This is a genomic window from Billgrantia aerodenitrificans, assembly GCF_021404405.1.
Lineage (GTDB): Bacteria > Pseudomonadota > Gammaproteobacteria > Pseudomonadales > Halomonadaceae > Halomonas > Halomonas aerodenitrificans.
The window spans coordinates 113861-170617 of record NZ_JABFTV010000012.1; the positions used below are offsets into that span (position 1 = coordinate 113861).

Here is a 56757-nt window from a genome sequence, read left to right on the forward strand (position 1 = left end):
TACGGCGTACCCTGGCTCGCCCCGCTGCTGATGCGTGGGCTGCGCCACTTTCACAACGGCTGCCAGGCCAACCTGGTACCCACCCGACAGCAGGCTAATGACTTGGCCGGCCATGGCTTCGAGCGTCTGGAAGTGATGGGGCGCGGCATCGACCAGGAGCGCTTCTCACCCGGGCTACGCTGCGCCGAGCTGCGCCGCAGCTGGGGGGTCGATGAGCACAGCCCGGTGGCGCTGCACGTCGGCCGCCTTGCGGCCGAGAAGAATCTCACGCTGCTGCGCGAAACGCTCCACGTCATGCGCAGCGCCCGCCCCGACATGGCGCAGGTGATCGTCGGCGACGGCCCGGCACGGCGCTCCCTGGAGAAGGCGTTGCCGGAGGTGCATTTCACCGGCTTCATCTCACCCGAAGACCTGGCCCGTCACTACGCCAGCGCCGACATGTTCCTGTTCCCCTCGCTCTCCGAGACCTGGGGCAACGTGGTACCGGAAGCCATGGCTAGCGGCCTGGCAGTGGTGGCCTATCGCCACGCTGCCGCCGCCGAGCTGATCGACAGCGGCGTTAATGGCGTGACGGTGACCGCCGGCGACGCCGAGGCGTTTCGCGATGCCGCCGTGGCGCTGTGCCAGCAACCCGCCCGCTACGCTCAGATGGGCCGTGCTGCGCAATTGCGCAGCCAGACCTGCCGCTGGCCCGCCATTGCCGACAAGTTCTTGTCCGTCTTACAACAGGCCCGGGAGATAGACCATGAGACCACGCGCCCCTGCCGTATTTGATCGCCTCGACCTGTTGGAGTGGCGGCTGTGCCAGCGCTTCGCCAACCTCAGCCTGTACACGCCTTGGCTGGCCACCCTGCGCCTGGCCAGCCGCCTGGGCGACTGGCCACTGTGGGTGGCATTGATCGCCGCCCAGCCGTGGCTCCAGCCCGAGGCGGGGCTCGCCTTCTTCCTGCAGTACGCCGTGACAGGGCTCGTCGCCATCCTGATCTATCGCCTGATCAAGACGCGCCTCTGCCGGGAGCGCCCCTTCATCACCTTCGTCAACCTGATCCAGTGCGGCGAACCGGCCCGCGACCGCTACAGCTTTCCCAGCGGGCACACCATGCACGCGGTGATGTTCTGCGTGATGACGGCGGCCCATGCGCCCTGGCTGCTGCCATTGCTGGTACCGCTGGCGGCACTGATCGCCCTCTCGCGGGTCGGCCTGGGCCTGCACTACTTCAGCGATGTCGCCGCCGGCGCTGCCATTGGCTATGCCTTCGGCCTGACGAGTCTCTATCTGGCGGGTTGAGTCGCATTCATGAGGACGTCACCCAACCGTAACGCGATGGACCGCAAGTCGTAATGCCAAGACAGCAGGATGGCAGCCGTAACAGTTCGCTACCTTTCCGCAAAACAGGTGATCGACAATGCTGTCCCAACGTTTCTCCCCTCTGCTGCTGCGTACCGCCGTTGCCGGCGTCCTGACCACCATGGCGTTTCAGGCCAGCGCCGACCTCTCCTCGCGCTACACCGATGCCGATGGCGACATGGTCGCCGATATCCCCAGCGATGAGTCCCGCTGGGTCGATCCCAGCACGCTGGTGTTCGCCTACACCCCGGTGGAAGACCCGGCCGTCTATGCCGACGTCTGGGCCGACTTCCTCGACCACCTGGGCGAAGCGACCGGCAAGCGGGTGCAGTTCTTCCCGGTGCAGTCCAACGCCGCCCAGCAGGAGGCACTGCGTGCCGGCCGTCTACACGTGGCCGGCTTTAACACCGGCGGCGTGCCGGTGGCGGTGAACTGCGGCGGCTTCCGTCCCTTCGCCATCATGGCCGCCGAGGACGGTAGCTACGGCTACGAGATGGAGATCATCACCCACCCGGACAGCGGCATCGAAAGCATGCAGGACCTGGCCGGTCGTCAGTTGGCGTTCACCTCGCCCACCTCAAACTCTGGTTTCCGCGCCCCCTCGGCACTGCTGCGCAGCGAGTACGGCATGGAGGCCGACGAAGACTTCGAAACCGCCTTCTCCGGCTCGCATGACAACTCCATCCTCGGCGTGATCAACCGTGACTACGACGCCGCCGCCATTGCCAACTCGGTCGCCCACCGCATGCTGGCCCGCGGTGTGATCAACGAAGGCGACTACGAGGTCATCTACACCTCCGAGACCTTCCCCACCACCGCCTACGGCATTGCCCACAACCTGAAGCCGGAACTCCAGGAGCAGATCCAGGAGGCCTTCTTCAGCTACGACTGGTCCGGCACGCCGCTGGAAGCCGAGTTCGCCAACTCCGGGGAAGCTCAGTTCATTCCCATCACCTATGAAGAGCACTGGTCGGTGATCCGCACCATCGCCGACGCCAATGGCGTCACCTACGACTGCGACTGATGCGGGAGCGGCTGCGCACCGCAGCCTGACACCACAAGAGCGGCCGGGGAAACGCCCCGGCTGCTCCGTGCATGAAAGAAGGGAGCTGCACCATGCTGACTCTATCCCAGGTCACCAAGCGCTACCCCACAGGGGACCGCGCTCTGACCGACATCGACCTGACCCTGCCACGCGGCCAGGTCATGGCGCTGATCGGCCCCTCCGGAGCCGGCAAGAGCACGCTGATTCGCTGCGTCAATCGTCTGGTGGAACCCACCAGCGGCAGCATCCGCCTGGAGGACACCGAGCTGACCCGACTCTCCGGCGCGGCGCTGCGCCGGGCACGCCGCTCCATGGCCATGATCTTCCAGGAGTACGCTCTGGTGGATCGCCTCACGGTGATGGAGAACGTACTCTCGGGACGGCTCGGCTACGTCGGCTTCTGGCGCAGCTTCACGCGTCGCTACCCACAGGAAGACATTGCCGAAGCCTTCCGCCTGCTCGACCGGGTCGGCCTGCCGCACGCCATGGACAAGCGTGCCGACGCACTCTCCGGTGGCCAGCGCCAGCGGGTGGGTATCGCCCGGGCCCTGATCCAGAGCCCGCGCCTGCTGCTGGTGGACGAGCCCACTGCGAGCCTCGACCCCAAGACCTCGCGTCAGATCATGCGCCTGATCCGCGAGCTGTGTGCCGAGCGCAATCTGGCCGCCATCATCAACATTCACGATGTGGCTCTCGCCCAGCAGTTCGCCGATCGCATCGTTGGCCTGCGTGCCGGCGAGATCGTCTTCGACGGTAAGCCCAATGAGCTGGACGCGGAGACCCTCACGACCATCTATGGCGAGGAGGAGTGGGATACCCGAGTTCAGGACGACATCGGCGAGAGCACACCGCCGCGTGAGGTACCGGCTTCCCGACTCACGCTGGCCAGTGGTGGCGCCTCATGAGCCGCCAGGCAAAGGCCCAGGCAGGCCAGTGGCGACGGCTGCCGCTGATCGAGAACCCCAAGTTGCGTTGGGGATTGGTCGTGGGCCTTGCCGTCTACCTGGTACTGGCACTGGCCTCGGTGGAGGTCAACTGGACTCGGGTCGCCGAGGGCGCCGGTCGCGGGCTGAACTTCCTGGCCGCTTTCACCCAGCCTGATTTCATCAGCCGCCGCGGCGACATCATCAATGGCATTCTCGAAAGCCTGACCATGACCGTCACCTCGACGGTGATCGGCGTGGCCCTATCGATCCCGGTGGGACTTGGCGCTGCGCGCAACATCGCACCCTGGCCCATCTACTACCTGTGCCGCGGCATCATCACCGTGTCGCGTACCTTCCAGGAGATCATCATCGCCATTCTGTTCGTGGTGATGTTCGGCTTCGGCCCCCTGGCCGGCATGATCACGCTGGCCTTCGCCACCATCGGTTTCATGGCCAAGCTGCTGGCCGAGGATATCGAGGATCTGGACTGGCGTCAGGTCGAGGCGGTTCGCGCCACCGGGGCCAACTGGTGGCAGACCATGAACCACGCCGTACAACCCCAGGTGATGCCGCGCCTGATCGGGCTCTCGATGTACCGCCTGGACATCAACTTTCGCGAATCGGCGGTGATCGGCATCGTCGGGGCGGGCGGCATCGGCGCCACCCTCAATACCTCGATCAGCCGCTACGAGTACGACACCTCGGCGGCAATACTCTTGATCATCATCGCCATCGTGCTGTTGTGTGAGTACAGCTCGAGCTACATCCGCCGCTGGACCCAATGATGCGATGGCGGTGTGCGCGCCGCCCATTGTCTTTGTCTGAAAGGATTGACACATGCCCGTCTCGACGACTCCGCAGGGCACGCCCATCTGGCACCTGCGCACCACCCGCGCCCAGTGGCTGGGCTATCTTGGCTGGCTGGCCGGCGCCTGCCTATTCTTGCTGTGCTGGAAGGTGATCTCCGACAATACCATGTGGGTCTTCGTCGAGGACGCCGGCCGCCAGGGCAGCGATCTCATCAGCCGCATGCTGCCGCCACAGTGGAGCTACGCCCACCGGCTGTGGAAGCCGATGTGGGATACCCTAAACATCGCCACTCTGGGTACGCTGCTGGGCATCGCCATGGCCTTCCCGGTGGCCTTCCTGGCGGCCCGTAACACCTCACCGCACCCGCTGGTGCGCAGCGCCGCCTTGCTGATCATCGTCTCGTCGCGCTCCATCAACTCGCTGATCTGGGCCATGCTGCTGGTGACCATTCTCGGTCCTGGGGTGCTGGCCGGCATCATCGCCATCGCCCTGCGCTCCATCGGTTTCATCGGCAAGCTGCTTTACGAGGCCATCGAGGAGATCCACCCCACCCCGGTCGAGGCGATCAGCGCCACCGGCGCCGGACGCATGCAGGTGATGAGCTACGGCGTGCTGCCTCAGGTCATGCCTGCCTTTGCCGGCATCAGCGTCTATCGTTGGGACATCAACATCCGGGAATCCACGGTGCTGGGCCTGGTGGGCGCCGGCGGCATCGGGCTACAGCTCAACGCCGCCATCAACAGCCTGGCCTGGAATCAGGTCAGCGTCATCTTCGTGATGATCTTCGTCACCGTACTCGCCTCGGAGTGGATCTCCGCCCGGGTGCGCCACGCCATCATCTGACCGCCGCGACAGGAAACCGACCATGCGCTTTACCAATGCCGAGGTGATCACTCTCGACCTAATTCGTCACGGTGAGCCGGTGGGCGGCCGCATGCTGCGCGGCACCACCGACCATCCCTTGAGCGAACGGGGCTGGCAGCAGATGCAGACTGCCATCAACGACCTGCTGATCGATGGAAATCCGCCGTGGGACGCCATCGTTACCTCGCCGCTCTCCCGCTGTCGTGAGTTCTCCCTATGGCTGGGTGAGCAATACGACCTGCCGGTGACGATAGAGCCAGCACTCGCCGAGATGGACCTTGGAGACTGGGAGGGCAAGACCCACGCCGAAGTGCGTGCCCTTGAAAAGGAGACGGATCGCCAGGCCGCCCTGTGGGCCGACCCCAGCCAGACGTCGCCACCTGGTGGAGAAAGCGTCGAGGCTTTCGACAAGCGAGTGGGCGTGGCCTGGCAGGGGCTGCTGGAAACGCCAACTGGCAGCCACTTGCTGGTGGTATGCCATCTGTTCGTGACCAATGCCGTACTGCGCCAGGTACTCGAGCAGCCGCTCTCGCGCATCCTGGCCTTCGACCTACCCTATGCCGCTAGCTGCCGTATTCGCCATGAGCGCCATGCGCTGGGCGAGACCAGCCTGGTGGAGTGGATCGGGCGGTAACGCCCTTCAGCCATCGACGTCCACCGCCCTGCTGCTGCGCGCACAGCGCAGCAGGCAGAACACCGCCAGCGCGCCTGTCGCCGTCGGCAGCAGGAACCCGACGGCGTAGCTATCGCTCTGCCACACGATCAGGCTGAACAGTGCCGGCCCCACCAGCACCCCCATATAGGTCAGCACTAGCACGGCGGCGGTAGCCTCGCCTACTTCCCCCGGCTCGCAGCGCCGCGCCACCTCGGCCAGGTAGACGCCGTTCCAGCCCACGGCCGTGGCGCCGGCGACCACCATGAGAGCGATGGTCAGCCAGATGGGAAGCGAGCCGCTCAGTAGCGCCAGCAGCAGGAACACCAGGGTGATGCCGGCTGCCAGGCCGAAAAGCACCGGCAGACTGGCCCTCAAGCGATCCGCCAGGGCGCCCCAGAGCAGGCGCCCGGTTACCCCCGCCACGTGCACCATCGATATGACGGCACCTGCTGCCACCAGAGTCAGCAACAGCTCCTCCACCATGTAAGCCACCGCAAAGCTGAGCAGCGAAAGCTGTGCCGCCGACAGGCAGAAGCCGGCGGCACCCAGCCATAGCATGGCCCGGGAGCGGTGAAGCACGGTCAGGCTTCCGCCGCCCTGCATGCGCACGCTGGCATCCCGCGTCGCATCCCAGAAAGCGCGTCGCAGCTGAAGCAGCAGCAAGGTGAAAAGGCAGGCGGTGCCGACCGCCAGGAAGGCCGCCTGCCAGTTCCAGATGGCTGCCAGCGGCGGTGCCATCAGGCCGGCCAGCACACCGCCCAAGGGCACGCCGGTCTGCTTGATGGAGTAGACCAGATTTCGCCGCTCGGCGGGGGTAAAGCGGGTCAACAGCTCCGCCGCCGCGGGACTGGTCAGGCCATAGGCCAGGCCCAGCAGCAGCGTCGTGGCCAGCAGCGCTAACGGCGTGCCGAGCAGCGCCATCAGGCAGCCCGCCATCACCAGCGCCATCGCCAGTTGGCTGGCCCGGCAGCCGCCCAGGCGCCGCGCCACCACCGCCGACTGCAGCGAGGCCAGCATCGCCACGCCATACAGCAGGCTGACCTGAAGGCCGACCAGATTAGTGGCTACCCCAAAGGCCGCCGCGATCTGGGGTGCCAAGGTAGGCACCAGCAGCATGCCGCCACTGCACAACACCTGCACCCAGGTCGTCGCCGCCAATACCCACCAACCTTCCCTGGGGCCGGGTGGCGATGTAGCGGCGGAAGATAAGGCAGGCATGGCAGGCTCCGGTGATGACAGGCAAAACCGTTAGCCTACACACAAATTTTCGACTTTAGCCAACGTTATTGACGAAGACTGCCTTCGTCGTGCCAACCGCTCGACGCCCGACTACCAGGGCAGCGCCTCGCCGTTGCTGTGCCAGAACCCCCCGCTGTTCTCCAGGGTCAACGCCTCGATGCGCGCGGCGATACCGGCTGCCGCTTCCTCGGGGGTTATCAGCCCGCCGAAATTGACCATGCGGGTCTGCACGTACCCCGGATGCAGCTGGGCCACCGCAATGCCGCGGGGCTTGAGATCCATGGCCAACGACTTGCCGAAGGCGTTGAGCGCCGCCTTGGAAGCCCGGTAGCCGTAGCGGCCGCCGGAGTCGTTATCGGCGATCGACCCCATGCGACTGGTGATGTTGGCTACCTTGCTGCCCGCCCCGAGATTGTCGAGCAGCGCCTCGGTCACCCGCAGCGGAGCGTAGGCGTTGACCTCCATCTGTTCGCGAATGGTGTCGAAATCGAGCGAGCCCAGCGACTCATCGCGCAGCAGGCCGGCGTTGTTGATCAGCAAGTCCAGACGCTGCCCCGCCAGCGCCTCGGCCAGCCGTGCGACGTCCTCGGTGCGGGTCACGTCGACCCCATCGATGACCTGATCGGCCAGCTCGTCGAGCTCCTGTGAGGTGCTGCGGCAGACACCGTACACGCGCCAGCCCGCCTTCTTGTAATGGCGCGCCAGCGCCAGGCCGATGCCGCGATTGGCACCGGTAATCAGAACCGTGGAAGACATCCCGACTCCCCTTCGTTGCGTGTTGTGATGACGCCACCAGTGTGGTCGCCGCCTGGCGAAGTGCAAGCGCCGATTCAGCACATATCCCTCAACGCAGACCCGGCATATAATGGTTACGCAATGTAACCCCTCGCGGGCCCTCTTACCGATGCTTGCCATCGAACAAGGACGCTTTCATGGCCAATCGCGCCTCCACCACTACCCTTGCCGCCCTGGGCGGCGCCGCCATCGGTTTGATCGTTGGCTGGCAAGTACCGAGCAACTCGACCGCTCCCGTCCCGACCGTCGATCAGGCCGTAGCGGACGACAGCGTCTCAACACCGGCCTTGCAACTTGGCGAACGACTGCGCAGCGAACTCACCTCGTCCAGCGAGCTCAACGGCAAGGATGGCAGCCGCTTCGAGCGTTTCCATCTACCGGTCGAAGAGGGAACCCTGATCGAGATCGAGCTCGGCGGCCCTCTGCACGGCACGCTTTCGCTCTACGATCCCGAGCTGCAGCTGCTCGCCACCAGCGCGAGCCCCATGTATTACGACGTCTCGGCGGCAACCTCTCTGCGTCGCCGGATCGACGAGGGCGGCGACTACGTGGTGGTAGTCAGCGGTCAGGACATGCACAGCTACGGCCCCTTCACCCTCACCACCCGGGAGATGGAGCTGACGACCAGCGATACGCTGGCCATGCCCTCCAGCGCCGACGGCTGGCTGCAGGACGGTGGCGACACCTTTAGCGTGACCATCGAGGAGAGCGGCCTCTATCAGTTCGAGATGCGCTCCAGCGACGTAGACGCCTACCTGGTGCTCGAAGGCCCCAATGGCTATCGCCGTGAGGACGACGACAGCGCCGGAAACCTGGACGCCCGCATCGCCGATTTCCTCGAACCCGGGGAGTATCGTCTCACCGCGCGCAGCGCCTACGGCCAGGACAGCGGCCTCTATACTCTGGAGCTGGCTCCCCATGAGCTGGCCAGCGATGAGACGCTGCGCAACAGCGGTGAGCTGGCAATCGACGAGCCGCTGTTCGGCTGGTTCAGCGGCAATGGCCTGGAGTATCAGCTCACTCTCGAGGCGCCGGCGATGGTGACGCTGGATATGCTCTCGGCCGACTTCGATGCTTTTCTGGAGCTGCATGGCGATGGCGTCTTTGCCAGCGATGACGATGGTGGCGAAGGGCTGAACGCGCGGCTGATCCGCTCGCTGGAAGCCGGCGAGTACACCGTGCTGGCTCGCAGCCACAGCGGCCAGGGCAGCGGCCTGTTCGAGCTGCGTGCGGCCGCCATCCCCCTCGACGAACTCGCTAGTGAAGGGCAACTGGAGAGCGGACGCGCGCTGCAGGCGTGGCTGGAGCCGGGTGCACGCAACGTCTATGAGATCGTGATCGAGGAGGCCGGCAACTATCGTCTGGACCTGCATTCCGACGATTTCGACGCCTATCTCGAACTCGAGGGCGAAGGGCTCTTTCTGAGCGACGATGACGGTGGCGATGGGATGAACTCGCGCATCGCCACTCACCTGGAGACGGGCACCTACCGCGCCACTGCCCGGGCCTACGGCAACAGCGAGAGCGGAAGCTTCACGCTCTCGCTCAGCGCCGAATAACGCAGCATCCCGCCAACCGGCCTCGCTCGCTCCGCGAGGCCGGTACACGCCCGCCGTCAGTGCCGGCAGCGCCGCTCGATGAACAGACTGTTGCCAGCTTGTCGCTTGGCTTGTTGCTTGAGTTCCGAAAGATCTTCGGATATTGCCAGGACGTCACAGCCGCGACCATCACTTACCGGCCTTGCCGCCAGCGACAGACTGACGAAGGGATAGAACGTCACGCGGCCCTGCCGACTCTCGACCCGTACCCCGCCGGCTCGGCGATCCTCCGCATCGTAGAAGTCCGGCGCCATGGCGCCGAATGCTGTCAGAATACGGTGACAGCGCGCCTCCCAACCGGCATCGTCCAGTAGCAGCATGAAGTCATCACCGCCGATGTGACCGATGAACCCCGTCTTGCCGACCTGCTCATCGAGCAGCTGAGCCAGCGCCAGAATCACCCGGTCGCCCCGCGCATAGCCGTAGGCGTCGTTATAGGCCTTGAAGTTGTCGAGATCGCAGTAGACGGCAGTGAAGACCTTGCCATGCTCCAGCCATTCGCTCAGCGTCTCGTTGATCATCAGGTTCCCGGGTAGACCGGTGAGCGGATTGGCATGGCGCGCCTGACGCACCTGAATGGCAGTGATCTCGCGCAACAGGTCAACGATATTACCCATGCCGCGATAGCGGCCCTCGCCGTCGACGATGACGAAATCCTCCTGGGGCACATCCGCACTGTCGGTGAGCTGCTGGCTGAGCAGGGTCAGCGGCGTTTCATCGACGGCCACGGCGAAGCGTGAATCGCACATGTCCCGCACCAGACGCTTGGCGAACAGGGCATGACTGTAGGGGTTGGTGAACAGGGTAAGAAACTCGCTGCGCCGCACCACACCGACCGGCCTGTCGTTTTCCACCACCGCCACACAGCGCAGGCCCGGCTCGCCACGAAACCGTCCGCTCAACTCCAGTACAGGCATCTGCGGTTCGATCGGTGCCAGCGACTTCATGATGGTGTGAGCGCTGCGTACCAGTCCGTGACGGGCCGAGGCTCCGACCGGCAGTGAGCGGCCGATATCTCGCGACGGGGTCTGGCTGGGACGGGCAAAGTAGTAGCCTTGCAGCAGCGACAGGCTGCGATCCAGCTCCCACAGCGAGCGGTACTCCTCGGCGGTTTCCACGCCTTCCGCTATCAGCTGGCAGCCGAGGCTGCGCGATACATCGAGAATCGAGCGCAGGAACTGCCGCTTGTCGGGGTCCTGATCGATGCCGGAGATGAAGTGGCGGTCGAGCTTGACGAAGTCGGGGCGCAGCTCGGCCCAGTGGCGCAGACTCGAATGGCCGGCCCCTAGGTCGTCCAGCGCAACCTGAAAACCCATGTCGCGATAGTGCTCCACCGCTTGGCGCATCAGCACGTAATCGGTGATCGGCAGATGTTCGGTGAGTTCGATGACGACACGATTGGGAGCCAGCCCATGGTCGCGCAGATAGCCCAGGGTCAACCCCTCGCTGAAGTCCCGCTCGACGATGGTCAACGGCATCACGTTGAGGAACAGCCTACCGGGCAAGCCTAGCCGCACGAAGGCGGCAATCGCCAGGCGGCGGCACAGCAGATCGAGCTCTACCAGCAGGCCCGACTGAATGGCCACCTCGAACAGGACCAACGGAGAGTGCAGCCTGGAGCCTTCGGGGCCGCGAATCAGCGCCTCGTAGCCGTGCACGCACTGCCTGGCGACATCGACAATGGGTTGGAAGCATGGCGTGAGCCGCTCGCCCTCTATGATCGCTCTGAGCTCGCTCTCCTCGATGTCGGAGGTCGTCATGGTCAGCCCTGAAATGGTGTCAGGGCGAGATTGCAACGTTTAGATGACAGCACCATGACAGCGGTGCGTGGCGCTTCGCCTTCTCGAGCCTCCACTGTCACCATGGCGTCACTCGGACGACGCAGGATGGTGAGGCATCCTGCCATGCAGAGCCGAACCATGAACATATTGATGCTTTCCGACGTCTACTTTCCCCGCATCAACGGTGTCGCCACCTCGATTGCCAGCTTCCGCGATGCGCTACAAAGGCTCGGCCATTCCGTCACCCTGGTCTGCCCCGGCTATCCCGTGGGGCAAGTGGATGAACCGGACGTACTGAGGATCTCCTCGCGCGGCGTTCCTGGCTCCCCCGAAGATCGCATGATGCACTATCGCGAGGTGATGAGACTGGCGCCGCGGCTCGCCGCAGAGCACTTCGACCTGGTACACATTCACACTCCCTTCGTCGCCCACTATGCCGGCGTGGCGCTGGCAAGGCGGCTGGGCATTCCGGCCCTGGCCACCTACCACACGCTGTTCGAGGAGTATCTCCCCCTCTATGTTCGCGGCGTACCCAGCCGTTGGCTGCGCTTCCTCGCCCGGCGCCTCTCGGTGTGGCAGTGCCGCCGGCTGGCAGCGCTGGTGGCACCGTCGCATGCCATGCACGACACACTCCTCCGCTATGGCGTCAAAACGCCCGTGGCAGTCATCCCCACCGGGTTGGCGCTGGAGCGCTTCCGTCATTCCGTCGAGGACGATGACTTCCGCGACCGCTTCCATCTGCCGAAAAACGCCCGGCTGTTGTTGTTCGTCGGACGCCTCGCCTTCGAGAAAAACATCGCCTTTCTGATCGACCTGCTGCCCCGGGTGCTGGCCGAGCATCCCGATACGCGCCTGATCATTACTGGCGAAGGACCGGCCCGAGCGGCCTTGGCACGCCGGGCACGGCAGATCGGCATGGAGTACGCCGTGCACTTTCTTGGCTACCTGGGGCGCAACGGCCCGCTGCAGACCGCCTACCGTGCGGCCGATGCCTTCATCTTCGCCTCACGCACCGAAACCCAGGGGTTGGTGCTGCTGGAGGCCATGGCGCTGGGTACCCCAGTCGTCTCCACCGCCATGATGGGCACCCGCGACGTGCTGGTTGACGGTGCGGGTTGCCTGATTGCCGACGAGGATCTCGACGACTTCGCCGCCAAGGTGAACCGACTGCTCGGCGATGAAGCGCTGCGCGGCGAACTGGCGCAGCGTGCCATGACCCATGCGGCAGGCTGGCACGAGGACGCCAAGGCCGCCGAACTGGCCGGGCTTTATGCTCGAATAGCAGGGATGCAAATAGCAGGGAGCGGTAACGCCAGAGCGGTGCCACTCACCACGCTGACGGCCTCCAGTACCCAACAGACGGTATCGTCTGCGATAGAGGCATCAATCTGCAAAGCCATAGAAAAAGAGGCAGACGCCGAAGTCATGCTGAAGGAAGTCCGATAGCTTTGGCAAACTTCACATCTTGCCCGTCCTGGGGGCGTCACCACTCTGTCACCATACGTCGTTAGCGTCGGGGAGACCTAGCGCTTCGACAGGAGAAGCCCTATGCCACGGCGCCAGCGCGAACCGCTCAGTGACGAGGAGATCGATTTCCTGGTCCAACTGGCAAATGGCAATGCCCTGGCCCACCGCCGCCGCCGTGAGCGCGAGCGGCGGCGCCGGACTGGAGCCCCACCCCCGGACCGAACCGCCGTATGACCGCTGTTCGGAACGGCAGCTGCTATGCTTTGGCTAGGCTCTTTCGATGGAATGAGACGCTGGTGGAAACTGACCCAATCAACACGGAAGTGAATGCCAAGCGGCGGCTGCGACTGCGCCCCGCGACACCCGAGGATCGTCCCTTGCTCGAGCGCTGGGACACCGAGCCCCATGTCGTTGCGGCCAACCCCAACGACAAATGGGAGTGGCAGACCGAGCTGGCCCATCCGGCCGAAGGCTGCCAACAGTTCATCGCCGAGCGCGAAGGACGCGCCATCGGCTTCATCCAGATACTCGATCCCGCCCGTGACGAGAGCGGCTACTGGGGCGAGGTGGGCGACGGCTTGCGTGCCATCGATATCTGGATTGGCGAGCCCGAGGAGCTGGGCAAGGGCTACGGCACCACCATGATGCAGTTGGCCCTGGCGCACTGCTTCGCCGACCCCCGGGTTTCCGCCGTGCTGATCGATCCGCTCGCCGACAATCGTCGGGCCCAGCGCTTCTACGAGCGGCTGGGCTTTCGCTTCGTCGAAAAGCGCCGCCTGGGCAACGACCTCTGCTGTATCTACCGTCTGGAACGCAGCGACTGGTTGGCCTGAGGTCGTCGGTACGCCGCGACGCAGCCCTCGAGACGCTTAGCCCTTGGCCACCAGGAAAGCGCCTGCCGCCACCATCAGCGCCCCCGCGGAGCGGTTAGCCCCCTTCATGGCACGCTCGCTCTGCAGCCACCGGCGCGCGCTGGCGGCCCCCACGGCGACCAGCATCAGTCCCAGCATGAGCCCGACGAACGTCAGCGACACAGTCAACAGCATGTCGCCGGAGGCCAGCGCCACCAGGTCGACGAAGGTCGGCAAGAAGGCGATGTAGAACAGGATCACCTTGGGGTTGGAAGCGGAGATGAGAAATCCCTGCAGAAACCCCTTCACGATGTCGACACGCCGGGATCCTGCCGACAGGTCGGCCTCACCGACGGGCGAGGTCCACAGTTTCCAGGCCAGGTAGAAGAGATAGGCGGCACCGACATAGCGAATCATGGTGAACGCCTCGCCCCAGTGCTCGGCCAGCACCGCCAGCCCGTGAAAGGCCAGCATGAGGTAGAGCAGGTCGCTGACCGTCATGCCCAGCGCCAGAGGCCAGCAGGCACGCGCCCCGGCGGACATGCCGCGGGCCAGGATGGCGAAGATCCCGGGGCCGGGGGTAACGGCGAAGATGAAGATGGCGAGGAAGTAGAGCAAGGCGCTCTCGGGGGACATGGGGGCCTCACGGTCAGGGCGAAAATTCGATCATGCCCGAGTGCAATGCCTCATGACCAGCCCCCATCGCCGGGCGCCAGGCACATCTCATCAGCTCATTCCATCAGAGCCGGTCCATCAGATCCGGCCTGCCAACCATAGCGCCAGCAGCACCACGATCAGCAACAACAGTCCGCTGGCCACGCTGCCGGCCCACTTGGCGATGACGTGCAGCATGCTCCTCTCCTAAACGATGTCGAAACGATCGGAATAGATCCGCGTGGTCGCCGCCCCCTGGGCAAGCAGGGCTTTCTCGGCGGCATTCATCAGCGGCTCGGGGCCGCAGATGAAATATTCGCGGCGGCCGTCGTCCGGCGGCAGCCGACGCTTCACCAGCGCTTCGTCGATCTTGCCGCTCTCCCCCTTCCATTCCGGCTCGGGGTCGCTGATGACGTGGATCACGTCGAGATCGAGGGTCTGCTCCAGCTCGGCCAGCTCATCGCGAAAGGTGGCGTCCTCCCAAGTCTTGTTGGCATAGAGCAGCCACAGCGGCCGGGTATCGCCCTGGTCACGCAGCGAGCGCAGGATGCTCATGATCGGCGTGACGCCGATACCGCCGGCGATGAGTACCGCACCGGAGGCATTGTCCGGTTCGGGTATGAAGGCGCCGTAGGGCCCTTCGACGAAGGCGCGTGTGCCGGACGGCACCTCAGGGAGGGTGTTGGTGAAGTCACCCAGGCGCTTGGCCGTGAACGCGAAGCGCTTGCCATCTTCACTGGACGAGGCCACCGAGAATGGATGCTGCTGCAGCGAGAACGGTGTCTCGCCCAGGGTGATCCAGAAAAACTGTCCGGGTGCGAAGTCGAGACGATGATCACCTTCGGCTTCAAGGGTCAGGGTTGCCGCATCGCCACGCTCCTGTTGGTTGTCCACCACCCTCCAGGGACACTTGCGTAGACGCCACGGCCTCAGCAGGCGCGATTCGACCACCAGCAGCAGCGCAAGCCCCACCACCGCGCCCAGCAGCAGCGTCGTGAAGATGCTTTCCGTGTAGTGCTGCACCATGACCGCATGGCCCAGGCCACCGGCGACGACGAAAAGCGACAGCCCGCCGTGCAGAGCCCGCCACCACTCGTAGGAGAGCCCGAAGCGCGTACGCCACAGCGAGCTTGCCACCAGCATCAGCGTGGCCAGCACCAGCAGTATGAGGGTGATCGCGCGCAGGGTATCCTCGCGGGGATCGAGATACTCGATCCAGCCGGGTCGGGTGGCGATCATCACCAGCGGATGGGCCAGCACCAGCAGCAGCGCGAAGATGCCGGTCTGGCGATGGAACTGCAGAATGTTGTCGTGACCGACCGATTCGGCGAACCAGCGATGCCGCCCCGAGATCACCGCCTGACAGGCAAGAACGCCAAGCGCCAGCAGCCCCAGCAGGGCACCGAGTTCGGCACCGAACTCCCGCGTTTCGTCAGGCTGGCGGATAACGGCGATGCCGAGGGGCAACAGAGCCAACAAAAGATAGCCACCACACCAAAGCAGTGCGCTTCGGGCCAATCGACTCACAACGACCTCCTTGTCCAAATCTCCTGCTCAAGATAGTGCTTCGGCATGTAACCGTTTGAAGCTTTATGTTCTTGCGCCTTTGGCTCACATATCACCCGATGCTGCTACGCTGAATCAGGCAACGACAGGCCACATCATCAGGAGGAAACCGATGTCTGGGCAAACGGATCATGCCAACCTGTTCGACGACGCACGCTCGCGCCTCGAGGAAGTGTGCCAAGCCATCGACATCCAGGGCGATGCCAGGGAGCGACTGATGCAGCCCAGCCTCTCGCTGCAGGTCAGCGTGCCGGTGCGCATGGACGATGGCCGCCTCAAGGTCTTTCCCGGCTGGCGGGTGCAGTACAACACGACGCTGGGGCCGGCCAAGGGCGGCATTCGCTTTCATCCCGACGTCAATCAGGAGGAAGTGACCACCCTCAGCTTCTGGATGGCGGTGAAGTGCGCCGTGGTCGACCTGCCCTACGGCGGCGGCAAGGGCGGCGTGAAGGTGGACCCCAAGCAGCTGTCGAAGCTGGAGCTGGAACGACTGGCCCGGGGCTACGTTCGCGCCATCGCCGACATCATGGGACCCGACCGCGACATTCCCGCACCGGACGTAAACACCAACGCCACGGTGATGGGCTGGATGGCCGACGAGTTCGACCACCTGGCCCGTGGCAAGGTACCCTCCGCGATTACCGGCAAGCCTCCCGAGCTGGGCGGGTCGCTGGGTCGTGTGGCCGCCACCGGACGCGGCGCCCTGCACGTGCTCGACCTGTGGGCAGCGCGCGAGAAGCGCAAGCCAGAGGAGACAACAGTGGCTATCCAGGGCTTCGGTAATGCTGCCTATCACTTTGCCCGGCTAGCCCACGATCAGGGCTATCGCATCGTTGCGGTGTCCGACTCAAAGGGCGCTATCTACAGCGAGGAAGGCCTCGATCCTGACGCCATCATGGAGCAGAAGCAGCGTAATATGCGGCTGCACGAGATGGTTTACTGCGACGATTCTGTGTGCATCGCCGAGAACGTTGAGAAGCTCGATCGCGACGAGCTGCTCACCCTGGAGGTGGACGTCCTGGCGCTGGCGGCACTGGAGAATCAGGTGCATGAAGACAACGTCGATCGGGTCAAGGCCGGCGCGCTGCTCGAGATCGCCAACGGGCCGGTCAGTAGCCGTGCCGACGAACGGCTCGAGGAGCGCGGCGTGCCGGTACTGCCCGACGTGCTGGCCAACACTGGCGGCGTCATCGTCAGCTACTACGAGTGGGTGCAGAATCGTAGCGGCGAGCGCTGGCCGGAGGAGGAGATCAATCGGCGGCTGGCCGAGCACCTCGAACGCCAGAGCGAACTGGTCTTCGAGCGCGCCGAACAGGAGGAGATCTCCTATCGCCGGGCGGCGTATCGCCAAGGCATCGAGCGCATCGCCCACGCCATCGAGCTGCGCGGCAACTGTCAGGACAGCGAGTGAGCGAGGCAGCCAGCCGCAACTCGGGGTGACAAGGGCATTGGCCAAGGCGACAATAGCGGCCTTTCGTTGCCGAACCGGGCCGTCATGACGAACCCTCTGAGCCTTCTCTACCGGGACGAGCACCTGGTCGCGGTGCACAAGCCGGCGGGCCTGCTGGTGCACCGCTCCAAGCTGGCGGGCGGCGAGCGCGAGTTCCTGCTGCAACGCCTGCGCGATCAGCTCGGCCAGCGCGTCTATCCGGTACATCGACTGGATCGCCCCACCTCGGGTGTCATGGTGTTCGCTCTGAATTCGGACATCGCTGCACGCCTGGGCGAGATCTTCACCGAACGCCGGGCCGCCAAGCGCTATCTGGCGGTGGTGCGCGGCGTCGGCCCCGCACAAGAGTGGCTCGATTACGCCCTGCGCGAGGAGGATGGCAGCCGGCCCAAGGCGGAGATGCCGGCGCTCGAAGCCCTCACCGAAGTGAAGCGGCTGGACAGCGTCGAGCTGCCGGTGCAGGTGGACCGCTATCCCAGCAGCCGCTACTCCCTGATGGAGGTGCGCCCGCTGACCGGCCGCCGCCACCAGATCCGGCGCCACCTGTCACGGCGCGGCTACCCCATCATCGGCGACGCCAAGCACGGCAAGGGCAACCACAACCGCTTCTTCGCCGAGCGCCTGGGCTGCCCGCGGCTGCTGCTGGCGGCCGTCGGCTTGAGCTTTGAACATCCCGTCACGGGGCGCTGCCTGACCTTGAGCTGTAGCCTGGACGCCCCCATGACGGCCCTGTTCCAGCATTTCGGCTGGGCTGGCCACCTGCCTACCGACCAGGCAGGTTGCTCCGAAGCGCCGCTCTCCCTAGCCTGACACCACCGCCACCAACCGGAGTTTCAAGACGCCGACATGACCGCCCCATTGCCACCGCAGGAAGCCGCCCCGGCCCAGGACGACTACGATTTCCGCTTCGGTGGAATTCGGCGACTCTACGGCGCCCGTGCGCTCGACTACTTTCGTCAGGCCCACGTCGTCGTGGTCGGCGTGGGTGGTGTCGGCAGTTGGACGGTAGAAGCACTGGCGCGCTCGGGAATCGGCCGCCTCACCCTGATCGATCTCGACGACGTCTGCGTGTCCAACGTCAACCGCCAACTTCCCGCCCTGGATGGCAACATCGGCCGGCCCAAGGTCGATGTGCTGGCCGAGCGCTGCCGGGCGATCCAGCCCAGCATTCAGGTCGTCGCCGACACGGCCTTCGTCACGCCGGGCAACCTGGCACAGCGCATTCCCGAAGACGCCGACTACGTGGTCGATGCCATCGACAGCGTGGTGGCCAAGGCCGCGCTGATCGCCTGGTGCAAGCGACGCAAGCTGCCCATCGTCGTGGCCGGCGCCGCCGGCGGGCAGAGCGACCCCACGCGGATCAAGGTGGCGGATCTCGCGCGTACCGAGCACGACCCGCTGCTGGCCAAGGTGCGCGCCCGGCTGCGCCGGGATTACGGCTTCTCGCGCAACCCCAAGCGGCGCTTCTCGGTAGAGTGCGTCTATTCTGACGAACAGCTGGTCTTCCCCGGCGCCGATGGCGAGGTCTGCCTGCAGAAGCCCAGCGCCGGAGAATCGACCCGCCTCGACTGCGCCTCCGGCGTGGGTGCAGCCACCTTCCTCACCGGCAGTTTCGGCTTCGTGGCCGCCTCACGGGTGCTGGCCCGCCTGGCAAAGCGCGCTGCCGCAAGCAGCAGCCAATAACGACAACGACTCTGAACTGGAGCCCTGCGCGATGACTCACCCCCTCCCCGTTCCCGGCATCTACTGCCACTACAAGGGCAACCGCTACGAGGTGCTCGGCGTCGCTCATCACAGCGAAACCGAGGAGCCACTGGTGGTCTACCGTGCGCTGTACGGCGACTACGGCCTGTGGGTCCGTCCGCTCGCCATGTTCACCGAGACCGTCGAGGTGCGCGGCGAACCGGTGCCGCGCTTCGACCTGGAGAAGGCATTCTAGGGTTCCAGACACCACCCTTCGTGCAGGATCAGCTCCACGCTCTCTCCTTCGACCAGAGCGGCGTGATGATAGGCCACCAGCGACTCACCGCTTGCCAGGCGCAGGTGCAACTCATGGCGCTCGCCGCGAAAGGTCACGCTTTCCACCCTCGCCCTCAGGCCCCGCTGGGCCGAAGCGTCAGGCAACACCGTGACATGCTCGGGCCGCACCAACACCGGCTGGACGCGCTCGCTGGCGACCGCCGCGAGCCCATGCATCAAAGTGTGCTCGTCGAGCCGCTGCCCCGGCCGTCCTGCCGCCACTTGAAGCAAGCTCCCCTGGCCAATGAAGCTGGCTACCCAGGCACTGCGCGGCCGGCGGTAGAGCGCCTCCGGCGTGGCCCACTGCTCCAGCCGGCCGCCACGCATCACCGCAATGCGATCCGCCAGCGACATCGCCTCGCTCTGATCGTGGGTCACGTAGATCATGGTGGCGCGAGTGCGGCGATGAAACTCACGAAAGCTCTGTTCCATGGCCGCACGGAGGTGGCGATCCAGGTTGGCCAAGGGCTCGTCGAGCAGCACCACATCCGGGTCGGTGACCAGGCAGCGTGCCAGTGCCACGCGCTGCCGCTGCCCACCGCTCAACTCCTGTGGCGAACGGCCAGCATGTGACGCCAGATCCACCAGGCTCAGCGCCTGAGCCACCCGGCGCCGGTAAGCGTCGCCCTCCAGGCGCCGCAGCTTGAGCGGGTAGCCGACGTTGTCGGCCACGCTCATGTGCGGCCACAAGGCGTAGGACTGGAACACCATGGCCATGTTGCGTTGCTCCGGCGGCACATGAAGCTCGCGGCTGGCCAGGGTACGCTCTCCCAGGCGTATCTCGCCCTCGCTGAGCGCCTCGAAGCCGGCCAGCATACGCAGCATGGTAGTCTTGCCGCAGCCGCTGGGGCCGAGCAAAGCCACGAACTCTCCCGGCTCGATGTCCAGCGAGAGCGAATCGACGGCCTGCTGTTCACCGAAGCACTTGGAGACCCGATCAATCATCAACCCTGCCATGGCACGACCCCCTTGGGCAGATGCGGTGCCAGCCAGCTGAGACAGAGCATCAGTGCGGCAATCATCGCCACTACCAGCACCGATACGGCGGCGGCCAGCACGCTCTCGCCGCCCTCGGCCAGATTGAAGATCAGCACGCCCAGCGTCTCGTTACCGGCGCTCCACAGCAGCGCTGAGACCGTCAGCTCGTTCACCGCCAGCAGGAACACCAACAGCCCACCGGCGAATAGCGCCGGTGCCACCAGCGGCAGCACGATGCCGCCCAGGCGACGCCAGGGGCCGGCTCCCGCCAGTTGGGCGGCTTCCTCCAGCGCAGGGTCGAGCTGGGCCAGACCGGCCGCCACGGGCTTGAGGCACACCACCAGAAAACGCATCAGATAGGCCACGAAGATCAGCCCCAGGGTGCCGTAGAGCGCTACGTTCACCAGAGGGATGGGACGCACGAAGAGCAGGATGCAGGCCACCGCCAGCACCACCCCGGGCAGCGCATAGGGCAGCTCGATGGCGCCGAGGGCCAGACTCTGCCAGCGCTGCGGGAGACGCTGCAGACGATAGGCCAGCGGCAGGCTGCAAAGCATCAGCACCAGTGCGGCGCCGCCCGCCAGCCACAGGCTGTTACGCACCGCGCGCCAGGTCGCCCCCTGGCGGCCGATCACCTCGTGATAGGCGTTCAGGGTGGCGCTCTCCCAGCTGAGCGGCACGCCCACGGCGGGCACCAGCGAGCTCACCACCAGCGCCGCCAGAGGCGCGATGAGGATCGCCAGCAGCACAGCGATGAGCAGCGCGGTCACCGCGCCGCGCCAGCGCCCCAGAGAGAAATCGTGAGCGCGTCCCGAGTGGCCCACCAGGCCGAAGCGGCTGCGCTTCATCCACGCCTGCTGCAGCGCGACGCCAGCCAGCGCCAGCACGCCGATCAGCAGCGACAGCGAGGCCATTTCGGCCAGCACACCGGTGCCGAAGCTGGCCATGCGCTGGTAGATCAGAGTCGGCAGCACGTAGTAACCAGCGGGGATGCCCAGCATGGCCGGGATGCCGAAATTGCCCAGGCTGGAAATGAATGCCATGGCACCGCCGGCGATCAGGCCACCACGGGTCACCGGCAGGATGACATGGCCCCACACCTGAGCCTGGCGGGCTCCGCTGATACGGGCGGCCTCGACCAGTTCACGGGGCAGGGAAAGCAGTGAGGTACGTAATGCCAGGAACACCAGCGGTGCGCTCTGGATCCCCAGCAGCAGGGCAATACCCTCGGCGGAATAGAGCGGCTGTGGACTGCCCAGCGGCGGTGCCATGCCGATACTCTTCAGCAACGGGCTCGCCGGGCCGAACAGCTGCAGCCAGCTCAGCGCGGTGACCTGGGGCGGAATCATCATCGGCAGCATGAAACAGAACACCAGCCACGCCTTGCCGCGGATATCGGTCAGGGTGATCACGAAGGCGAACAGGCTGCCCAGCGCCAGAGCGATCAACATGCCAAGCCCCGAGGTATAGAGGCTGCGCCACAGCGCCCGCCAGGTACTCTCGGCCTGCAGCACGCGCCACAGCGGCGCCTCGCTGCCCTGAGCCAGGTCGCCCAACGCTTCGAGCAACAGACGCAGGCTAGGCACCAGGCTGAGCAGCACGATCGTGACGGTCAGCAGGGTAAGCAGCCAGCGTTGCTGGCTGCCTGCCGTCAGGCTCGGTGTCATGATCAGCTGCCGAACAGGTCGCCGAAGCGCTGCTTGAGCTCGGCTTCCCTGGCCAGGGCATTCTGGGTATCCAGCGGCATCAAGACGATGTCGTCACGGGCGGGGAAGCCCTCGGGCGGTGTAACCTCGGGATGCGCGGGCAGGTAGCCCTGCTCGCTCACCAGCTCCTGACCCTCTCGCGAGAGCACGAAGTCGACGAACTTCTGCGCCGCTTCCAGGTTCCTGGCGCTCTGCATGATGGCGACCGGCTCGGTCACGGCACTGACCCCCTCCTCGGGGAACACGAACGCCACCGGCGAGCCCTTGGCGGCCTCGCGAATTGCCAGGAAATCCACCACGATGCCATAGGGCTTGCTGCCCGCCGCCACCGCGTTGAATACGCCGCCGTTGCCGCCCTGGGCCTCGGTGCGGTTGGCCTGCAGCGCATCAAAGTAACCCTCGCCCAGTTCGGGATGGGCCTCGATCGACGCCATGTGGATCAGCGCGGCACCGGAGTAGAGCGGGCTCGGCATGGTCACCTGGCCGGCGTATTCGGGCTGGGTGAGCTCTTGCCAGCTCTGCGGCTGACGCTCGGCCCCGGTGTTGTAGACGATGCCGGTGGTAATCAGCTTGGTGCCGTAGTAGTAGCCCTCGGGATCGTACAGCTCGTCCGCGTAGACCTCGCGCTCGGGGCTCAGATAGGCCTGCAGGTGCCCCTCCCGCTTGAGCGACTCCATGGTCATGCTGTCGGCGATCAGCAGCACGTCGGGGTTGCTGACCCCGGCGGAGAGTTCGGAGCGCAACCGGGTCATCAACTGCGTGGTACCGTCGCGCACCCACTCCACTTCGACATCGGGATGGGCGGCACGGAAGGCATCGACGGTCTGCTGGGCGTCGCTGTTGGGCTGGCTGGTATAGAGCACCAGCTTCTCGCTGGCAAGCGAAGGCATTGCCAGCAAGGCGAATAACACAGAGGCGGTGAGTGCGGTTGGCAGGGGGTGCTTCGGCATGTGAAAACCTCCGATGAATGAGCCTCATCGAAAGTACTGCCGTTGGCTTACAGCAAAGTGACAGAGACATGTTCTTCAACCTGCCGCCATGGGGCGAGCCGCCGTCCTCTTGCGTGACGACGCTTGTTCGCGCAAGGCCCCTCACCGCTGGCCGCGATGTGCCCACCCCGTCATGCGCTTCTCGAGTAACGCAAACAGCTCGTACATCACCATGGCCATGGCGCTGATCACGATCAGCCCGGCGAACACCAGCGCCATGCGCATCTGCGAGCCGGCGCTCATCATCAGGTAGCCGATGCCCTGGTTCGATGCCACCGTTTCGGAGACCACGGTACCGACGAAGGCCAGGGTGATGGCGATCTTCAGCGAGGCGAAGAAGTAGGGCAGCGAGCGCGGCAGCCCCACCTTGAGCAGCACGTCGATGCGTCGCGCGCCGAGTACCCGCAGCACGTCCTCCATTTCCGGCTCCAGCGTGGCCAGGCCGGTGGCCACGTTGACCACGATGGGAAAGAAGCAGATCAGGAAGGCAGTCAGGATAGCCGGCACCGAGCCGATGCCGAACCACACCACCAGGATCGGCACGAAGGCGACCTTGGGGATGGCGTTGAAGCCTACCAGCAGCGGGTAGCAAGCGTGGTAGAGAAAGCGCGAGGAGCCGATGATGAAACCCAGTGCCAGGCCTACCGCCACGCCCAGGGCGAAACCCGCCATGGTGGTCCACAGGGTCTGCCAGGAGTGCATGCTGATGGGCCCAGCAAAGGTCACCAGCGCCTGGGCGGTGGCCGAGGCGCTGGGAAAGATGAACTCCGGCACCTGCAGCAGGCGCACGCTGATTTCCCAGATCGCCACCAACGCCAGCACCGCGACCCAGGGCGCCAGCCGCTCGCGCAGCTTTTCATTTTTGCTCATGCTCGCTCCTCAGGCGCTGCGGATGTCACCGATCAGGTGGCGCAACTCCTGCACCAGATCGATGAAAGGCTTCTCGTAGGTCACCGCCAACTCGCGCGGCCGCGGCAGGTCGATCTCGCGACGCTCGATGATACGACCCGGCCGGCGACTCATGACGTAGACGGTATCGGCCAGGAACGCCGCTTCGCGCAGGTCGTGGGTCACCAGCACCACGGTGAAGCGCTGGGCCTCCCACAGATCGCGCAGCACGCACCACAGCTCCTCGCGGGTGAAGGCATCCAGCGCGCCGAAAGGCTCGTCGAGCATCAGCAAGCGCGGACGGTGAATCAGCGCGCGGCAGATCGAGGCGCGCTGCTGCATGCCCCCGGAGAGCTGCCACGGGTACTGGTCCTCGTAGCCCTCGAGCCCTACCGTGCGCAGCAGATCGCGGGCCCAGCCAATGAACTCCGCGCGTCGCTTGCGAAACTGCGAGCGGTAGGGTTTGACGATCTCCAGCGGCAGCAGCACGTTGTCCAGGGTGGTGCGCCAGGGCAGCAGGTTGGCGCTCTGGAACGCCATGCCGCAGATCTTCAGCGGCCCGCCTACCGCGGTGCCGTCCACCTGCACGCTGCCGGCGGTGGGCGCATGCAGCCCGGTGCACAGCTTCATGAAGGTAGACTTGCCGCAGCCGGAGGGGCCGACGAAGGCGACGAACTCGCCCTCCCGGATGGAGAGCGAGATGTCCTCGATGGCATTGCCGGAGTCATCGTAGGCCAGGCTGACCCGGTCGAAGTCGACGAAGGACGTGGAGTCTGCCAAAGCCGTCACTCCGCGCGCTCGGGGAAGATCATGCGCTCCTCCTGGGGCGGCAGGAAGCTTGAAGTGAACACCCGTTCGGGCTCGGGCACCGAGGGCAGGTCGTAGGCGTCCGCCACCAGTTGGATCGCTTCGCGCAGACGCTGCTCATCCACACCACCGGCGCCGTTGGCGCGTGCGTCTTCCGTGTCGATGACGCTGGCGATGGCCAGCTTGAGCCGGCGGGTCTCCATCTCGACGTCGATCAGCGCATCACGGTTGCGCACATACTCGATCGCTCCTTCGGGGTCGGCCAGGGTCTCTGCCAAAGCGCGGTTGAAGGCGCGCAGGAAGCCCTCCACCGCTTCAGGGTTGGCTTCGGAGAACGCTTCGCTGGCGATGATGGCATTGCCGTAGAGCGGCACGCCGTAGTCCGGGAACGGCATGATGGTGAGCTGCTCCTCGTCCATGCCGCGGCCTTCCAGGTTGAGCAGGCTGGTGAAGTAGAAGCCGGTGATGGCATCCACGTCACCGCGCACCAGTAGCGTCTCGCGCAGGGCGGGATCGACGTTCTGCCACTCGACGGCGCCGGCCTCGAGTTCGTTGGCGGCGGCGAAGATGCCCCAGGCCCGGTAGCCGGTGTCGAAGGCCGGGGCGGCGAGCGACTTGCCGGCCAGATCCGCCGGCGACTCGATGCCGCGATCCTTGCGCGCCAATACCGAAGCCGGTGTACCGTCGTAGACCACGTAGACGCCCTGGATACCCGGGGCGCCAGGGTTCTCGGCAAGAAACTCCACCAAGGCATTGAGATCACCGAAGCCCATCTCGTAGGCCCCCGAGGCGACCCGGTTGATGGCGCCGGCAGAGCCACTGCCGGAGTCGATCTGCACGTTGAGCCCCTCTTCGGCGAAATAGCCGCGCTCCACGGCCATCAAAAAGGGTGCCGAAGGCCCCTCGAAGCGCCAGTCGAGCTGAAAGCGAATACGGGTTTCATCCGCCTGGGCCACGGCGGCGCCAAGCAGGGAAAGGCTCAACGCTCCGGCCAGCAGGCCGGCGGTAAGTTGACGACTCATGAATGCCACCCTCGCGATGCGTTCTGGTTGTGTTTGTTCTATGCAATCGGCCTGCCAAAAGGGTGCAGTTCCCTTAGGCTTGGTGCCAGTGAGCCATAGCGGGGCATGGCGCACTGCGCTTGGCACCTGGGATGTGCACGACCAGCGCCAAATCGGGCCGCTTGCACCAGCTTAGTTCATCGGTGACGAACAGCACACGCCAGGTAACGCAGCGTAAACGCAGGGATGGGAACGGCGCATCGGCGTGCACACAAAGAAAAACGGCACCGATACGTGTCGGTGCCGCTGGATGGAAGCTTGCGGGATCGCCGTTACTCGTCGCCGGCTTCCTGCATCTGCTTCAGCAGGTAGTTCTCGATGCCGACCTTGTCGATAAGGCCGAGCTCGGTCTCGATATGGTCGATATGCTCTTCTTCATCGGCCAGGATGTGACGGAACAGATCGCGGGAAACGTAGTCCTTGACCTGCTCGCAGTAGGCGATGGCCTCGATGTAGTCGTTGCGTCCTTCATGCTCGATCTTTAGATCGCTCTCGAGCATCTCGCGCACGTTCTCGCCGATGTGCAGCTTACCGAGGTCCTGCAGGTTGGGTACCCCTTCGAGGAACAGGATGCGCTCGATCAGCTTGTCGGCATGCTTCATTTCGTCGATGGACTCGTCGTACTCCCACTTGGCCAGCGCCTTGAGGCCCCAGTCCTTGTACATCTTGGCATGCAGGAAGTACTGGTTGATCGCCACCAGCTCGTTGCCGAGAGCCTTGTTGAGGTACTCGATGACCTTGGCATCGCCTTTCATTGCCTTTCTCCCTTCTCCGATCGGTCGTGGGGCCTTGCTTTGTCGTTACGTGACGCTCATCCATTAATGATAGGCAGTATCCGGCCAACCACGCAAAAAATCCAACCGGAGCAGCAGGTTGGATCAATGACAACAAGAATGAGAAAGATTGGCGTCACCCGCAGGACGGCTGCCTGCGGGGAAGAAGAGAGCCGCTATACGGCGTAAGCCAGGTCGTTGGCGGAAGCCATGACTTCAGCGGTGATGGCGTCGCGGGTAATGGTCTTGCCCACACAGGCGCACTTGCCGCACTGGGTACCGCAGCCCGTTTCGCGCTGAACCTCGCGCCAGCTGCGCGCGCCGTCCGCCACGGTCTCACGGATCTTGCGGTCTGATACGCCCTTGCAGAGACATACGTACATCGACATCACCTCGCTGTGCTTACGAGGCTTAATGTAAATGATTCGCATAGACTATCGCAAGGGCAAATCGAACATTTTTTGATCGGCGTCACATCACCGCCGCGTCGACTTGGGCAGCACGACCACTTGCGTTCCGGAGACGATATCCGGCCAGCTGCGACGCTGGCGGTCGAACAGCACCCAGAGGTAGCCCAGGCCGAAGGCGGCCAGGGAAAGCCAGGCCACCACATAGCGGACCAGGCTTTGCATCAGCGTGATCGAGCGGCCATCGAGAGTCTGCACACGCAGGCGCCAGGCCTGCATGCCAAGCGTCATGCCACCGCGCATCCAGGAGAAGGCGAAGAAGACGAAGGCGCCTATCAGCAGCAGCAGTTGCAGCGTCATGCGCTGGGGCTCTCCCGCCCCGACATCCTCCGGGCCCAGGCCCAGCACGTAGCGCACGAATGCCACGTGCAGCACGGCGATGGCGATCCAGATCGCCGCCACCAGAAAGGCGTCGTAGAGCATGGCGCCCAGGCGCCGGCCGAGGCCGGTCGGCCACACATCGTCGAGCTGATCGAAACGTCGTTGCATTGCGGTTTCTTCCTAACGTGTACGTGGGCTCGGTCGCCCAGGCAGTCGCGGCCAGGCCCCCTAGCCGGTACGGCGCAGTAGGTACAGTCCCAGCCCGGCACTGAACAGAATCGGGGTCAGCACCGCCCATACCGGGGAAAAGCCGAACACCGTCGAGGCCGGTGCCAGCAGGTCCTGCAGGTACTTGAACGTCAACCCGACGATGACCCCATAGAACACCCGCGTACCGGCCGCCACGGTGCGCAGCGGGCCGAACACGAACGAGGCCGCCACCAGCACCAGCGAGCCCATCATCAGCGGCATCAGCATCTTCTGCCAGAAGTAGAGCAACGGCTGGGTCGCCTGCAGGCCCTGATCCCGCAGGAAGCGGGAGTAGGCCCACAGCTCGCTGGGCGCCTGGCTGTTGATCGGCAGCAGCAGCCGATTGAGCTGGGCCGGCGTCAGGTTGGTCTGCCAGGGGTGCTGGGCGTGATGCTCCGCCTCGGTGCGGTCGTCGAAGAAGCGCGTGATGCCCACTTCCTCGAGCTGCCAGCTGCCGTCGCGCCATACCGCACGCTCGGCCACGATGGCCTCGCGCAGTTCGCGCCCCTCGAAGCGATAGCGGGTAAGGTCGAGCACGGTGTCATCGGCGCGTATGGCACCGAAGCGGTAGACGCTGTCGCCCTCACGCTGCCAGCCGCCGCGCTGGACCAGCACCGCCCCTTCGCCCTGCATCTGCTCCAGGCGCCAGGCGCTGGCGAACTGCTCGGTACGCGGGCTGACATACTCGGCGGTCAGCAGTACCACGACCACCACCAGGATGATGGGCTTCATCACCCCCCACAGGATGCGCGCCAGAGAGCGTCCTGCGGCCCGCATCACCGTCAGCTCGTTGCTCGACGCCATGCTGCCCAGACCGATCAGCGCGCCGATCAACACCGCCACTGGGGCGTATTGATAGAAGCGCCATGGCACCCGCATCAACAGATAGAGCAGCACCTGGAAGGCACCGTAGTTGCCCTCTACGTCGTCCAGGTCGTTGATGTAAGAGATCACCAGGTCGAGGCCCAGCAGCACGACCTGGACGACGATGATCGCCCCCAGCACGTTGCGGGCGATATAGCGATCGAGACGATCCGTCAGCATCAACGCATCCCCCTGCGCTGGTGGTGCATCATCAGGCCCAGGCCGAGCGCCAGGAACATGAGGTGAATCGGCCACATGCCGATCACCGCCGGCAGAGTGCCGCGGCCGATGGCATCCAGCGCCGCCAGCAGTAGGCTGAGATAGCAGACGTGCAGAAAAATCGCCGGCAGCAGCTTGGCGAAGCGTCCCTGACGCGGGTTGACCTTTGAGAGCGGCATCGCCATCAGCGTCAGGATGAAGACCATCAGCGGCAACGACAGGCGCCACTGCAACTGGGCCTGCGCGCGGCTGGAGTCGTCGCCCAGCAGCTCAGCCGTGGTGGCGTACTCCGACGACTCCAGCTCGCGTCGCTCACCGCCGAGCGAGAGGCGTACGGCATAGGTCTCGAACTCCAACCGCTCGGCCTCGAAGCGCCCCGGGTCGACGCTGTAGCGCTCGCCGTCGGCCAGCACCAGGAAGCGGCTGCCGGTATCGGGGTCGACGGTCTGGTAGCCGCTGCCGGCGCGGGTCACCGCGGTTTCCGGCGTGCCGTCGCGGCGTCGCTGCCGCTCGCTGATGAACACCTCTAGCATGCGGCTGCCGTCATCGCTGAACGACTCGGTGTAGGCGGTGCGGCCGCCACCGAAGTCCTGAAAGCGCCCCGGTGCCAGGGCAGAGAAGTCGAGCCGGCTGCGCTGTTCCTCCAGCATCACGGCGTTGTGCAGCGCCCCGGCAGGGGTCAGCCACAGGCTGCACAGCCCGACCAATACCGCCACCAGGGAGGCCGGCACCAGGCTGATCTGGAACAGCCGAATGGGGCTGGTACCGCAAGCCACCAGCACGGTGATCTCGCTGTTGAGATAGAGCTGCCCATAGGCCAGCAGAATGCCGAGAAAGAAGGCCAGCGGTAGAATCAGCTCGAGAAAGCCGGGCAGGTGGAACAGCATCAAGTTGCCAAGGATGGTGGCAGGAATGTCGCCCTCCGCCGCGTCGGTGAAGTAGCGGATGAACCGGCTGCCCATGATGACCAGCAACAGCACGCCGGCAACGGCGGCCATGGTGAGCAGGATCTCGCGGGTCAGGTATCGAAAAATGATCATGCAGCGGTCTTCCATGCAATGGCGCCATGCCTTGAGTACACTGGGGTGATTCGGCAGGCCCCGGAGCCGTGCCGGCATTATCCAGAATCCCCCATCGCTTGTCTTGTGGAGTCACCATGGAATTCCCAGTTCAGACGGCCAATCCTGCCAAGGCCGAATCGGCCTGCCTCGTGGTCCCGGTTTTCAAGGATGGCGATCTGCTGCCTGCCGCCGCCAAGCTCGACGACGCCAGCGAGCGGCTGATTGGCCAGTTGATCGAGCGCGGCGACTTCGATGCCAAGCTGGGCAACGTGCAACTGCTCCCCTTCGCCCCCGGCCTCAGCGCCGACCGCCTGATGCTGGTGGGGCTGGGCGAGCGCGGCAAGTGCCAGGAGCGGGCCTTCATCAAGGCACTGGATGCCGCCTTCACCGCCGTTGCCGGCCTGCCGGTGGAAGACGTCGCCGTAGCCTTCACCGACGTCCCCGTGCCTGAGCGTAGCATTGCCTGGAAGGCGCGCATGACCGCCGAAGCGGCGCAGCGTGCGGTCTACCGCTTCGATGAGTTCAAATCGGAGAAGGCCCCGCGCCCGCGGCTCGACAAGGTCGCCCTGCTGCTCAGCGACAGCGAGGCCGCCGGCGAAGCCCGCGAAGGCGCGCGCATCGGCAATGCCGTGGGCCAGGGCGTGGCCTACACCCGCACCCTGGGCAACCTGCCGGGCAACATCTGCACGCCGAGCTACCTGGCCGACCAGGCCGAGCAGCTCGGCCGTGAATCGGGCGGCACCCTCGCGGTCGAGATCCTCGACGAGGCGGCACTGGAGGAACTCGGCGCCCACAGCCTGCTATCGGTGGGCCGCGGCAGCGAACAGCCCTCGCGGCTGATCGTGATGAAGTACCAGGGCGCCGACAGCGCCGATGAGGCCCCTCACGTACTGGTCGGCAAGGGCATCACCTTCGATACCGGCGGCATCTCGCTCAAGCCCGGCGAGGCCATGGACGAGATGAAGTTCGACATGTGCGGTGCGGCCAGCGTGTTCGGCACCGCCAAAGCGGTACTCGGCATCCGCCCCAAGCTCAACCTGGTGTTCATCGTCGCCGCCGCCGAGAACATGCCTGACGGCCGCGCCACCAAGCCCGGCGACATCATCAAGACGCTAAAAGGGCTCACCGTGGAAGTGCTCAACACCGACGCCGAGGGGCGCCTGGTGCTGTGCGACGCCCTGACCTACGCCGAGCGCTTCGAGCCTGCCAGCGTGGTCGACATCGCCACCCTCACCGGCGCGGCGATCATCGCCCTGGGCCACCACGCCACCGGTCTGCTCTCCAATGACGACGACCTGGCACTGGACCTGCTCGACGCTGGCGAAGCGGCCTGGGACCGCGCCTGGCACCTGCCGTTGTGGGACGAGTACAAGGAGCAGCTCGACTCCAACTTCGCCGACATGGCCAACATCGGCGGTCGCCCGGCCGGTACCATCACCGCGGCCTGCTTCCTCTCGCGATTCGCCGACAAGTTCCCCTGGGCGCACCTGGACATTGCCGGCACCGCCTGGACCTCAGGCAAGCAGAAAGGCGCCAGCGGCCGCCCGGTGGGGCTGCTGACCCAGTACCTGCTCGATCGTGAGGAAGAGGCGCGCCAGGTCGAAAACGAGAGCTGACGCCGCCAAGGTTGCCATCCCGGGCGTCAACCGTTACATCTGTCGCATCAGGCGCTCCGGATGCATCCCGCCGGAGCGCCGAAAAGCTCAATAAATCGCCGGAATCCCGGCATAGCGGAGACCCATTTGCCGTGCCCAACGCCACTTTCGACATGCTGCCCACCGCCACGCCCACGGCAGCCAACATTCGCGACGACATTCTCGCCAACCCCGGTTTCGGCCTGCACTTCAGCGACCACATGGCCCATGTTCGCTGGACTGCCGATGCCGGCTGGCACGGTCACGAAGTGCGCCCCTACGGTCCGCTGACACTCGACCCGGCGGCCGCCGTACTGCACTACGGCCAGGAGATCTTCGAGGGCATCAAGGCCTACCGCCACCCGGACGGCTCGGTATGGTCGTTCCGCCCGGAGAAGAACGCCGAGCGCTTTCGCCGCAGCGCGCGCCGCCTGGCGCTGCCGGAGCTCGACGACGAAACCTTCGTCGAGTCGCTGCGTGCACTGATGCAGCTCGACCAGGGCTGGGTGCCCACGCCCAAGAACGCGGGCGACGAATCGAGCCTCTACCTGCGCCCGTTCATGATCGCCAGCGAGAAATTCCTCGGCGTACGCCCGGCCAAGGAGGTCGACTACTACGTGATCGCCTCCCCCGCCGGCGCCTACTTCAAGGGCGGCATCGCCCCGGTGTCGATCTGGCTCTCCTCGCACTACAAGCGCGCCGCCCCCGGGGGCACCGGCTTCGCCAAGTGCGGCGGCAACTACGCGGCCTCGCTGGCGGCCCAGAAGGAAGCCGAGAAGTACGGCTGCAGCCAGGTCGCCTTCCTCGACGCCGCCGAGAACAAGTGGATCGAGGAGCTGGGCGGCATGAACCTGTTCTTCGTCTACAAGGACGGCCGCCTGGTCACCCCGCGCCTGACCGACACCATTCTCGAGGGCGTAACCCGCGACTCGGTGCTCACCCTTGGCCGCGACGAGGGCCTGACCCCGGAAGAGCGCGCCATCAGCATCGACGAGTGGCGCGACGGCGTGGCTTCCGGCGAGATCGCCGAAGTCTTCGCCTGCGGCACCGCCGCGGTGATCACCCCGGTGGGCCAACTGGTCACCGAGGACGGCACCGTGAAGATGCCTGACGCCGGCAACGAGATCGCCAAGCGCCTGCGCGGCAAGCTGCTCGATCTGCAGTACGGCCGGGCCGAAGATAAGCACGGTTGGTTGACGCGCCTGGTGTAACAGCGAAGGCGCTGCAATGGGCTCGCTGGCGCGAGTCCGTTGCTACCACGGCATTACCACCGAGGCGAGGGGCGCCGAAGGGCAGGCCGGCGCGGAGGTCCTACGCCAGGGATGGCGTCGGTAGCGTACAGGGAAGTATCCACAGTCACGATGTCATCCGCTCGCCTGAGCTTGCGCAGGCTCTGAAATAAAACGCGGCGAGCGATGGCCAGACAAGGCAAAAATTGGCGAAATAGCGGAGTTTACAAGTCGTAAATGAGCATATTGAGCCAATTTTTAACGCCGTATGGCCGAGCGCAGCCCGTTTTAGACAGAGCGTCATGACGCAAGTAGATTTTTACATCCTCCCCGATACCACGCTGGAAGCACGGCTCGGCTTCGCCTGCCGGCTGGCCGAGACCATCGCCGGCAAGGGCTACCGGCTGCACCTGCACGCCGAGGACGAGGCCATGGCCAGCGATCTCGACGAGCGGCTGTGGACCTTCCGCCCCGAAGCCTACCTGCCCCACGCCCTGCTCGGCAGCGAGATGGCCGAGAGCGTGGCGGTAACCATCGGCTGGGAACAGCCGCCCGAGCCCAGCGCCGAAGCGCCCATGGCGCTGCTCAACCTCGACCCGGGCATCCCCGAGTGGTTCTCGCGCTTCGAGCGGGTCGCCGAAATCATCAACCAGCACCAGCAGGTGCTCGTCGCCAAGCGCGAGTGCTGGCAGACCTACAAGCAGCGCGGCTATCCCGTGAAGGCACATCAACTACGCGGCTGAGCCCCCCAAGGCGCCAATGCGAGGGGCGCCGAGGTGAGGGGCGCCGAGGTGAGGGGCGCCGAGGTGAGGGGCGCCGGGGGCAGGCCGAAGAGGAGGTTCTTCGCCATGGATGGCGAAGATAGCGCCCAGGGATGGGTTCACAGCGCCTCCTCGCAGGCCTGCCCCCGGATCAGCCCCGCTTCCATGCAGCTTCGCTGACAATGGCCACTTGGTTGGCTGACGCCAAGCTCCCCATCGCGCTATAATCGAGCCCATTTTTCGCACGCTTTCGACGACTTCCCGCCGCCCGGCCCCACGACCCGGCGGCGATCATTTCTGGACCCGGAACGCCCCATGGACAAGACCTACCAACCCGAGCAGATCGAATCCCGCTGGTACGAGCGCTGGGAGGCCGACGGCCGCTTCGCCCCCTCGGGCGAGGGCGAACCCTACTCGATCATGATCCCGCCGCCCAACGTCACCGGCAGCCTGCACATGGGCCACGCGTTCCAGGACACCATCATGGACACGCTGATCCGCTGGCGCCGCATGCAGGGCAACAACACCCTGTGGCAGGTGGGCACCGACCACGCCGGCATTGCCACCCAGATGCTGGTGGAGCGCAAGGTCGCCGCCGAAGAGGGCAAGAGCCGCCATGACCTGGGCCGCGACGCCTTCATCGACAAGGTGTGGGAGTGGAAGCACGAATCCGGCGGCCACATCACCCGCCAGCTGCGCCGTATGGGCGCTAGCGTCGACTGGAGCCGCGAGCGCTTCACCATGGACGACGGCTTCTACAAGGCGGTGCAGGAAGTCTTCGTGCGCCTCTATGAAGAGGACCTGATCTACCGCGGCAAGCGCCTGGTCAACTGGGACCCGACCCTGCACACCGCCATCTCCGACCTCGAGGTCGAGAACCGCGAGCAGCAGGGCCAGTTCTGGCATTTCCGCTACCCGCTGGCCGACGGCGTGAAGACCGATGCCGGCCTCGGCTACTTGGTGGTCGCCACCACCCGCCCCGAGACTCTGCTCGGCGATACCGGCGTGGCGGTCAACCCCGAGGACCCGCGCTACGCTTCGCTGGTGGGCAAGTTCGTCGAGCTGCCGCTGGTCGGTCGCCGCATTCCCATCGTCGCCGACGAACACGCCGACATGGAGAAGGGCTCCGGCTGCGTGAAGATCACCCCGGCCCACGACTTCAACGACTACGAGGTGGGTCGCCGCCACGGCCTGCCGCTGATCAACGTCTTCACCCAGGACGCGGCGATCCTGCCCCAGGCCGAGGCCTTCGACATCCAGGGCCGCCCGCTGCCCGAGATCGATCCCAGCCTGCCCCAGGCCTACGCCGGCCTCGACCGCTTCGAAGCGCGCAAGCGGATCGTCGCCGACATGGAAGCCGCCGGCCTGCTCGAGCAGATCGAGACGGTCAACAACACCCTGCCCTACGGCGACCGCTCCGGTGATGTCATCGAGCCGCTGCTCACGGACCAGTGGTTCGTCGCCGTGGAGAGCCTGGCCAAGCCCGCCATTGCCGCGGTGGAGAACGGCGACATCCAGTTCGTGCCCAAGAACTACGAGAACATGTACTTCTCATGGATGCGCGACCTGCAGGACTGGTGCATCTCGCGTCAGCTGTGGTGGGGCCACCGCATTCCCGCCTGGTACGACGCCGAGGGCAACGTCTACGTCGCCCGCACCGAGGCCGAGGCGCGCGAGAAGCATGGCCTTTCCGCCGACCTCGCCCTGACCCAGGACGAGGACGTGCTCGACACCTGGTTCAGCTCGGGGCTGTGGACCTTCGGCACCCTGGGCTGGCCGGAGCAGACGCCGGAACTGGCGACCTTCCACCCCTCCAGCGTGCTGGTCACCGGCTTCGACATCATCTTCTTCTGGGTCGCACGGATGATCATGCTGACCCTCAAGTTCACCGACGAAGTGCCGTTCAAGACCGTCTACGTGCACGGCTTGGTGCGCGACGGCCAGGGCCAGAAGATGTCCAAGTCGAAGGGCAACGTGCTCGATCCCATCGATCTGATCGACGGCATCACCCTGGAAGAGCTGCTCGAGAAGCGTACCGGCAACATGATGCAGCCGCAGAAGGCTAAGGCCATCGCCAAGGCCACCCGCGACGAGTTCCCCGAGGGCATCGAGCCCCACGGCACCGATGCGCTGCGCTTCACCTTCCTCTCCCAGGCCACCACCGGGCGCGACATCAAGTTCGATATGGGCCGCCTCGATGGCTACCGCAACTTTTGCAACAAGCTGTGGAACGCCTCGCGCTACGTGCTGATGAACGCCGAGGGCCAGGATTGCGGGGCGAACGGAGATAGTGTCGAGCTGTCGCTGGCCGACCGCTGGATCGTCTCGCGTCTGCAGCAGACCGAAGCCCAGGTGACCAAGGCGATGGAGGAGTTCCGCTTCGACCACGCCTCCCAGGCACTCTACGAGTTCGTCTGGAACGAGTACTGCGACTGGTACCTGGAGCTCTCCAAACCAGTGCTGTGGGACGAAGGCGCCAGCGAAGCGGCCAAGCGCGGCACCCGCCGCACCCTGGTGCGGGTGCTGGAAGCGATCCTGCGTCTGGCCCACCCGATGATGCCCTACATCAGCGAGGAGATCTGGCAGCGCGTGGCGCCGCTGGCGGGCAAGGCCGCAGGCGACGGCAGCGAGTCGATCATGGCGCAGCCGTGGCCGATGGCCGAGCAGGAGAAGATCGACGAGCAGGCGACCCGCGACATCGAGTGGCTCAAGGGCGTGATCGTGGCGGTGCGCAACGTGCGCGCCGAGATGAACATCGCCCCGGGCAAGCCGCTCGACGTGCTGCTGACCAAGGGCTCGGCAGCCGATCGCGAGCGCCTGGAGGCCAACCGCCTGTTTCTCGCCAAGCTGGCCAAGCTGGCCAGCGCCAACTGGCTCGACGACCCCAGCGAGGCGCCGCTTTCGGCCACGCAGTTGGTCGGCGACATGGAAGTGCTGGTACCTATGGCCGACCTGATCGACAAGGACGCCGAGCTCACTCGCCTGGCCAAGGAGATCGACAAGCAGGACGCGCTGATCGGTGGCATCGAGAAGAAGCTGGGCAACGAGAGCTTCGTTGCCAAGGCGCCGGAAGCGGTGGTCGAGAAGGAGCGCGGCAAGCTCAAGGAGTACCAGGCGGCCCGTGCCGTGCTGCTCGAACAGCGCGACAAGATCGCTGCGCTTTGATTTAGCGGCCCGAAACTGCCGCGCGGTGACTTTTCAGCGGCCCGGAGATGACGCGAATGCCTCGAGAGAACAGCAGCATGGCCAGCCAGAGCCAAGGCTTGACCCTCGAGGCGATACGTCCGCTGTTTCCGCTGCTCGAGCGCAACAGCGCTGGGGCGATCCTGGTCGACGAGGCGAGCCGCCTCATCTGGATCAACGCCTGCTACTGCAGGCTGCTGGGCATCGACGACCCGGCCAGCGTGATCGGCCGCCCCGTGGGCGAGGTGATCCCGCACACCCGCATGCCCGAGGTGGTACGCAGCGGGCGGCCCATCCTGCTCGATATCATGGAGTACCAGGCGCGTCAGCTGGTGGTCACCCGGTTGCCGCTGCACGACCCGGCCAGTGGCCGGGTCAACGGTGCGGTGGCCTTCATCGTGTTCGACGACCTGGAGCCTCTGACCCCGCTGATCGGCAAGTACCGCCGCCTGCAACATGACCTGGCGGTGGCGCGACGCGCCCTGGCACGCCGCGGCTCACGCTATGCCCTGGCCGATTTCGTCGGCGCCAGCCCTGCGGTGCTCGAGGTCAAGCGCCGTGCCCGCCTGGCCGCCGCACGAGCCACGCCGGTGCTGCTACTAGGCGAGACCGGTACCGGCAAGGAGGTGCTGGCCCAAGCCATCCACGGTGACTCGCCGCGGGGAGCCAGCCCCTTCGTTGCCGTCAACGTCGCCGCGGTGCCCGAGAACCTGCTCGAGGCAGAGTTCTTCGGCGTCGCGCCGGGCGCCTACACCGGCGCCGACAAGCGCACCCGCCAGGGCAAGTTCCAGCTCGCCGACGGCGGGACCCTGTTCCTCGACGAAGTCGGCGACATGCCCTTGGCGCTACAGGCCAAACTGCTGCGCGCCCTGCAGGAGGGAGAAGTGGAGCCGCTGGGCTCCAACGAGATCAAGCGTGTCGACGTACGCGTGATTGCCGCCACCAGCCGCGACCTGGAAGCCATGGTCGAAGAGGGCAGCTTTCGCTCCGATCTCTACTATCGCCTCAACGTGCTGCGCATTCTTGTACCGCCGCTGCGCGAGCGTCTCGCCGACCTGGGTATCCTGTGCGAGACCTTGCTCGGACGGATCGCCGCGGAAAGCGGTGAGCCGCGCGCCGAGATCACCTCGGAGGCGGTCGCACTGCTGCAGCGCCACACCTGGCCTGGCAACATTCGCGAACTGCGCAACGTGCTGGAACAGACCCTGGCGCTGAACGAGGCCTGCAGCGTGATCGACGTGCCGGAGCTGCGCGCCGCCCTGCCCCACACCACCATGACAAACCCTCTGCCGCCGCCCACCTCCGCGGTACGTCCGCTTGCCGAAGTGGTGCTCGCCGCCGAGCGAGATGCCCTGCACAACGCCTTGGCCGCCTGCGGTGGCAACAAGTCCCGTGCGGCGCGAATGCTGGGCGTTCCACGTTCGGTGCTGTACGACAAGCTCTCCCGCATGTCCGAAAAACCGGACACCTGACCGTATTTTCGGACAAAACCACTTTCCACCAAGGTCTAATGTTGTCCGCATATTCGGACACACCATCCGCTCCACCTCCCCCTGGCAACGATTAACTCTTTGAAACGAAAAGACTTTCTCGAAGTGGCATGAAGCGTGCAATGACGTGGTCACGCGTCATGTCTTGACGCGACGTCGCGGCCAGCCGCGACACATCGAGTCACATGGCTGCAACGACAGCGCCGACCAAAGGCGCTGCGACGACAACAAAGCACAAGGAGCCAACATGTCGTTCATTCCGTCTCTCGCCACTCGCCTTCGCCCGCTCACCCTCGGTATTGCCGCCGCCACCTTGATGGTAGGTGCCACCGCTGCCAGTACCGCCAACGCCCAGGAGCGCGTGCGCTGGCAGGTGCCCATCGCCTTTCCCTCGCACTTGGTGGGCCTGAGCACGCCGGTACGCTTCCTCAGCGAATCGCTCGATCAAGCATCCGGCGGCAACATCAACCTGCGCTACTACGAGCCGGGTGAGCTGATCCCGCCGTTCGAGATCCTCGATGCCGTTTCCGAAGGTCGCTACGACGCCGGCTTCACCTGGGTCGGCTACGACCAGGGCAGCATTCCCGCCCTGCCGCTGTTCGCCGGCGCACCGTTCGGCATGGAGCCGCCCGCCTACCTGGCCTGGCACTACTTCGGCGGCGGTGCCGAACTGCTCGAGGAGATCTACGAGGATTACAACGTCCAGCCGCTGCTGTGCAGCATGATCGGCCCCGAAGCAGCGGGCTGGTTCGCCGAGCCGCTGGAAGACCTCAATCAGATCGACGGTCTGCGCATCCGCTTCGCCGGTATCGGCGGGCGCGTGATGGAGCGCCTGGGCGCCTCCGTGACCATGATCCCCGGCGGCGAGCTGTATCAGGCCATGGAGCGCGGCACCATCGACGCCATGGAGTTCTCGGCACCTGCCGTGGACCGCATCCTGGGTATGCAGGAAATCGTGCAGAACTACGTGCTGCCGGGCTGGCACCAGACCTTCACCACCGCTCACCTGCTGATCAACAAGGACAGCTGGGAAGCGCTGGAGCCGCAGACCCGCGCCATGATCGACATGGGCTGCCGGGCCGCCACCCTCTTCGGCTACTCCGAGAGCGAGATGGAGAATCCCAAGGCGCTGCGTGACTTCGAGGAAGAGGGCGTCAATGCTCAGGTGCTCTCCGACGAGATCCTCGGCGAGCTGCGCCGGGTGACCAATGAGGTACAGGCCGAGATCGCCGCCGAGAACGAGATGTTCGGTCGCGTGCTCGAGAGCCAGCGCGAGTTCATGAAGGTGCATGGCAACTGGCACGTCAAGGGCCACCTGCCGCGCTCCTACTACGCGCCGGAAAACCTCGAAGACTGAGAGAACGCCGTCCGAACGCCAGGCGAGCTAGTCGCTTGGCGCTTCGGCCGGCTTTTCAAGGTTCGTTCATTCCCCAGTAATGGCCGCCGTCGACAGGCGGTGGCCGACTGACCCGATTCCCCGGAGTTACCCATGAGCATCCATGACTCGGCGACCCCGGCGCCGGAGGGGCACTCCGCGCCGCCAGAGCTGCCCACCAACCGCCTGAGTTACCGCCTCGACATGACCATCCTGCTGTTCGGCCGGGCCATCTCCTGGCTGTGGCTGGCCACCCTGGCGGTAGTGCTGACCAACGTGGTCAATCGATTCATTCTCGGCCGCGGCTCCATCGCCGTGGAAGAGCTCTCCTGGCACCTGTTCGGCGCCACCATGATCCTGACCCTGGCCTATGCCGTCGTCAGCGACGACCACGTGCGGGTCGACGTGATTCGCGAGAAGTTCTCGCTGCGTACCCAGGCCTGGATCGAACTGCTGGCCATCGTGCTGCTGGCCCTGCCGATTCTCTATCTGATGGTGGAGCAGCTCTACCAGTACGGTTACCGCTCCTACCTGCGCGGCGAGCGCTCCCAGGCCCCCAGCGGCCTGCCCTATCGCTTCATCATCAAGACCCTGATTCCCATCGGCCTGACGCTGGTGGCGGTGGCGCTGTTCTCGCGGGTGCTGCGCTGCTGCACCCTGCTGTTCGGTTTCCCCAGGCGCATCCACAAGACGACCCCGCGGCAGTAGCCAACACGCGCTCGCTGGAAGACGCCTCGTTCACCTGAAGAGATCGACTATGGGACTGGAACAATTTCTCGTGCTGGCGATGTTCGCCAGCTTCATGAGCCTGCTGCTGCTGGGCTTCCCGGTGGCCTGGTCGTTGGCCGGCGTGGGCTTTGCCTTCGCCGTGATCGGTCACGTGCTGGTGGAGTACATGGCTGCCGATCTGTGGTTCTCCTGGGGCGGCACCATCGGCGTGCTCGACCGGCGCATCTACGGCATCGTCGCCAACGAGCTGATGGTGGCCCTGCCGCTGTTCATCTTCATGGGTATCATGCTCGACCGCTCGGGCATCGCCGAGCGGCTGATGAACTCGCTGGTGCGGGTACTGGGCGGTCTGCGCGGTGGCTATGCGGTGACGGTGGTCATCGTCGGCGTGCTGCTGGCCGCCTCCACCGGCATCGTCGGCGCCTCGGTGGTACTCCTCGGCATGCTCTCGCTGGGCCCGATGATGCGCGCCCAGTACAACAAATCGCTGGCCGTGGGCACCGCCTGCTCGGTGGGCACCCTCGGTATCCTGGTGCCGCCCAGCATCATGCTGGTGCTGATGGCCGACCGCATGGGCACCTCCGACGCCTCCGTAGGGCGCCTGTTCATGGCCGCACTGGTGCCCGGCGTGATGTTGGGCGTGATGTACATCGCCTTCATCCTGATTGCCGCCTACCTGAAGAAGGACCTGGCCCCCGCGCCCAAGGATCGCCAGCCGCTCGATGCCCGGGCGTTCCTGCAGGTGTTCATCGCCGTGCTGCCGCCGCTGGGGCTGATACTTGCCGTGCTCGGCTCGATCTTCACCGGCTTCGCCACCACCACCGAGGCCTCGGCGGTGGGTGCACTGGGCGCCATGCTGCTGGCACTGTTCAACCGCCGGCTGACTCTGGCGACCCTGCGTCATGCGCTCTACCAGACCAGCCGCACCACCGCCTTCATCTTCGCCATCTTCATCGGCGCCACGGTGTTCGCCGCCGTGCTGCGGGGCCTGGGTGGCGACGATGTGGTACGTCTGGCACTCACCGGGCTGCCTTTCAGCGAAACCGGCATCGTCCTGACCATCCTGCTGGTGGTGTTCTTGCTGGGCTTCTTCCTCGACTGGGTGGAGATCACACTTATCATCCTACCGCTGGTCGCGCCGGTGGTGTTCAGCCTGGGGGTCGACCCGCTGTGGTTCGCCATGCTGTTCGCCATCTGTCTGCAGACCTCGTTCCTGACGCCGCCGGTGGGCTTCGCGCTGTTCTACATCAAGGGGGTCTGTCCGCCAGGCATCACCACCCGTGACATCTACCTGGGCGTCGCGCCTTTCGTGGCCATCCAACTGCTCGGGCTATTGCTGGTGTTCTTCTTCGCCCCGCTGGCGACCTGGCTGCCCAACGAGATCTATGGCGGTCGCTGACATTTCGACAAGGAGCAAGACATGCAACTGACCGACAAGACGGCCCTGATCACCGGGGCGGCAGGCGGCATCGGACGCGCCATTGCCGAGCGTTATGCCCGCGAAGGGGCAAGAGTGGCGGTGGCCGACCTCGATCTGGCCGCAGCCGAAGCCACGGTGGCAGAGATCCGCGCCAACGGCGGGCGGGCCATGGCACTGGCCATGGACGTGACAGACGAGGCAGTGGTCGACGCAGGCGTCGAGCGAATCGTCGCCGAATGGGATGGCCTGGACATCGCCATCGCCAACGCCGGCATTCAGCATATCGCCCCGCTGCACAGTCTGACCTTCGCCGACTGGCGCAAGGTGCTGGCGGTACATCTGGACGGTGCCTTCCTGGTCACCAGCGCAGCCCTGCGTCAGATGTACCGTCAGGAGCACGGCGGCTGCCTGATCTACATGGGCTCGGTGCACAGCAAGCTCGCCTCACCGCTGAAGGCGCCCTACGTGGCGGCCAAGCATGGCCTGCTGGGGCTTTGCCGAACCGTGGCCAAGGAGGGGGCGAAACATCGGGTGCGCGCCAACATGATCTGTCCCGGCTTCGTGCGCACGCCCTTGGTGGAGCGACAGATTCCCGAGCAGGCCGCAGCACTGGGCATCTCCGAAGAGGCGGTGATACGCGACGTGATGCTCAAGGATACCGTCGACGGCGAGTTCACCACCCTGGAGGACATTGCCGAGCTGGCGCTGCACCTGGCGGCCTTCCCCAGCGCGGCGCTGACCGGGCAGTCGGTGGTGGCCAGCCACGGCTGGTACATGCAATAGGGAAACACAGCACAAATACCTGCGCGAGCGAATCGCTGCGTTGCGCGGTGCCGAAGCGTCGGACCGTCGGAATCCTCACATATACCCCATATGCTCCGGTTGACTCGCAGCCTGCGGCTTCTCGCCCCTTCGGGGCCAGCCTACGGCTGTTTGTCGCTTCGCTCGGTACTGTGCTCCGTGCGCCTTGCGACCCACATGGATGTGGGAAGTGCGTTGGTTCGTCGGGAACGAACCTAGCCGCTTCATCTCGCTCGTCAATTTGTGCAGCATTTCCTCAAATACCGTGAGCATTAGGGAACGCTGTTCTGCAACGCAGCTTTCCCCTAGAATGGGGGCATCGACCATCAACCGTGCCGATGCCCTCATGCCTCATACCGAACCGACCTTCGCGCCTGGCCGCATTCTCGTCTTCAACCTGTTGGGCGCCCTGCTGGTGTGGTCCTGGTTGTCCCCCGGCCTGATGTTCTGGACCGAGCTCGACGACGCGGTGTTCTTCGCCACCAACGCCTGGCTGACCGAGGACAACGAGACCTGGGTGCTGTTCGTGGCGGCGGTGAACAACCGCATGTTCGACGTAGTCAGCTTGATGATCCTGCTGGCGATCTACCTGTGGGCAATCAGTCGCGACCCCGACCCCACCCATCGCATGCTGCGCTGGGGAGGTATCGGCATCACCATGCTGTTGACCGCCGTCTTCTTTGCCCAGGGCTTTCGCATGGTGGTTCCCTATACTCACCCCAGCCCTACCCTGGTGTACGACAACGTGAACCTGATCACGGAAATGGTCGACTTCTCGACCAAGGACAGCTCGGGCAGCAGCTTTCCCGGTGATCACGGCGTGAACCTGTTCCTCTTCACCGCCTTCATGTGGCGCTTCGCCGGCCTCAGGGTGATGCTGGTCAGCGCCGTTTTCGCCGTCCTGCTCAGCGCCCCGCGCATTCTCAGCGGCGCCCACTGGTTCAGCGATGTCTTCTTCGCGGCGCTGATGATCAACCTGATCGTCGCGCCCTGGATACTGCTGACGCCGGTAGGACCGGGGCTGGCGCGGGCGATCACTGCAGGACTGGTCAAGGCACGCAATGCCCTGCCAGGACGCTAACCACTGGTCGGCGTTCGACCCACAAAAAGCGCGGCCTTGGCCGCGCTTTTTCATTGCCTCAGTTCGCCTTGCGCCAGCCGCCCAGTACCCGCTGATCGCGGCCGAAGAACACCAGCCGGTCGTGGTCGATGAGGAAGCGGTAGGCATCCTCCATCATCCCGGTGACGCGCTTGGCGTCGTCGAGCTGAGGGCAGCCGCGACGCGTGGTGCCCAGCTCACCGAACTGGATGCGGTTGCCCCCGTCGAGATTCACCCGCCCATTGATCTGGTTGCAGCCGTCGCTGCCGGTCACACGGCCGTCGGGCGAAACGACGAAATAGGGCGTCTCGGGCATGGAGAGGCGTTCGTTGGTACCGACCAGCAGCAGGTTCCAGCGCTGCCCCACCACCGGATGGTCGCTAGAGACGCGGGGCTGATCTTGACGAGGGGGTTCGGTTGGCTTGCCGCCACATGCGGCCAGGGACATGGCCACGAGCGCCAGCAGCAGCGTTCGGCCAGGCAGAGTCTTGATCATCGAGAGATTCGTTCCTTATTCTCGTCGCGGGTTCTTACCAAGATCCAGAATTCGGCATAGAGGCCCAGGGCTCTCTAGCCGGCAGCGCATCGCCCTTCTGCAGCAGCTCGATGGAGATACCGTCGGGGCTGCGTACGAACGCCATGTGGCCGTCGCGGGGCGGGCGGTTGATGGTCACGCCGGCATCCTGCAGCCGCTGGCACAGGGCGTAGATATCGTCGACCCGATAGGCCAGGTGACCGAAGTTGCGCCCGCCGCCGTACTCTTCCGGGTCCCAGTTGTAGGTCAGTTCCAGCTCCGGTGCCTTGAGCTCGGCGGAGCGAGACTCGTCCTCGGGTGCCGCCAGGAACACCAGCGTGAAGCGCCCCTTCTCGTTCTCCTTGCGCCTCACCTCCTTCAACCCCAGCAGGTCGCAGTAGAACCGCAACGACGCATCCAGGTCGCTGACTCGAACCATGGTGTGCAGGTACTGCATGAGCCCTCCTAGCCAACGTTCAGCAAAGAAATCAGGAATACTGAACAAATCGACGAGCGAGATGAAGCGCAAGGCGCACGGAGCACAGGAACCGGAGCATATGGGGTATATGTGAGGATTCCGAGCACCGCGCAACGCAGCGATTCGCTCGCGCAGTCATTTAGTCAGTATTTCCTGCTCAGTGAGTATACTCGCTGAAGACGGCCGGCGTCCGGTCCTCATGCTGCCAGGTCAGTACGGCATAGTCGTCGTAGCGGCCGGTTTCCATGCCGGGCGAACCGTGGGGCATGCCGGGCACCGTCAGCCCTACTACGTCAGGGCGCTCCTCGAGCAGACGCTTGATGTCGGCGGCCGGGACGTGACCTTCGATCACGTAGCCATCGATCAGCGCCGTGTGGCAGGAGGCCAGCTCCGGCGTGACGCCATGCTCGATCTTGATCGAGCGCATGTCGCGGGTCTTGTGCTGTCGCACCTCGAAGCCCGCCTCCCTGAGGTGATCGGCCCAGTCGGTGCAGCAGCCGCAGTTGGGATCCTGATACATCTCAACCACCGAGCCGGCCTGGGTGCTGGTGCCGGGGGTGAAGACCAGGTAGAGAGCCAGGGCTCCACCGCCAAGCAGGGAGAGCGCGGTCACCTTTTTCGTCTTGCCATTCATGGGTAGGCTTTTCATGCTGGGTGGCTCCTGAAGCGTTGACGCCGGATAATCGAATCGTGACAAGCCCCCGACGGCTTGCCAATACCCACTAAGGGAAAGAGAGCGGAAATGTCGCACTATTGTGATCTGGCACCGGGTCATCCATGGCATGGCCCCTACCACGAGAAGGAGTACGGCTTTCCCGTCAGGGACGACACGGCGCTGTTCGAACGCCTGATACTGGAGATCAACCAGGCGGGCCTGTCGTGGCTGACGGTACTCAAGAAGCGCGAAGCGTTTCGTCGTGCCTTCGACAACTTCGACATTGCCAAGGTTGCCGCCTATGGCAGCGGTGAACGCGAACGCCTGCTCGGCGACGCCGGCATCATCCGCAATCGACTCAAGGTAGAGGCGGCGATACACAACGCCGGCGTCATCCTGGCACTGCGCGACGCGCACGGCAGCTTTGCGGCCTGGCTCGACCATCACCACCCGCTGACGAAAGAGGAGTGGGTCAAGCTGTTCCGCCGCACCTTCCGCTTCACCGGCCCAGAGATCGTCGGTGAGTTCCTGATGAGCACCGGCTACCTGCCGGGCGCCCATCATGACGAGTGCCCGGTGCATCGACGCATCCTGGACTGTGGTCCGGCTTGGTACACGCGCTGAGGGCTAGGGCTACGCTAGATGCAGGGAAAGACTAGGAGTCCAAACGGATGGATACCCTGACGCACGCCGTCCTTGGGGCGGCGGTAGGCGGCACCGTGCTGGGACGCCGGCTGGGCCGCAAGGCAGTGCTGATCGGCGCGGTCGTGACTGCCTTACCCGACCTGGACGTCTTCCTCGACTACGGCGATGCGGTACTCAACGTTACCGAGCACCGTGGCTTCAGCCATTCCGTATTCGTGCTGACCGGACTCGGCACTCTGCTGGCACTGCTTGCCCGGCGCTTCGCTCCGGCCCGCGACATCACCCTCGGCCGCTGGTGGGCATTCTTCGTCCTGAGCATGCTCTCCCACCCCCTGCTCGACGTGCTGACCACCTATGGCACCCAGCTCTGGTGGCCGCTGGATGTACGCCCCAGCGCATGGCCGGTGGTGTTCATCATCGATCCGCTCTACACCCTGCCACTACTGGCCGCTTTCGTGATTGCTCTTGCCTCCGGCAACGGCTTCCGTGCTCCGGCCTGGGGGCTGGCAATCTCCTGCGCCTACCTGGCCTTTGCCATGCTCGCCAAAGGGGTCGTGGAGCACCGGCTCGAGCCGGTACTCGCCGAGCACGGAATCGAGGATGCGCCGCGGCTGGTGCAGCCTACCCCGTTCAACACCTTGCTGTGGCGAGCGACGATCATCGACGGCGACCGCCACTACGAAACCCTGGTGGGACTGCTCGACGGTGCCGAGGCGCCGATGCTGGAAATTTTCCACCGTGGTGCCGAGCTGGAGGAGGACGTACTGGCCTTGGAGATGGGAGAGCGCCTGGACTGGTTCGCCGGCCCCTACCTGCGCTATGAGGTTCGCCAGCGCGACGGACGGGAAACCCTGATCGCTACTGACGTGCGCCTGGGTTTCCCGGGGTTCTATGCCTTCAGCTACGCCCTGGCGACGCGTGAAGAAGGAGAGACGTGGCAGCCGCTGAAGCCGACCGAGATGCTGACGCCCGACACCCGGGTCGACATGGCGGCACTGGGCCAGTTGGCCGCCCGCGTTTTCTCTCCCGAGGCCAGGCTTTGCACCAGCGACTTCGTTACCGACCGCTGGGTGGCGGACGTACCCGCGGCGTGCTGAGCGTTACAGCCTCTCTACCAGCGAATCGATGGCCTGACGTGCCTCCTTGAGAGCGGCGTCGCGTAGGCCGTCGCCCATGGCGAGCCCTTCGGCATAGATCGTCGAGACGTCGGAGATACCGATCATACCCAGCATCGCCTTCAGATGCGGGGTCTGGGTGTCCTGTTCGGTACCGGCGTACTGTCCGCCGCGGGCGGCCAGGATCACGGCCCGCTTGCCCTTCACCAGGCCCACCGGACCCTGCTCGGTGTAGCGGAAGGTGGTGCCGGCGCGCATTACCCGGTCGAACCAGGCCTTGAGCTGAGACGGAATGCCGAAGTTGTACATCGGCACCGCCAGCACCAGCACGTCGTGGGCCTGGAGTTCGTCGATCAGGTCATCGGAGCGCTGAGCCAGCACCTGCTGCTCGGCAGAGCGTTCTTCGGCCGCCACCTGCCAGCTGGAGAGCTCCTCGAGCCCCAGATGGGGCAGCGAGTCGACGGCCAGGTCGCGATGGGTGATGGCGAGTTCATCGCGGCCGGCGGCACGCTCACGAAGGTGGTTGGCCAGAACATTGGACTGGCCATGCTCGCCGAGGATGGAGGAGGTAACGAGAAGAATACGGGTAGCCATGACGATCTCCCAGATTGGGGTAGTGTTGATCATCATGTTACGTGCAATTAATGCCATTAAAAGCGCATAGTTTTGCGCTTATCATTCGATAAAAACGAAAGTCTATCGCAGCAAAAGGCCCTGCCTATCGGCAGGGCCATGCTCAACTCACACTCAGCCCAATGAATCGTCGAGCGGGAGATTATTTCGATTGCACGCTCAGGAGCTGAAGTTCTGGGCGACGAAGTCCCAATTCAGCACGTTCCACACGTTCTCGAGGTACTTCGGACGCGCGTTGCGGTAATCGATGTAGTAGGCATGCTCCCACACGTCGATGGTCATCAACGGGGTCTGGTCGTGGGCGATGGGGGTGTCGGCATTGCTGGTGTTGACGATGTCGACGCCGCCGTCGGCGGTCTTGATCAGCCAAGTCCAGCCGGCACCGAAGTTGGCCACGGCACTGGCATTGAAGGCGTCCTTGAACTTGTCGAAGGAGCCGAACTTGGCGTTGATTGCCTCAGCCAGGGCACCGCTGGGCTCGCCGCCCCCGTTGGGCGAGAGGCAGTGCCAGTAGAAAGTGTGGTTCCACACCTGGGCTGCCTGGTTGAACAGGCCACCGGTGGCGGATTGGATGATCTCCTCGAGGGACTTGTGGGCGTCCTCGCTGCCTTCGATCAATTCGTTGAGCTTGGTGACGTAAGCCTGGTGGTGCTTGCCGTAGTGATACTCCAGAGTCTCGGCGGAGATGTGCGGCTCGAGGGCATTCTTCTCGTAGGGCAGTGCCGGCAGTTCGAAAGTCATTGTGGTGGCTCCTTGCTTGTCACGGTGAGCGGCGGGCTCGTTCAAGACAACCGGATGGTTAGGGTGCGATGCCCTGGCCACAGCCCCGGTACGTTTCTCCTTCGAAGGTCAGCGTGACCCTGGCCGGGAACGGCTCGCCGCTCATGTCGTCGAAGCAGGCCCGCGCTTCCAGGCGCAGCTCGAAGGGCTGATCGGTCAGGCCGCTGGAGAGCAGCACCCTGCCGCCGCCGTTGTCCATGGCGATGACTCGATAGGGCAACGTCATCTCCCGTGTCCCGTAGTCCATCGTCAGCGTCAGTTCGGGGGTGTCGTGGGCCAGGTTGACGTGCCAGCCCGGCTCATTGCCGCGACCGTGGAACATCACCCCGGGGCGCTGCTCGCGGGTCAGCGCCGAACGCGCCATGGCGGCAGTGCAGTCGAGCCGTCCGTTGGCGCTCTCCACCACGGCCTCTCCGCCCTTGTTCCAGAAGCTGAGATCGCCCTGCTGATAGCGCGCTCCGCTGGCCACCACGGCCGGCGCCAGGCGATAGCCGCCGTGGGCCGACCACAGCCGTAGCTCGCGCTCGCCGAAAGCGGTCACCAGATCCTGCTGCGGCGTGCAGCGCCAGGCTTCGAAGTGCTCGGCGCCGCCGGGAAACAGCAGCGTGGGCAGCAACGGTGCCGTGCTGGCCACCTTTGCGCCAGCGGAGCGCGGCCCGTCGACGGGAGCAGCGGCACAACCGGCCAGCAGCAGCGAAGCGGCAGCCAGCAACGCGGGGCGGAAGGAGAGAGGTAAACGAGAGATCATGACGATTCCTTGGGCATAGCGAACCGGCACAGCATAACAGGCACCGGGCCGTGACGGCCCGATACCTGTTTCACGCACTGCGAACGCAGCGCAGCGGCGCCTTCAGCCGTGGCGGCGACGCAGCTCGCGAGCCGCCGCGACCATGTTGGCCAGGGCCGGCTCAACCTCGGCCCAGCCGCGGGTCTTGAGGCCGCAATCGGGGTTGACCCACAGCCGCTCGACGGGAATCCGCTCTGCCGCCTTCTCCATCAACTGCACCATCCACGCCACGTCAGGCACGTTGGGCGAGTGGATGTCGTAGACGCCCGGGCCGATCTCGTTGGGATAGGCGAAGTCCTGGAAGGCGTCGAGCAGCTCCATGTTCGAACGCGAGGTCTCGATGGTGATGACGTCGGCATCCAGTGCGGCAATGGCCGCGATGATGTCATTGAACTCCGAATAGCACATGTGAGTGTGGATCTGGGTGGTGTCGCGCGCCACCGAGGCGGTCAGGCGAAAGCACTCCACGGCCCAGTCGAGGTAGGCTTGCCATTCACCCTGGCGCAGCGGCAATCCCTCGCGCAGCGCCGGTTCGTCGATCTGGATCGCCGGGATGCCGGCGGCCTCAAGGTCGGCCACCTCGTCGCGCAGGGCCAGGGCGATCTGGCGACAGGTCACCTCGCGCGGCTGGTCATCACGCACGAAAGCCCACTGCAGCATGGTCACAGGTCCCGTGAGCATGCCCTTCATCGGCCGCTGGGTGAGCGACTGGGCATAGCGGCTCCAGGCCACCGTCATCGCCGCCGGGCGGCTCACGTCGCCGACGATGACCGGCGGTTTGACGCAGCGCGAGCCATAGCTCTGCACCCAGCCGTTGCGGGTGAAGGCGTAGCCGTCGAGCTGCTCGCCGAAGTACTCGACCATGTCGTTGCGCTCGGCTTCGCCGTGCACCAGCATGTCGATTCCGTAGGCTTCCTGACGCCGTACGGCATCGGCGATCTCGTCGCGCATCTGCGCTTCGTAGGCGTCATGACCCAGCTCGCCGTTCTTGAAGGCGCGCCGGGCGGCGCGGATCTCCGCGGTCTGCGGAAAGGAGCCGATGGTGGTGGTGGGAAACAGCGGCAGGTCCAGCGCGCGCCGCTGGGCTCGGGCCCTGACCGGATAGGGGTTGTCGCGTGAGAGCTCGGCATCACCGACGCCGGCCAGACGCTGAGCGACCTCGGGCCGGTGCAGCCTTGGCGAGGCGCGCCGGGCATCCAGTGCCGCCGTGGCAGCGGTAACCCGGGCACGATCCTCGTCAGTGGCACGATTGCCGAGCAGGCGCGCCAGGGTCACGGTTTCGTCGAGCTTCTGGCGAGCGAAGGCGAGCCAGCTCTTGAGCTCCTCGTCGAGCGTCGTCTCCGCCGCCAGGTCCACCGGCACGTGCAGCAGCGAACAGGAGGGCGCCAGCCACAGCCGCTCGCCGAGGCGCATGCGGGCATTGGCCAGGCGCTCGTGCAGAACCGCCAGATCGGCGCGCCAGATGTTGCGGCCGTCGATGGCGCCCACCGACAGCACCTTGTAGCCCGGCAGATTGTCGAGCACCGCTGTGAGCTGCTCGGGAGCACGCACCGTATCGATGTGCAGGCCATCCACCGGCAGACTCGCGGCCAGGCGCAGGTTGTCGCCGAGGCCACCGAAGTAGGTGGCCACCAGCAGCTTGACCGGGGCGGCGCGCAGGCTGCTGTAGGCGAACTCATAGGCATTGCGCCATTCGATCGGCAGGTCCTGCACCAGCGCCGGCTCGTCCAGCTGCACCCACTCCACGCCCTGTTCGGCCAGCCGCGCGAGTATCTCGCCGTAGACCGGCAGCAGCGCTGGCAGCAGGCTCAGGCGGTCGAAGTCGGCCTCACGCCCCTTGCCCAGCCACAGCCAGGTCAGCGGACCGGTGAGTACCACCTTGGCCGGGTGTCCCGCAGCATGCGCCTCTGCTACCTCGTCGAACAGCCGCGTGCCGGCGAGCTTGAACGTCTGCCCCGCATGTAGCTCCGGCACCAGGTAGTGATAGTTGGTATCGAAGTATTTGGTCATCTCGCAGGCGGCAGCCGGCGCCCCACTGGGCGCCCGCCCACGGGCCATACGGAACTGGGTGTCGAGCTCGACCTCGCCGCGAGCGACCTCCGCCTCGGCGGCAAAGCGCGCCGGTACGGCCCCCACCATGGCGCTGACGTTGAGTACCTGGTCGTAGAAGGCGAAGTCGCCCACCGTGACCAGATCGAGGCCGGCATCGCGCTGCGCCTGCCAGTGGCGTGCCCGTAGCTCTCGACCCACAGCCTCGAGAGCGTCCCGGCCCAGCTCGCCACGCCAGTAGGCCTCGACAGCCCGCTTGAGCTCGCGGTCGGCGCCGATTCGCGGATAGCCAAGCACATGAGCTAATGTCATGATGAAACCCTCTACGCATGAATGTTGCGGTAGAGTCTCGCTGGCACATGAAATTGAATCAAACTAAATAAATTAACCCAGAACATGAAAGAAGCTCATGATTGAACTTCGTCACCTGCGCACGCTGATCGCGCTGCGCGACGCCGGCTCCCTGGTCGAGGCGGCAGAGCGGGTTCACCTGACCCAATCCGCTCTCTCCCACCAGATCAAGGATCTCGAAGAGCGACTGGGTACCGCCCTGTTCGTGCGCAAGACGCGGCCCGTCGAGTTCACCCGCGCCGGGCAGCGGTTGCTGGTCCTGGCCGAGCAGGTGCTGCCGCTGGTGCGTATGGCCGAGCGCGACGTGGCGCGCTTGATCGGCCATGAACCGGGCCGCCTGCATATGGCCATCGAGTGCCACAGCTGTTTCCAGTGGCTGATGCCGACCATCGACCGCTTCCGCGACCACTGGCCGGAAGTGGAGATCGACATTCCCGGCGGGCACCACTTCGACCCGCTGCCGGCACTGGCCCGCGAGCAGCTCGATCTGGTGATCACCGCCGACCCGCAGCCGCTGACCGGCGTCTATTACGAGCCGCTGTTCCGCTACGAAGGACTGCTGGCCGTGGCCCGCCAGCACCGTCTCGCCGAACACTCCTTCGTGACCCCCTCAGACCTGGCCGAGGAGACGCTGATCACCTACCCGGTAGAGCATGCCCGGCTGGATGTCTTCACCCAATTCCTCGATCCTGCCGGCGTGCGCCCCCGGGAGATCCGTACCGCTGAGCTCACGGTCATGATGATGCAGCTGGTGGCCAGCGGTCGCGGCGTCTGTGCACTGCCCAACTGGGCGTTGACCGAGTATCTGGAGCGGGACTACGTGAAGGCAGTGGGTCTCGGCGAGGCTGGCATGTGGAGCACGCTTTACGCCGCCATCCGCGACGAGAGCCGCGATCAGCCGTGGATGGAAGACTTCCTGCGTACGGCCCGCGAAACCTCCTTCGCCGTGCTCGAAGGCATCAAACCGGCTTGACCGGCGGCAGCCTCTCCTTGCCCACCGGCACCCGCGGCAGCAGCAGCGAGAAGCGTGCGCCGCCCAGCTCCTGGCTGTCGTCGACCACCACGCTGCCACCATGCCAGGCCATGATCTTCTGCACGATGGAGAGCCCCAGCCCATAGCCGCCGCTGCGCCGGGTGCGGCTGTCGTCGAGGCGGGCGAAGGGTTTGAAGATCGACTGGCGCTCACCGGGCGGCACGCCGGGGCCGTCATCCTCGATGTCGAGCCGCACCAGACGCGACTCCAGCGAGAGCCGCACCAGCACCCGCGACTGCGCATGGCGACAGGCGTTGGCCACCAGGTTCTGCAGGGCCCGCTGCAAATAACGTGGATCGGCCTGGACCTCCACCTCGGCCCCCGGGGCCAGCTCGAGACGCAGATGGGCATGCAGCGGCGCCAGGGTCTCGATGACCCGCTCGGCGACGGCCCGGCAGTCGACCCGGGTACGCTCCAGTGCGGTGCCGTTGACCAGGCCGCTGTCGAGGCGGGCATAGGTGAGAATCTCGTCGATGAGCTGGTCGAGCTCCTCGATATCGCTGTCGATGCCGTGCAGCTGGCGGTGAACGGCCGGGTCGTCGGTCATGTCCTCGACCATCTGCATGGCGAAGCGGATCCGCGCCACCGGGGTACGCAGCTCATGGGAAACCGCCCGGATCATCTCCTGCTGCGAACGCAGCAGCGACTGTACCTGAGCCGCCATGGCGTTGAAGGCCATGCCGACCCGACCGATGAAGCCGCCGCCATCGACCTTGACCCGGGTATCGAGGCGGCCGCTGGCGATGCGCCCGGCGGCCAGCTCTAGCCGCGCCAGACGTGCCTCCACGCCACGCACGATCAGATAAATGATCGCCGCCAGCACGCCGAGCATGATCACCAGCACCAGCAGCAGCAGCGAAATGGGGGTGGGTTCCAGCGCCGAGACGGGGCCGATCGACAGCCACTGCCGCGAGCCGTCGGCGGCAGGCACCGCCAGATGCACCGTCAGCGCCCAGTGGCCGGGCAGCAGACGAATCACCAGTTCACCGTCGCGCAGTCGGGAAAGCTGGTGGCTATCGAGTCCTTCGGGGGCCAGGTCACGCAGGTGTACCGGCAGGGCATCGCTGGTCACGCCTTTGAGGCGCCGCTGGCGCGCCTCGCCGTCGACCTCGGCGAGCCAGTCGCCGAGTAGCTGCGCCAGGCCGCGCAGCTGACGCTCGTTGAGCCCCGACAGGCGCGCCTCGAGAATACGCTCCTCACGCGGCAGTTTCCGATAAAGACGCCAGCTGTCTTCGTCGTAGACCTTCACCAGCACGCGGCCCCGATCCAGCCGTCGCCGCTCGAACCAGCTCAGCTCGGTGTCGTCGGGCTCGCGCAGCGAGAGCCGCATGTTGAGCAGATCGGACTGCTGGGTCAGCCAGGTGCCGCGTTCATGAGCCGGCAGGGCCGCCACTCGCCAGGAGAGAAGCTGCAGCGGCGCTTCGGCCAGCTGTTCACGATACTGTTCGACTCGCACCCGGTCGACCAGGGCCAGGCCCATCAGGGCCAGGCCGAAGGTCAGCAGCAACGCCAGCGCCAAGGCCAGATAGACACGCAGAAAGGAGCCATCGGCCAGGAACCGCTGCATCGATCAGGCGTCCTTGACGAACAGGTAGCCCTTGCTGCGTACTGTCTTGATCCGGTGCGGATGGTTGGGGTCGTCGCCGATCTTGGGCCGTATCCGCGATACCCGCACGTCGATGGAACGATCCTGGCCATCGTATTTGATGCCGCGCAGATCGCTGAAGATCTCTTCCCGCGTGAGTACCCGCCCGGCGTTGCTGGCCAGCAGCCACAGCAGGTCGAACTCGGCGCTGGTGAGATCGATACGCTCGCCCTCGAGCCAGGCTTCGCGGGTGGCGCTGTCGACCTCGAGATTACCGAAGGTGAGCCGCGCATCGCCGGACTGGTCGGTATTCTCGGCGCGACGCAACAGCGCCCGCATACGCGCCAGCAGTACCCGTGGCTGAACCGGCTTGGGCACGTAATCGTCGGCCCCCATCTCCAGCCCAAGGACCTGATCCATGTCGTCGGTGCGCGCAGTCAACATCAGAATCGGCCCGGCATAGTTCGGCCTGGCCCGGCGACAGATCGACAATCCATCCTCTCCGGGCAGCATCAGATCGAGAATCACAAGATCCGGCTGCAACGCCTGGATCTGTTCAACGCCTCGCGAGCCCTCGGCCTCCACCGTCACCTTGAAGCCATTCGACTCCAGATAGTCCCGGGTGAGCTCCGCCAGGCGCACGTCATCCTCGATAATCAGCACGTGTTCCATGTCGCTGCTTTCCAGGTTGTCATCCATCCTAGTCATCCCCGTGCTGGGCCTCGTTGTCATTGGGACACCCTGTCCCGCCAATCACTCATCAAGGATACCCGAAATAGGCGCTTTCGCCTGCCTTTGGTGACATTTCGCGTCCTTGCAGCTTGCCAGCGAAGCATAGCCCGGACTTGACGATATCCCAAAGGATGCCCCCTGAACAGTCACAGCTCACCCACAGGTTATCCACTTGAAGCAGGCCAAAAAGCACACTATCTTGTGCTCTCAAGATGGAACAACACAAGATGATGTGCATCTAGCAAGTCCACTCCTGACTGTCAATGCCTTCGTCGCCCCTGTCTCATCCCCACTGCAAGGGATCATCGGCTCATGGAACTTCAGACCCCCGACTCGACCGACCTGTCACTCACGGCGCCGCACACCCTGCGCGTGATCAAGCGCAACGGCGACGTGGTGTCCTTCGATGCCAGCAAGATCGCCGTGGCCATGCGCAAGGCCTTCATCGCCGTGGAGGGCGACAACGTCAGCGCCTCCTCGCGGGTACGCGACTTCGTCGACCAGGCCAGCCAGAGCATCGCCAGCGCGTTCTTGCGCCGCATGCCCGACGGCGGCACGCTGCACATCGAGGACATTCAGGATCAGGTCGAGCTGGCACTGATGCGGGCCGGTGAGCAGAAGGTGGCCCGCGCCTACGTGCTCTATCGCGAGGAGCACGCCCGCGCCCGCGCCGCCGCCGGCGGCGACATCGAAAAGCCGCACCCCACACTCAACGTCACCCTCGACGACGGCAGCCGCCGCCCGCTCGACCTCGGCCGCATCGAGACGCTGGTGTTCGATGCCTGCGCCGAGCTCGAGAACGTCGACCCCAACCGCATCGTCGAGGCGTCGCTGAAGAACCTCTACGACGGCGTCTCGGTGGATGGCGTCTCCCAGGCGCTGATGATGACCGCGCGCACCCTGGTGGAGAAGGAGCCCAACTACACCTATGTCACCGCGCGGCTGCTGCAGGACAGCCTGCGTCGCGAGGCGCTCTCCTTCCTCGGCGTGGCCGAAGAGGCAACCTTCGGCGAGATGGCCGAGCTCTACAAGCCGGCGTTCATCGAGTACGTCGCCCGCGGCATCGAGTACGAACAGCTCGACCCCAGGCTTGCCGAGTTCGATCTCGAGCGGCTCGGCGACGCGCTGGACCACACCCGCGACAACGCCTTCACCTATCTCGGCCTGCAGACCCTCTACGACCGCTACTTCATCCATCGGGACGACGTGCGCTACGAGCTGCCCCAGGTGATGTTCATGCGCGTGGCCATGGGCCTGGCGCTGAACGAGGACGACCGCGAAGCGCGCGCCATCGAATTCTACGAGCTGCTCTCCAGCTTCGACTACATGGCCTCGACGCCGACCCTGTTCAACTCGGGCACCGTGCGCAGCCAGCTCTCCAGCTGCTACCTCACCACCGTTCCCGACGATCTCGACGGCATCTACAGCGCCATCCGCGACAACGCCCTGCTCTCCAAGTGGGCCGGCGGCCTGGGCAACGACTGGACCCCGGTACGCGCGCTGGGCTCCTACATCAAGGGCACCAACGGCAAGAGCCAGGGCGTGGTGCCGTTCCTCAAGGTGGTCAACGACACTGCCGTGGCGGTGAACCAGGGCGGCAAGCGCAAGGGCGCGGTGTGCGCCTATCTGGAGACCTGGCACCTGGACGTGGAGGAGTTCCTCGAGCTGCGCAAGAACACCGGCGACGACCGCCGCCGCACCCATGACATGAACACCGCCAACTGGGTGCCCGACCTGTTCATGAAGCGGGTGTTCGACGACAAGGAGTGGACGCTGTTCTCGCCCGCCACCTGTCCCGACCTGCACGACCTCTACGGCGCCGCCTTCGAGCAGCGCTACGAGGAGTACGAGGCGATGACCCGCTCCGGCCAGCTCAAGCTGTTCAAGCGCGTGCGCGCCAAGGACCTGTGGCGCAAGATGCTCTCGATGCTGTTCGAGACCGGTCACCCGTGGATCACCTTCAAGGACCCGTGCAACCTGCGCAGCCCGCAGCAGCACGCCGGCGTGGTGCACTCCTCCAACCTGTGCACCGAGATCACCTTGAACACCAGCGTCGACGAGATTGCGGTGTGTAACCTGGGCTCGATCAACCTGGCGCAGCACGTGGTCGACGGCAAGCTCGACGACGCCAAGCTGAAGAAGAGCGTGCGTACCGCCGTGCGCATGCTCGACAACGTCATCGACATCAATTACTACGCGGTGCCCCAGGCGAGAAACTCCAACCTCAA

Annotated in this window: 54 protein-coding genes (2 of these 54 only partly in view); 29 read left to right on the plus strand and 25 right to left on the minus strand. The window is 65.2% G+C overall.

Annotated features, from left to right (window positions below):
- The 7 genes from HOP59_RS20130 to HOP59_RS20160 form a co-directional block, all read left to right on the plus strand.
- Positions 1-774 carry the 3' portion of a glycosyltransferase family 4 protein gene (locus HOP59_RS20130; RefSeq protein ID WP_234255359.1) on the plus strand. 390 nt of this gene lie to the left of the window's left edge, so 774 of the gene's 1164 nt are visible here — the last part of the coding sequence; the start codon falls outside the window, past its left edge; its stop codon occupies positions 772-774.
- Complete coding sequence (locus HOP59_RS20135) at positions 746-1288, plus strand: phosphatase PAP2 family protein (RefSeq protein WP_010626601.1); 543 nt, start codon at positions 746-748, stop codon at positions 1286-1288. Before HOP59_RS20130 ends, HOP59_RS20135 begins: the two co-directional genes overlap by 29 nt.
- A 118-nt stretch (positions 1289-1406) precedes the next feature.
- Positions 1407-2372 carry a phosphate/phosphite/phosphonate ABC transporter substrate-binding protein gene (gene phnD / locus HOP59_RS20140; RefSeq protein WP_010626600.1) on the plus strand — a complete coding sequence of 322 codons (966 nt, stop codon included), beginning with the start codon at positions 1407-1409 and terminating at the stop codon, positions 2370-2372.
- 92 nt (positions 2373-2464) lie between these two features.
- Complete coding sequence (phnC, locus tag HOP59_RS20145) at positions 2465-3298, plus strand: phosphonate ABC transporter ATP-binding protein (RefSeq protein WP_010626599.1); 834 nt, start codon at positions 2465-2467, stop codon at positions 3296-3298.
- Positions 3295-4104 (plus strand): phosphonate ABC transporter, permease protein PhnE, encoded by an 810-nt coding sequence (gene phnE / locus HOP59_RS20150; protein WP_234251273.1) that lies wholly within the window; start codon positions 3295-3297, stop codon positions 4102-4104. The genes phnC and phnE (HOP59_RS20150) overlap by 4 nt, the downstream gene beginning before the upstream one ends.
- A gap of 52 nt (positions 4105-4156) precedes the next feature.
- Complete coding sequence (gene phnE, locus HOP59_RS20155; protein WP_010626597.1) at positions 4157-4972, plus strand: phosphonate ABC transporter, permease protein PhnE; 816 nt, start codon at positions 4157-4159, stop codon at positions 4970-4972.
- 22 nt (positions 4973-4994) lie between these two features.
- Positions 4995-5627: a histidine phosphatase family protein gene (locus HOP59_RS20160; RefSeq protein WP_234255361.1), complete on the plus strand. Its 633-nt coding sequence runs from the start codon at positions 4995-4997 to the stop codon at positions 5625-5627.
- Positions 5628-5633: 6 nt separating this feature from the next.
- On the opposite strand, the gene HOP59_RS20165 is transcribed toward HOP59_RS20160, so the two are convergent.
- Both HOP59_RS20165 and HOP59_RS20170 read right to left on the minus strand, forming a co-directional pair.
- Entirely contained in the window at positions 5634-6866 is a 1233-nt protein-coding gene (locus tag HOP59_RS20165; RefSeq protein WP_083861773.1) for an MFS transporter, read from the minus strand.
- A gap of 111 nt (positions 6867-6977) precedes the next feature.
- Positions 6978-7643 (minus strand): SDR family oxidoreductase, encoded by a 666-nt coding sequence (locus tag HOP59_RS20170; protein WP_010626594.1) that lies wholly within the window; start codon positions 7641-7643, stop codon positions 6978-6980.
- 176 nt (positions 7644-7819) lie between these two features.
- On the opposite strand from HOP59_RS20170, the gene HOP59_RS20175 reads away from it, so the two are divergent.
- Positions 7820-9241, plus strand: a complete 1422-nt coding sequence (locus HOP59_RS20175; RefSeq protein ID WP_234255363.1) for a hypothetical protein — start codon at positions 7820-7822, stop codon at positions 9239-9241.
- 56 nt (positions 9242-9297) lie between these two features.
- Here the strand turns inward: HOP59_RS20175 and HOP59_RS20180 are convergent, their stop codons facing one another.
- The gene (locus HOP59_RS20180) at positions 9298-11040 is read right to left on the minus strand and encodes a bifunctional diguanylate cyclase/phosphodiesterase (RefSeq protein WP_234255365.1); all 1743 of its coding nucleotides are present in this window, start codon (positions 11038-11040) and stop codon (positions 9298-9300) included.
- 159 nt (positions 11041-11199) lie between these two features.
- Here HOP59_RS20180 and HOP59_RS20185 point away from each other — a divergent pair, with 159 nt between their 5' ends.
- The 3 genes from HOP59_RS20185 (at position 11200) to HOP59_RS20195 (ending at position 13361) form a co-directional block, all read left to right on the plus strand.
- Positions 11200-12507 (plus strand): glycosyltransferase, encoded by a 1308-nt coding sequence (locus HOP59_RS20185; protein WP_234255367.1) that lies wholly within the window; start codon positions 11200-11202, stop codon positions 12505-12507.
- A 102-nt stretch (positions 12508-12609) separates the two neighbouring features.
- On the plus strand, positions 12610-12762 hold the full coding sequence (locus HOP59_RS20190; RefSeq protein WP_234255369.1) for a hypothetical protein: 153 nt from the start codon (positions 12610-12612) through the stop codon (positions 12760-12762).
- A gap of 62 nt (positions 12763-12824) precedes the next feature.
- Positions 12825-13361 carry a GNAT family N-acetyltransferase gene (locus HOP59_RS20195; protein WP_234255371.1) on the plus strand — a complete coding sequence of 179 codons (537 nt, stop codon included), beginning with the start codon at positions 12825-12827 and terminating at the stop codon, positions 13359-13361.
- Positions 13362-13397: 36 nt separating this feature from the next.
- Here HOP59_RS20195 and HOP59_RS20200 read toward each other — a convergent pair whose 3' ends face one another.
- Both HOP59_RS20200 and HOP59_RS20205 read right to left on the minus strand, forming a co-directional pair.
- Complete coding sequence (locus tag HOP59_RS20200) at positions 13398-14015, minus strand: LysE family translocator (RefSeq protein WP_234255373.1); 618 nt, start codon at positions 14013-14015, stop codon at positions 13398-13400.
- A gap of 225 nt (positions 14016-14240) precedes the next feature.
- Positions 14241-15560, minus strand: coding sequence for a ferredoxin reductase family protein (locus HOP59_RS20205; RefSeq protein ID WP_234255375.1), 1320 nt, complete (start codon positions 15558-15560; stop codon positions 14241-14243).
- A gap of 151 nt (positions 15561-15711) precedes the next feature.
- On the opposite strand from HOP59_RS20205, the gene HOP59_RS20210 reads away from it, so the two are divergent.
- The 4 genes from HOP59_RS20210 to HOP59_RS20225 all read left to right on the plus strand — a co-directional run bounded on the left by HOP59_RS20210 (position 15712) and on the right by HOP59_RS20225 (position 18988).
- Positions 15712-17010, plus strand: a complete 1299-nt coding sequence (locus HOP59_RS20210; protein ID WP_234255376.1) for a Glu/Leu/Phe/Val family dehydrogenase — start codon at positions 15712-15714, stop codon at positions 17008-17010.
- Between the two features lie 84 nt (positions 17011-17094).
- A complete protein-coding gene (locus HOP59_RS20215; RefSeq protein WP_010626577.1) occupies positions 17095-17859 on the plus strand; it encodes a pseudouridine synthase in 765 nt (254 codons plus the stop codon).
- 36 nt (positions 17860-17895) lie between these two features.
- A complete protein-coding gene (gene tcdA, locus HOP59_RS20220) occupies positions 17896-18732 on the plus strand; it encodes a tRNA cyclic N6-threonylcarbamoyladenosine(37) synthase TcdA (RefSeq protein ID WP_234255378.1) in 837 nt (278 codons plus the stop codon).
- Between the two features lie 31 nt (positions 18733-18763).
- Positions 18764-18988, plus strand: a complete 225-nt coding sequence (locus HOP59_RS20225) for a DUF1653 domain-containing protein (protein ID WP_010626575.1) — start codon at positions 18764-18766, stop codon at positions 18986-18988.
- On the opposite strand, the gene HOP59_RS20230 is transcribed toward HOP59_RS20225, so the two are convergent.
- From HOP59_RS20230 to lptF, 11 genes are all read right to left on the minus strand, one after another.
- Positions 18985-20025, minus strand: coding sequence for an ABC transporter ATP-binding protein (locus HOP59_RS20230; protein ID WP_234255380.1), 1041 nt, complete (start codon positions 20023-20025; stop codon positions 18985-18987). The genes HOP59_RS20225 and HOP59_RS20230 overlap by 4 nt on opposite strands.
- On the minus strand, positions 20013-21713 hold the full coding sequence (locus HOP59_RS20235) for an ABC transporter permease (RefSeq protein WP_234255382.1): 1701 nt from the start codon (positions 21711-21713) through the stop codon (positions 20013-20015). Before HOP59_RS20235 ends, HOP59_RS20230 begins: the two co-directional genes overlap by 13 nt.
- 2 nt (positions 21714-21715) lie before the next feature.
- Complete coding sequence (locus HOP59_RS20240; RefSeq protein ID WP_234255384.1) at positions 21716-22702, minus strand: ABC transporter substrate-binding protein; 987 nt, start codon at positions 22700-22702, stop codon at positions 21716-21718.
- A gap of 141 nt (positions 22703-22843) precedes the next feature.
- Positions 22844-23611: an ABC transporter permease gene (locus HOP59_RS20245; protein WP_234255386.1), complete on the minus strand. Its 768-nt coding sequence runs from the start codon at positions 23609-23611 to the stop codon at positions 22844-22846.
- A 9-nt stretch (positions 23612-23620) separates the two neighbouring features.
- Positions 23621-24409, minus strand: a complete 789-nt coding sequence (locus HOP59_RS20250) for an ABC transporter ATP-binding protein (RefSeq protein WP_234255389.1) — start codon at positions 24407-24409, stop codon at positions 23621-23623.
- A 5-nt stretch (positions 24410-24414) separates the two neighbouring features.
- A complete protein-coding gene (locus HOP59_RS20255; RefSeq protein WP_234255390.1) occupies positions 24415-25458 on the minus strand; it encodes an ABC transporter substrate-binding protein in 1044 nt (347 codons plus the stop codon).
- 311 nt (positions 25459-25769) lie between these two features.
- A complete protein-coding gene (gene bfr / locus HOP59_RS20260) occupies positions 25770-26252 on the minus strand; it encodes a bacterioferritin (protein WP_234255391.1) in 483 nt (160 codons plus the stop codon).
- Between the two features lie 194 nt (positions 26253-26446).
- A complete protein-coding gene (locus tag HOP59_RS20265) occupies positions 26447-26653 on the minus strand; it encodes a (2Fe-2S)-binding protein (protein WP_010626566.1) in 207 nt (68 codons plus the stop codon).
- Positions 26654-26746: 93 nt separating this feature from the next.
- On the minus strand, positions 26747-27226 hold the full coding sequence (locus tag HOP59_RS20270) for an RDD family protein (RefSeq protein WP_234255392.1): 480 nt from the start codon (positions 27224-27226) through the stop codon (positions 26747-26749).
- Between the two features lie 60 nt (positions 27227-27286).
- On the minus strand, positions 27287-28351 hold the full coding sequence (gene lptG / locus HOP59_RS20275; protein ID WP_234255393.1) for an LPS export ABC transporter permease LptG: 1065 nt from the start codon (positions 28349-28351) through the stop codon (positions 27287-27289).
- Entirely contained in the window at positions 28351-29430 is a 1080-nt protein-coding gene (gene lptF / locus HOP59_RS20280; protein WP_234255394.1) for an LPS export ABC transporter permease LptF, read from the minus strand. Before lptF ends, lptG begins: the two co-directional genes overlap by 1 nt.
- A gap of 116 nt (positions 29431-29546) precedes the next feature.
- Between lptF and HOP59_RS20285 the strand changes: the two genes are divergently transcribed.
- The 10 genes from HOP59_RS20285 to HOP59_RS20330 all read left to right on the plus strand — a co-directional run bounded on the left by HOP59_RS20285 (position 29547) and on the right by HOP59_RS20330 (position 43154).
- Positions 29547-31067 carry a leucyl aminopeptidase gene (locus tag HOP59_RS20285; protein ID WP_234255395.1) on the plus strand — a complete coding sequence of 507 codons (1521 nt, stop codon included), beginning with the start codon at positions 29547-29549 and terminating at the stop codon, positions 31065-31067.
- 152 nt (positions 31068-31219) lie between these two features.
- Positions 31220-32296 carry a branched-chain amino acid aminotransferase gene (locus tag HOP59_RS20290; protein ID WP_234255419.1) on the plus strand — a complete coding sequence of 359 codons (1077 nt, stop codon included), beginning with the start codon at positions 31220-31222 and terminating at the stop codon, positions 32294-32296.
- Positions 32297-32616: 320 nt separating this feature from the next.
- Positions 32617-33057 carry a DNA polymerase III subunit chi gene (locus HOP59_RS20295; protein WP_234255396.1) on the plus strand — a complete coding sequence of 147 codons (441 nt, stop codon included), beginning with the start codon at positions 32617-32619 and terminating at the stop codon, positions 33055-33057.
- A gap of 333 nt (positions 33058-33390) precedes the next feature.
- Complete coding sequence (locus HOP59_RS20300; RefSeq protein WP_234255397.1) at positions 33391-36240, plus strand: valine--tRNA ligase; 2850 nt, start codon at positions 33391-33393, stop codon at positions 36238-36240.
- A gap of 56 nt (positions 36241-36296) precedes the next feature.
- A complete protein-coding gene (locus HOP59_RS20305; protein WP_234255398.1) occupies positions 36297-37730 on the plus strand; it encodes a sigma-54 interaction domain-containing protein in 1434 nt (477 codons plus the stop codon).
- A gap of 265 nt (positions 37731-37995) precedes the next feature.
- Positions 37996-39105, plus strand: a complete 1110-nt coding sequence (locus HOP59_RS20310; RefSeq protein WP_010626556.1) for a TRAP transporter substrate-binding protein — start codon at positions 37996-37998, stop codon at positions 39103-39105.
- Between the two features lie 132 nt (positions 39106-39237).
- The gene (locus tag HOP59_RS20315) at positions 39238-39831 is read left to right on the plus strand and encodes a TRAP transporter small permease subunit (protein ID WP_010626555.1); all 594 of its coding nucleotides are present in this window, start codon (positions 39238-39240) and stop codon (positions 39829-39831) included.
- Between the two features lie 49 nt (positions 39832-39880).
- Complete coding sequence (locus HOP59_RS20320) at positions 39881-41251, plus strand: TRAP transporter large permease (protein WP_010626554.1); 1371 nt, start codon at positions 39881-39883, stop codon at positions 41249-41251.
- Between the two features lie 21 nt (positions 41252-41272).
- Positions 41273-42055, plus strand: a complete 783-nt coding sequence (locus HOP59_RS20325) for a 3-hydroxybutyrate dehydrogenase (protein ID WP_234255399.1) — start codon at positions 41273-41275, stop codon at positions 42053-42055.
- A 364-nt stretch (positions 42056-42419) separates the two neighbouring features.
- A complete protein-coding gene (locus tag HOP59_RS20330; protein ID WP_035590028.1) occupies positions 42420-43154 on the plus strand; it encodes a phosphatase PAP2 family protein in 735 nt (244 codons plus the stop codon).
- A gap of 58 nt (positions 43155-43212) precedes the next feature.
- Here HOP59_RS20330 and HOP59_RS20335 read toward each other — a convergent pair whose 3' ends face one another.
- The 3 genes from HOP59_RS20335 to HOP59_RS20345 form a co-directional block, all read right to left on the minus strand.
- Positions 43213-43668: an META domain-containing protein gene (locus HOP59_RS20335; RefSeq protein WP_234255400.1), complete on the minus strand. Its 456-nt coding sequence runs from the start codon at positions 43666-43668 to the stop codon at positions 43213-43215.
- 34 nt (positions 43669-43702) lie between these two features.
- Positions 43703-44143, minus strand: a complete 441-nt coding sequence (gloA, locus tag HOP59_RS20340) for a lactoylglutathione lyase (protein ID WP_234255401.1) — start codon at positions 44141-44143, stop codon at positions 43703-43705.
- A 178-nt stretch (positions 44144-44321) separates the two neighbouring features.
- Positions 44322-44813, minus strand: coding sequence for a DUF411 domain-containing protein (locus HOP59_RS20345; RefSeq protein WP_234255402.1), 492 nt, complete (start codon positions 44811-44813; stop codon positions 44322-44324).
- Between the two features lie 93 nt (positions 44814-44906).
- Between HOP59_RS20345 and HOP59_RS20350 the strand changes: the two genes are divergently transcribed.
- Positions 44907-45443, plus strand: a complete 537-nt coding sequence (locus HOP59_RS20350) for a DNA-3-methyladenine glycosylase I (RefSeq protein WP_234255403.1) — start codon at positions 44907-44909, stop codon at positions 45441-45443.
- 47 nt (positions 45444-45490) lie between these two features.
- Entirely contained in the window at positions 45491-46561 is a 1071-nt protein-coding gene (locus tag HOP59_RS20355; RefSeq protein ID WP_234255404.1) for a metal-dependent hydrolase, read from the plus strand.
- A gap of 3 nt (positions 46562-46564) precedes the next feature.
- Here the strand turns inward: HOP59_RS20355 and HOP59_RS20360 are convergent, their stop codons facing one another.
- The 4 genes from HOP59_RS20360 to metE all read right to left on the minus strand — a co-directional run bounded on the left by HOP59_RS20360 (position 46565) and on the right by metE (position 51140).
- Positions 46565-47173, minus strand: a complete 609-nt coding sequence (locus tag HOP59_RS20360) for an FMN-dependent NADH-azoreductase (protein ID WP_234255405.1) — start codon at positions 47171-47173, stop codon at positions 46565-46567.
- Positions 47174-47371: 198 nt separating this feature from the next.
- Positions 47372-47953, minus strand: a complete 582-nt coding sequence (locus HOP59_RS20365; RefSeq protein ID WP_234255406.1) for a superoxide dismutase — start codon at positions 47951-47953, stop codon at positions 47372-47374.
- Positions 47954-48011: 58 nt separating this feature from the next.
- Positions 48012-48740 carry an MliC family protein gene (locus HOP59_RS20370; RefSeq protein WP_234255407.1) on the minus strand — a complete coding sequence of 243 codons (729 nt, stop codon included), beginning with the start codon at positions 48738-48740 and terminating at the stop codon, positions 48012-48014.
- Between the two features lie 102 nt (positions 48741-48842).
- Entirely contained in the window at positions 48843-51140 is a 2298-nt protein-coding gene (gene metE, locus HOP59_RS20375; RefSeq protein WP_234255408.1) for a 5-methyltetrahydropteroyltriglutamate--homocysteine S-methyltransferase, read from the minus strand.
- A 97-nt stretch (positions 51141-51237) separates the two neighbouring features.
- Here metE and HOP59_RS20380 point away from each other — a divergent pair, with 97 nt between their 5' ends.
- Entirely contained in the window at positions 51238-52152 is a 915-nt protein-coding gene (locus HOP59_RS20380) for a LysR family transcriptional regulator (RefSeq protein ID WP_234255409.1), read from the plus strand.
- Here HOP59_RS20380 and HOP59_RS20385 read toward each other — a convergent pair.
- Both HOP59_RS20385 and HOP59_RS20390 read right to left on the minus strand, forming a co-directional pair.
- Positions 52139-53779: an ATP-binding protein gene (locus HOP59_RS20385; RefSeq protein ID WP_234255410.1), complete on the minus strand. Its 1641-nt coding sequence runs from the start codon at positions 53777-53779 to the stop codon at positions 52139-52141. The two genes, HOP59_RS20380 and HOP59_RS20385, sit on opposite strands and share 14 nt — an antisense overlap.
- Before the next feature lie 3 nt (positions 53780-53782).
- On the minus strand, positions 53783-54496 hold the full coding sequence (locus tag HOP59_RS20390; protein WP_234255411.1) for a winged helix-turn-helix domain-containing protein: 714 nt from the start codon (positions 54494-54496) through the stop codon (positions 53783-53785).
- 345 nt (positions 54497-54841) lie between these two features.
- Here HOP59_RS20390 and HOP59_RS20395 point away from each other — a divergent pair, with 345 nt between their 5' ends.
- Positions 54842-56757: the 5' portion of a ribonucleoside-diphosphate reductase subunit alpha gene (locus HOP59_RS20395; RefSeq protein ID WP_234255412.1), read on the plus strand. It continues 1036 nt past the right edge of the window; the window shows 1916 of its 2952 coding nt (coding positions 1-1916); the start codon lies at positions 54842-54844; the stop codon falls past the right edge of the window.

Coding starts and splice junctions, on each gene's coding strand:
- HOP59_RS20135 (WP_010626601.1), top strand. CDS start 746: ATGAGACCACGCGCCCCTGCCGTATTTGATCGCCTCGACCTGTTGGAG.
- phnD (WP_010626600.1), top strand. CDS start 1,407: ATGCTGTCCCAACGTTTCTCCCCTCTGCTGCTGCGTACCGCCGTTGCC.
- phnC (WP_010626599.1), top strand. CDS start 2,465: ATGCTGACTCTATCCCAGGTCACCAAGCGCTACCCCACAGGGGACCGC.
- phnE (WP_234251273.1), top strand. CDS start 3,295: ATGAGCCGCCAGGCAAAGGCCCAGGCAGGCCAGTGGCGACGGCTGCCG.
- phnE (WP_010626597.1), top strand. CDS start 4,157: ATGCCCGTCTCGACGACTCCGCAGGGCACGCCCATCTGGCACCTGCGC.
- HOP59_RS20160 (WP_234255361.1), top strand. CDS start 4,995: ATGCGCTTTACCAATGCCGAGGTGATCACTCTCGACCTAATTCGTCAC.
- HOP59_RS20165 (WP_083861773.1), bottom strand. CDS start 6,866: ATGCCTGCCTTATCTTCCGCCGCTACATCGCCACCCGGCCCCAGGGAA.
- HOP59_RS20170 (WP_010626594.1), bottom strand. CDS start 7,643: ATGTCTTCCACGGTTCTGATTACCGGTGCCAATCGCGGCATCGGCCTG.
- HOP59_RS20175 (WP_234255363.1), top strand. CDS start 7,820: ATGGCCAATCGCGCCTCCACCACTACCCTTGCCGCCCTGGGCGGCGCC.
- HOP59_RS20180 (WP_234255365.1), bottom strand. CDS start 11,040: ATGACGACCTCCGACATCGAGGAGAGCGAGCTCAGAGCGATCATAGAG.
- HOP59_RS20185 (WP_234255367.1), top strand. CDS start 11,200: ATGAACATATTGATGCTTTCCGACGTCTACTTTCCCCGCATCAACGGT.
- HOP59_RS20190 (WP_234255369.1), top strand. CDS start 12,610: ATGCCACGGCGCCAGCGCGAACCGCTCAGTGACGAGGAGATCGATTTC.
- HOP59_RS20200 (WP_234255373.1), bottom strand. CDS start 14,015: ATGTCCCCCGAGAGCGCCTTGCTCTACTTCCTCGCCATCTTCATCTTC.
- HOP59_RS20210 (WP_234255376.1), top strand. CDS start 15,712: ATGTCTGGGCAAACGGATCATGCCAACCTGTTCGACGACGCACGCTCG.
- HOP59_RS20215 (WP_010626577.1), top strand. CDS start 17,095: ATGACGAACCCTCTGAGCCTTCTCTACCGGGACGAGCACCTGGTCGCG.
- tcdA (WP_234255378.1), top strand. CDS start 17,896: ATGACCGCCCCATTGCCACCGCAGGAAGCCGCCCCGGCCCAGGACGAC.
- HOP59_RS20225 (WP_010626575.1), top strand. CDS start 18,764: ATGACTCACCCCCTCCCCGTTCCCGGCATCTACTGCCACTACAAGGGC.
- HOP59_RS20230 (WP_234255380.1), bottom strand. CDS start 20,025: ATGGCAGGGTTGATGATTGATCGGGTCTCCAAGTGCTTCGGTGAACAG.
- HOP59_RS20235 (WP_234255382.1), bottom strand. CDS start 21,713: ATGACACCGAGCCTGACGGCAGGCAGCCAGCAACGCTGGCTGCTTACC.
- HOP59_RS20240 (WP_234255384.1), bottom strand. CDS start 22,702: ATGCCGAAGCACCCCCTGCCAACCGCACTCACCGCCTCTGTGTTATTC.
- HOP59_RS20245 (WP_234255386.1), bottom strand. CDS start 23,611: ATGAGCAAAAATGAAAAGCTGCGCGAGCGGCTGGCGCCCTGGGTCGCG.
- HOP59_RS20255 (WP_234255390.1), bottom strand. CDS start 25,458: ATGAGTCGTCAACTTACCGCCGGCCTGCTGGCCGGAGCGTTGAGCCTT.
- bfr (WP_234255391.1), bottom strand. CDS start 26,252: ATGAAAGGCGATGCCAAGGTCATCGAGTACCTCAACAAGGCTCTCGGC.
- HOP59_RS20265 (WP_010626566.1), bottom strand. CDS start 26,653: ATGTACGTATGTCTCTGCAAGGGCGTATCAGACCGCAAGATCCGTGAG.
- HOP59_RS20270 (WP_234255392.1), bottom strand. CDS start 27,226: ATGCAACGACGTTTCGATCAGCTCGACGATGTGTGGCCGACCGGCCTC.
- lptG (WP_234255393.1), bottom strand. CDS start 28,351: ATGCTGACGGATCGTCTCGATCGCTATATCGCCCGCAACGTGCTGGGG.
- lptF (WP_234255394.1), bottom strand. CDS start 29,430: ATGATCATTTTTCGATACCTGACCCGCGAGATCCTGCTCACCATGGCC.
- HOP59_RS20285 (WP_234255395.1), top strand. CDS start 29,547: ATGGAATTCCCAGTTCAGACGGCCAATCCTGCCAAGGCCGAATCGGCC.
- HOP59_RS20290 (WP_234255419.1), top strand. CDS start 31,220: ATGCTGCCCACCGCCACGCCCACGGCAGCCAACATTCGCGACGACATT.
- HOP59_RS20295 (WP_234255396.1), top strand. CDS start 32,617: ATGACGCAAGTAGATTTTTACATCCTCCCCGATACCACGCTGGAAGCA.
- HOP59_RS20300 (WP_234255397.1), top strand. CDS start 33,391: ATGGACAAGACCTACCAACCCGAGCAGATCGAATCCCGCTGGTACGAG.
- HOP59_RS20305 (WP_234255398.1), top strand. CDS start 36,297: ATGCCTCGAGAGAACAGCAGCATGGCCAGCCAGAGCCAAGGCTTGACC.
- HOP59_RS20310 (WP_010626556.1), top strand. CDS start 37,996: ATGTCGTTCATTCCGTCTCTCGCCACTCGCCTTCGCCCGCTCACCCTC.
- HOP59_RS20315 (WP_010626555.1), top strand. CDS start 39,238: ATGAGCATCCATGACTCGGCGACCCCGGCGCCGGAGGGGCACTCCGCG.
- HOP59_RS20320 (WP_010626554.1), top strand. CDS start 39,881: ATGGGACTGGAACAATTTCTCGTGCTGGCGATGTTCGCCAGCTTCATG.
- HOP59_RS20325 (WP_234255399.1), top strand. CDS start 41,273: ATGCAACTGACCGACAAGACGGCCCTGATCACCGGGGCGGCAGGCGGC.
- HOP59_RS20330 (WP_035590028.1), top strand. CDS start 42,420: ATGCCTCATACCGAACCGACCTTCGCGCCTGGCCGCATTCTCGTCTTC.
- HOP59_RS20335 (WP_234255400.1), bottom strand. CDS start 43,668: ATGATCAAGACTCTGCCTGGCCGAACGCTGCTGCTGGCGCTCGTGGCC.
- gloA (WP_234255401.1), bottom strand. CDS start 44,143: ATGCAGTACCTGCACACCATGGTTCGAGTCAGCGACCTGGATGCGTCG.
- HOP59_RS20345 (WP_234255402.1), bottom strand. CDS start 44,813: ATGAAAAGCCTACCCATGAATGGCAAGACGAAAAAGGTGACCGCGCTC.
- HOP59_RS20350 (WP_234255403.1), top strand. CDS start 44,907: ATGTCGCACTATTGTGATCTGGCACCGGGTCATCCATGGCATGGCCCC.
- HOP59_RS20355 (WP_234255404.1), top strand. CDS start 45,491: ATGGATACCCTGACGCACGCCGTCCTTGGGGCGGCGGTAGGCGGCACC.
- HOP59_RS20360 (WP_234255405.1), bottom strand. CDS start 47,173: ATGGCTACCCGTATTCTTCTCGTTACCTCCTCCATCCTCGGCGAGCAT.
- HOP59_RS20365 (WP_234255406.1), bottom strand. CDS start 47,953: ATGACTTTCGAACTGCCGGCACTGCCCTACGAGAAGAATGCCCTCGAG.
- HOP59_RS20370 (WP_234255407.1), bottom strand. CDS start 48,740: ATGATCTCTCGTTTACCTCTCTCCTTCCGCCCCGCGTTGCTGGCTGCC.
- metE (WP_234255408.1), bottom strand. CDS start 51,140: ATGACATTAGCTCATGTGCTTGGCTATCCGCGAATCGGCGCCGACCGC.
- HOP59_RS20380 (WP_234255409.1), top strand. CDS start 51,238: ATGATTGAACTTCGTCACCTGCGCACGCTGATCGCGCTGCGCGACGCC.
- HOP59_RS20385 (WP_234255410.1), bottom strand. CDS start 53,779: ATGCAGCGGTTCCTGGCCGATGGCTCCTTTCTGCGTGTCTATCTGGCC.
- HOP59_RS20390 (WP_234255411.1), bottom strand. CDS start 54,496: ATGGATGACAACCTGGAAAGCAGCGACATGGAACACGTGCTGATTATC.